Origin of the sequence: Pseudobutyrivibrio sp. LB2011, from assembly GCF_000701765.1 — a bacterium.
In the GTDB taxonomy this organism is placed as follows: domain Bacteria; phylum Bacillota; class Clostridia; order Lachnospirales; family Lachnospiraceae; genus Pseudobutyrivibrio; species Pseudobutyrivibrio ruminis.
The window spans coordinates 461,373-519,043 of sequence record NZ_JNJS01000001.1; the positions used below are offsets into that span (position 1 = coordinate 461,373).

At 38.5% G+C, this 57,671-nt stretch carries 47 protein-coding genes (2 of these 47 cut by a window edge); all 47 read left to right on the top strand.

Going from position 1 to position 57,671, the window contains the following annotated elements:
- A protein-coding gene (gene plsY / locus T375_RS02100; protein ID WP_049960244.1) for a glycerol-3-phosphate 1-O-acyltransferase PlsY crosses the window boundary here: on the top strand, positions 1-371 show its 3' portion. The gene continues 289 nt to the left of window position 1, outside the view; only the last 371 of its 660 coding nucleotides appear in the window; its start codon lies off the left edge, out of view; its stop codon occupies positions 369-371.
- Complete coding sequence (locus T375_RS02105; protein ID WP_044934302.1) at positions 371-1,393, top strand: NAD(P)H-dependent glycerol-3-phosphate dehydrogenase; 1,023 nt, start codon at positions 371-373, stop codon at positions 1,391-1,393. Before plsY ends, T375_RS02105 begins: the two co-directional genes overlap by 1 nt.
- Positions 1,386-3,107 carry a DUF2207 domain-containing protein gene (locus T375_RS02110; RefSeq protein ID WP_044934305.1) on the top strand — a complete coding sequence of 574 codons (1,722 nt, stop codon included), beginning with the start codon at positions 1,386-1,388 and terminating at the stop codon, positions 3,105-3,107. Before T375_RS02105 ends, T375_RS02110 begins: the two co-directional genes overlap by 8 nt.
- A complete protein-coding gene (locus T375_RS02115; protein WP_044934308.1) occupies positions 3,101-4,090 on the top strand; it encodes a radical SAM/SPASM domain-containing protein in 990 nt (329 codons plus the stop codon). Before T375_RS02110 ends, T375_RS02115 begins: the two co-directional genes overlap by 7 nt.
- A gap of 170 nt (positions 4,091-4,260) precedes the next feature.
- A complete protein-coding gene (gene nrdD, locus T375_RS02120) occupies positions 4,261-6,384 on the top strand; it encodes an anaerobic ribonucleoside-triphosphate reductase (protein WP_044934310.1) in 2,124 nt (707 codons plus the stop codon).
- 14 nt (positions 6,385-6,398) lie between these two features.
- The gene (gene nrdG / locus T375_RS02125) at positions 6,399-6,890 is read left to right on the top strand and encodes an anaerobic ribonucleoside-triphosphate reductase activating protein (protein ID WP_044934312.1); all 492 of its coding nucleotides are present in this window, start codon (positions 6,399-6,401) and stop codon (positions 6,888-6,890) included.
- Between the two features lie 16 nt (positions 6,891-6,906).
- The gene (gene dut / locus T375_RS02130; protein WP_044934314.1) at positions 6,907-7,344 is read left to right on the top strand and encodes a dUTP diphosphatase; all 438 of its coding nucleotides are present in this window, start codon (positions 6,907-6,909) and stop codon (positions 7,342-7,344) included.
- An 81-nt stretch (positions 7,345-7,425) separates the two neighbouring features.
- The gene (locus T375_RS02135; RefSeq protein ID WP_044934316.1) at positions 7,426-9,351 is read left to right on the top strand and encodes a DNA gyrase/topoisomerase IV subunit B; all 1,926 of its coding nucleotides are present in this window, start codon (positions 7,426-7,428) and stop codon (positions 9,349-9,351) included.
- A complete protein-coding gene (locus T375_RS02140) occupies positions 9,344-11,584 on the top strand; it encodes a DNA gyrase/topoisomerase IV subunit A (RefSeq protein ID WP_044934317.1) in 2,241 nt (746 codons plus the stop codon). The genes T375_RS02135 and T375_RS02140 overlap by 8 nt, the downstream gene beginning before the upstream one ends.
- Positions 11,581-12,234, top strand: coding sequence for an HAD hydrolase-like protein (locus tag T375_RS02145; protein WP_033154055.1), 654 nt, complete (start codon positions 11,581-11,583; stop codon positions 12,232-12,234). Before T375_RS02140 ends, T375_RS02145 begins: the two co-directional genes overlap by 4 nt.
- On the top strand, positions 12,221-12,862 hold the full coding sequence (locus T375_RS02150; RefSeq protein WP_044934319.1) for a CPBP family intramembrane glutamic endopeptidase: 642 nt from the start codon (positions 12,221-12,223) through the stop codon (positions 12,860-12,862). Before T375_RS02145 ends, T375_RS02150 begins: the two co-directional genes overlap by 14 nt.
- A gap of 41 nt (positions 12,863-12,903) precedes the next feature.
- On the top strand, positions 12,904-13,641 hold the full coding sequence (locus T375_RS02155) for a DUF308 domain-containing protein (RefSeq protein ID WP_044934321.1): 738 nt from the start codon (positions 12,904-12,906) through the stop codon (positions 13,639-13,641).
- An 8-nt stretch (positions 13,642-13,649) separates the two neighbouring features.
- Positions 13,650-14,798 carry an Mbeg1-like protein gene (locus T375_RS02160; protein ID WP_049960245.1) on the top strand — a complete coding sequence of 383 codons (1,149 nt, stop codon included), beginning with the start codon at positions 13,650-13,652 and terminating at the stop codon, positions 14,796-14,798.
- A gap of 160 nt (positions 14,799-14,958) precedes the next feature.
- Positions 14,959-15,243, top strand: a complete 285-nt coding sequence (locus T375_RS02165) for a co-chaperone GroES (RefSeq protein ID WP_033154058.1) — start codon at positions 14,959-14,961, stop codon at positions 15,241-15,243.
- A gap of 25 nt (positions 15,244-15,268) precedes the next feature.
- The gene (groL, locus tag T375_RS02170; protein ID WP_044934323.1) at positions 15,269-16,903 is read left to right on the top strand and encodes a chaperonin GroEL; all 1,635 of its coding nucleotides are present in this window, start codon (positions 15,269-15,271) and stop codon (positions 16,901-16,903) included.
- A gap of 91 nt (positions 16,904-16,994) precedes the next feature.
- On the top strand, positions 16,995-17,867 hold the full coding sequence (locus tag T375_RS02175; RefSeq protein ID WP_044934325.1) for a DegV family protein: 873 nt from the start codon (positions 16,995-16,997) through the stop codon (positions 17,865-17,867).
- 26 nt (positions 17,868-17,893) lie between these two features.
- Positions 17,894-19,168: an adenylosuccinate synthase gene (locus tag T375_RS02180; protein WP_044934328.1), complete on the top strand. Its 1,275-nt coding sequence runs from the start codon at positions 17,894-17,896 to the stop codon at positions 19,166-19,168.
- Positions 19,169-19,260: 92 nt separating this feature from the next.
- Positions 19,261-19,866 (top strand): DUF4340 domain-containing protein, encoded by a 606-nt coding sequence (locus tag T375_RS02185; protein WP_044934329.1) that lies wholly within the window; start codon positions 19,261-19,263, stop codon positions 19,864-19,866.
- A 150-nt stretch (positions 19,867-20,016) separates the two neighbouring features.
- Positions 20,017-20,283 (top strand): 30S ribosomal protein S15, encoded by a 267-nt coding sequence (gene rpsO / locus T375_RS02190; RefSeq protein WP_028247035.1) that lies wholly within the window; start codon positions 20,017-20,019, stop codon positions 20,281-20,283.
- A 156-nt stretch (positions 20,284-20,439) separates the two neighbouring features.
- On the top strand, positions 20,440-22,521 hold the full coding sequence (locus tag T375_RS02195; protein ID WP_044934332.1) for a polyribonucleotide nucleotidyltransferase: 2,082 nt from the start codon (positions 20,440-20,442) through the stop codon (positions 22,519-22,521).
- Between the two features lie 56 nt (positions 22,522-22,577).
- The gene (abc-f, locus tag T375_RS02200) at positions 22,578-24,491 is read left to right on the top strand and encodes a ribosomal protection-like ABC-F family protein (RefSeq protein WP_044934334.1); all 1,914 of its coding nucleotides are present in this window, start codon (positions 22,578-22,580) and stop codon (positions 24,489-24,491) included.
- A gap of 89 nt (positions 24,492-24,580) precedes the next feature.
- Positions 24,581-25,207, top strand: coding sequence for a redox-sensing transcriptional repressor Rex (locus T375_RS02205; RefSeq protein ID WP_033154065.1), 627 nt, complete (start codon positions 24,581-24,583; stop codon positions 25,205-25,207).
- A 10-nt stretch (positions 25,208-25,217) separates the two neighbouring features.
- Positions 25,218-25,976, top strand: a complete 759-nt coding sequence (locus T375_RS02210; RefSeq protein WP_049960246.1) for a hypothetical protein — start codon at positions 25,218-25,220, stop codon at positions 25,974-25,976.
- A 186-nt stretch (positions 25,977-26,162) separates the two neighbouring features.
- Positions 26,163-26,966: a hemolysin family protein gene (locus T375_RS02215; RefSeq protein WP_242839251.1), complete on the top strand. Its 804-nt coding sequence runs from the start codon at positions 26,163-26,165 to the stop codon at positions 26,964-26,966.
- A gap of 59 nt (positions 26,967-27,025) precedes the next feature.
- A complete protein-coding gene (locus tag T375_RS02220; RefSeq protein ID WP_033154067.1) occupies positions 27,026-27,754 on the top strand; it encodes a YebC/PmpR family DNA-binding transcriptional regulator in 729 nt (242 codons plus the stop codon).
- Positions 27,755-27,778: 24 nt separating this feature from the next.
- Positions 27,779-29,227: a glycogen synthase gene (locus tag T375_RS02225; RefSeq protein WP_044934336.1), complete on the top strand. Its 1,449-nt coding sequence runs from the start codon at positions 27,779-27,781 to the stop codon at positions 29,225-29,227.
- Positions 29,228-29,290: 63 nt separating this feature from the next.
- Positions 29,291-32,050 carry an FtsK/SpoIIIE family DNA translocase gene (locus tag T375_RS02230; protein ID WP_049960247.1) on the top strand — a complete coding sequence of 920 codons (2,760 nt, stop codon included), beginning with the start codon at positions 29,291-29,293 and terminating at the stop codon, positions 32,048-32,050.
- A 16-nt stretch (positions 32,051-32,066) separates the two neighbouring features.
- A complete protein-coding gene (locus T375_RS02235; RefSeq protein ID WP_044934337.1) occupies positions 32,067-33,737 on the top strand; it encodes a formate--tetrahydrofolate ligase in 1,671 nt (556 codons plus the stop codon).
- A 1-nt stretch (position 33,738) separates the two neighbouring features.
- Positions 33,739-34,713, top strand: coding sequence for a tetratricopeptide repeat protein (locus tag T375_RS02240; protein ID WP_044934339.1), 975 nt, complete (start codon positions 33,739-33,741; stop codon positions 34,711-34,713).
- A 179-nt stretch (positions 34,714-34,892) separates the two neighbouring features.
- Complete coding sequence (gene rlmH / locus T375_RS02245) at positions 34,893-35,372, top strand: 23S rRNA (pseudouridine(1915)-N(3))-methyltransferase RlmH (protein WP_044934340.1); 480 nt, start codon at positions 34,893-34,895, stop codon at positions 35,370-35,372.
- Between the two features lie 27 nt (positions 35,373-35,399).
- On the top strand, positions 35,400-36,704 hold the full coding sequence (locus tag T375_RS02250; protein ID WP_044934342.1) for a pyrimidine-nucleoside phosphorylase: 1,305 nt from the start codon (positions 35,400-35,402) through the stop codon (positions 36,702-36,704).
- A gap of 1 nt (position 36,705) precedes the next feature.
- Entirely contained in the window at positions 36,706-37,692 is a 987-nt protein-coding gene (locus tag T375_RS02255) for a PhoH family protein (protein ID WP_044934344.1), read from the top strand.
- The gene (locus tag T375_RS02260; RefSeq protein ID WP_044934346.1) at positions 37,692-38,885 is read left to right on the top strand and encodes an HD domain-containing protein; all 1,194 of its coding nucleotides are present in this window, start codon (positions 37,692-37,694) and stop codon (positions 38,883-38,885) included. The genes T375_RS02255 and T375_RS02260 overlap by 1 nt, the downstream gene beginning before the upstream one ends.
- Positions 38,882-39,379, top strand: coding sequence for an rRNA maturation RNase YbeY (ybeY, locus tag T375_RS02265; protein ID WP_044934347.1), 498 nt, complete (start codon positions 38,882-38,884; stop codon positions 39,377-39,379). Before T375_RS02260 ends, ybeY begins: the two co-directional genes overlap by 4 nt.
- A gap of 20 nt (positions 39,380-39,399) precedes the next feature.
- A complete protein-coding gene (locus T375_RS02270; RefSeq protein ID WP_044934349.1) occupies positions 39,400-40,533 on the top strand; it encodes a DUF3048 domain-containing protein in 1,134 nt (377 codons plus the stop codon).
- Positions 40,534-40,579: 46 nt separating this feature from the next.
- Positions 40,580-42,223 (top strand): putative polysaccharide biosynthesis protein, encoded by a 1,644-nt coding sequence (locus T375_RS02275; RefSeq protein WP_330371727.1) that lies wholly within the window; start codon positions 40,580-40,582, stop codon positions 42,221-42,223.
- Between the two features lie 4 nt (positions 42,224-42,227).
- Positions 42,228-43,442 carry an aminoacetone oxidase family FAD-binding enzyme gene (locus T375_RS02280; RefSeq protein ID WP_044934354.1) on the top strand — a complete coding sequence of 405 codons (1,215 nt, stop codon included), beginning with the start codon at positions 42,228-42,230 and terminating at the stop codon, positions 43,440-43,442.
- Positions 43,439-45,025, top strand: coding sequence for an NAD(P)/FAD-dependent oxidoreductase (locus T375_RS02285; RefSeq protein WP_044934356.1), 1,587 nt, complete (start codon positions 43,439-43,441; stop codon positions 45,023-45,025). The genes T375_RS02280 and T375_RS02285 overlap by 4 nt, the downstream gene beginning before the upstream one ends.
- A 36-nt stretch (positions 45,026-45,061) precedes the next feature.
- Positions 45,062-47,653, top strand: coding sequence for a DNA mismatch repair protein MutS (mutS, locus tag T375_RS02290; protein WP_081821955.1), 2,592 nt, complete (start codon positions 45,062-45,064; stop codon positions 47,651-47,653).
- Entirely contained in the window at positions 47,653-49,557 is a 1,905-nt protein-coding gene (mutL, locus tag T375_RS02295) for a DNA mismatch repair endonuclease MutL (protein WP_044934360.1), read from the top strand. The genes mutS and mutL overlap by 1 nt, the downstream gene beginning before the upstream one ends.
- Entirely contained in the window at positions 49,557-50,504 is a 948-nt protein-coding gene (miaA, locus tag T375_RS02300) for a tRNA (adenosine(37)-N6)-dimethylallyltransferase MiaA (protein ID WP_044934362.1), read from the top strand. Before mutL ends, miaA begins: the two co-directional genes overlap by 1 nt.
- The gene (locus T375_RS02305; protein WP_044934364.1) at positions 50,497-51,783 is read left to right on the top strand and encodes a methionine gamma-lyase family protein; all 1,287 of its coding nucleotides are present in this window, start codon (positions 50,497-50,499) and stop codon (positions 51,781-51,783) included. The genes miaA and T375_RS02305 overlap by 8 nt, the downstream gene beginning before the upstream one ends.
- A 44-nt stretch (positions 51,784-51,827) precedes the next feature.
- Complete coding sequence (gene mreB, locus T375_RS02310) at positions 51,828-52,841, top strand: rod shape-determining protein (RefSeq protein WP_044934366.1); 1,014 nt, start codon at positions 51,828-51,830, stop codon at positions 52,839-52,841.
- A complete protein-coding gene (gene mreC, locus T375_RS02315) occupies positions 52,841-53,704 on the top strand; it encodes a rod shape-determining protein MreC (protein ID WP_044934369.1) in 864 nt (287 codons plus the stop codon). The genes mreB and mreC overlap by 1 nt, the downstream gene beginning before the upstream one ends.
- Positions 53,697-54,242, top strand: coding sequence for a rod shape-determining protein MreD (gene mreD / locus T375_RS02320; RefSeq protein WP_044934371.1), 546 nt, complete (start codon positions 53,697-53,699; stop codon positions 54,240-54,242). The genes mreC and mreD overlap by 8 nt, the downstream gene beginning before the upstream one ends.
- Positions 54,229-57,072, top strand: a complete 2,844-nt coding sequence (locus tag T375_RS02325) for a penicillin-binding transpeptidase domain-containing protein (RefSeq protein WP_242839253.1) — start codon at positions 54,229-54,231, stop codon at positions 57,070-57,072. Before mreD ends, T375_RS02325 begins: the two co-directional genes overlap by 14 nt.
- Positions 57,073-57,104: 32 nt before the next feature.
- Positions 57,105-57,671: the 5' portion of a septum site-determining protein MinC gene (locus T375_RS02330; RefSeq protein ID WP_049960248.1), read on the top strand. It continues 117 nt past the right edge of the window; the window shows 567 of its 684 coding nt (coding positions 1-567); its start codon is at positions 57,105-57,107; its stop codon lies beyond the right edge, outside the window.

Below are 57,671 nucleotides of genomic sequence, written 5' to 3' on the forward strand. Positions count from 1 at the left end.
TTGGTCATGATTTCCCATGTTACATGCATTTTAAAGGTGGAAAGGGCGTTGCATCTACACTCGGTTTTATTATCGCACTTTTCCCAATGGGACTTCCAATTCCAGCCTGTGTATTTATAGCGATTGTTGCACTTACTCGCTATGTATCACTTGGTTCTATCATTGGTGAGCTTTCATTTGCAATCGAGATGCTTATCGGTGCCAAGATGGGACTTTTAGATGGCAAATTTGAAGGAGCACAGCTTAAGGAAGCACTTGTTATTTGCTGCCTTGTTTCTGCACTTTCAATTGCACTTCATCATGCAAATATTGGACGTCTAATCAATGGAAAAGAGAACAAATTCTCATTCCATCCAGAAACGAGGGCATAATGGCAAGAATTAGTGTTTTAGGTGCAGGAAGCTGGGGTATAGCCCTTGCTGTAATGCTTAACAAAAATGGTCATGAAGTAGAGGTTTGGTCACATCGTCAGTCACAGGTTGATCAGATGAATGACACTCATACCAGTGACAAAATAAAGGGAGTTAAGCTTCCAGAATCTATGAAGTTTACTGCAGATATTGAGTCTGCAGCAAAGTTCGCTGATGTTATTTTGATGGCTGTTCCATCAAAAGCAACTAGAGAGACAGCTGAAAAGATTAAATCCTTTGTTAATCCAAATCAGATTTTCATTACAGTTACAAAGGGTATTGAGGAAGATACTCTTTTTACACAGACAGAAATTCTGGAGGATGTGCTAGGAAAGGATAAACGTATATGCGTATTATCTGGCCCAAGCCATGCTGAGGAGGTTGTTGTATTCAAGCCTACACTTGTAGTTGCTGGTTCAACAGACCGTCAGACAGCGCTTTTTGTTCAGAATCTTTTCATGAACAAATATTTCAGAGTATATTCATCACCAGATGTTAAGGGTATAGAGGTTGGTGCTGCGTTGAAAAACGTTATCGCACTTGCTGCTGGTATGTCAGATGGCCTTGGTTTTGGCGACAATGCAAAGGCTGCTCTTATTACTCGTGGTATCAAGGAAATCTCTGCACTTGCAGTTGCAATGGGTGGCCAGGCTGAGACATTATCAGGTCTTACAGGTGTCGGTGATTTGATTGTTACATGCTCATCTATTCATTCTAGAAACAGAATGGCTGGTTACTACATTGGCCAGGGTATGAGCAAGGATGAGGCTATGGAAAAGGTCGCCATGGTTGTAGAAGGCGTATATTCTGCAAAGGCGGCAAAGAAGCTTGCAGAAAAATACAATATCGAAATGCCTATCGTAGATATCGTAAATGCGGTTCTTTTCGATGGACTTGCTGCAAAGGATGCAGTATATGAGCTGATGACTCGTTCTAAGAAGGATGAAACATCAGATTTAGAGTGGGAGTGTTGTGGTGTTTAAAAGATGCAAGGAATGGTTACACTTCTTCGGTGTAACCTTTTTTATTTTAGGAATAATTTGCCTGATTCTCTGTGGGATCCAGATAGTTGGATTTATTATAAATAGCTCATCATCCAAGGCTTCCAAGGCAGATGGTTTTACAATTGAAGCTTATGAAGTGAATCTTGATGTGGATGACAATAATAAAATTCACGTTACTGAAGATATTACTGTAAATTTCTATGAAGATGGGCATCATGGTATTTTTCGTTTTATTCCAGAATGGCTCAAGTATACCTCAAAAGACAAGAAAACTATGTCAAGAAAGGGTGAAATTACTAACCTTGAGTGCGAAAACGAAGAATATACAGTTGATAACATTCATGGAAAGAAGCGAATCAAAATAGGAAGTGCTTATTATACTTTAGATGAAGGTTATTATGACTACGTAATATCCTACGATTATGATATGGGTGGCGATGTTTACAAGGGCTTTGATGAGTTGATTTTTCATGCTTTTGGCGATTATTGGGGCACTGAAATCAATGGAGCTAAGGTTAATATCACTTTGCCTAAGGATATTGATTCATCCAGCAAAGTGTCATTCTTTGCGGACAAAAAGCGTAAGAAAGATATTTCTTCCCAAGTAGATTACACAGTTGATGGTAATACCATTACAGCAGTGGTTTCTAAGGATTATCATCTAAATGGAGCACTCACTGTTGATGTTGAATTGCCGGATGGGTACTTCACAGATTCTACAGTTAATTATAAGAGCCTTGCCTTTAGACTATGTCTGATTTGCCTGGCCAGTGTTTTAATTAGCTTTTTCTTCTGGAATAAAAATAAAGATAGCGATTTGTTTGATGGCGAATATGTTTCTGGGACAGCTCCTGGTGGCCTTGAAGCTGTTGAAATGGGTTATATCTACCAGGGAAGTGGACAGCTTCTTCTGGTAACTGTAATTATTCAGCTTGCTGCCAAAGGGTATATACGTATTAAGAACCCTAGTAGTAAAACAAAATTAAAGATTCATAAAGTAAATACAAGTATTGGTAATATGACTGAAGCAGAGAAGCTTGTATATGAAGGGCTTTTCCAAAATGGTTCTGAGGTGAACCCAGCAGAGGATAAAAGTGTTCGTAAGCTAAATGGTAAGCTTTGCAAAATGTTAGAAGCGAAGTTTGATTCTCAAATTTACAATATTACATCTTACGTAGAGTTTTTTATATCTAGCTTTCTGTTTTTTGCTTCCTGTGTAGCTTGGGGATTTGCCTATATTAAGTCGGAGGATATGGATCCGACTCTTAGATGGTTCTTTTTGCCTGCATTCCTTGCAATTATAGCTATAGGATTTTTTGCAGCTAATACGCCTAAAAAGAGTGCCTATGGCGAAGAGTTGCAAGCTAGAGTTGAAGCATATAAGGATTATCTTTCTGGAATAAAAAAGACAGATTTAGAGGCAAAGATTAAGGAAGACCCTGATTATTTTGATGAGATTCTTCCATACGCTTTTATTCTGGGTATATCCAAAAAGCTCGTACAGAAATATGATTACACTGCAGATGCAACAAACAGATATCGAAAGTATACAGATAATATAACAAGCTCTGTGTATTATACAGATACATATACAAGCAGCAGTTCTAGCTCTGGTTCTAGCTCAGGATGTGGCGGCGGATGCTCATCTTGTGGTGGTGGATGTTCTTCTTGCGGCGGAGGCGGCTCATGGTAAGAGAATTTGTATTGCAATGGCATATCAGTGAAAGCTGCAATCTTAAATGCTTACATTGTTATCAAGAAGGTCATGTACCCGTTTCACTTAATAGTGAGCAGCTTTTGGGTATTTTAAATCAATACAGACAGCTTCTTAAGGAGCAGAAAATCAAAGGACATATTAATATAACAGGAGGGGAACCACTGTGTTCTCCTCATTTTTTTGAGCTCTTAGAAGAATTTAAGAAGGATAGTGATTTATATAGTTTCTCGATTCTTACAAATGGCACTCTTATCACGGATGAGATAGCAAAAAGGATTGCCAGTTATGGCCCAGAATATGTTCAGGTGAGCCTGGAAGGCAGCAAGAAAACTAACGACTACATAAGAGGCAAGGGCGTTTATTCTAAAGTGGCAAAGGCTGTAAAGCTGCTGAGAAAATACAATGTTTATGTTTCTTTGTCTTTTACTGCAACGGCTCTCAATTATAAAGAGCTGCCAAACGTTGTAAAGTTTGCAAAAAGATATGGAGTGGACACTGTATGGTCGGATAGATATATTCCATTGAATTCTCCAGAGGTTAACCTTTGCATGAATAAAGAGCAAACGAAAGAGTACCTTGATATGATCACAAGGGAGAGCTTTGCACTAAGAAGACAGGGCTGTAAAACAGAAGTTGCACTATATCGTGCACTGCAATTTTTAAAGACAAATAATCTGCCTTATTCCTGCACAGCCGGGAATACTCTTTTGACTGTTATGGAAAATGGAGATTTAGTACCTTGCAGGCGTATGCCAATTGTGGTGGGAAATCTACTTGCTGACAATATGCTTGATCTTTACAACAACTCTGACGTGTTAAAGTCGCTTAGAGCAGATACAATCCCTGATGACTGTAGTGATTGCGATTACAGCTCATTTTGCAAGGGCGGCTTGAAATGTCTTACATATGCCACCTATGGTGATTTAAATCATAAAGATGTAGGGTGTTATTATGACTAAATTGTGAAACTTTATTTTGTGGTACAGAAGTCTATTGACTACTAGATAATGTGGTGGTAGTATAATTCTATCAACACAATATCTAGTAGTTTTTGTTTTAAATCAACTAGATATTGACTGAATATTATATACAATACGATTCATTTTTATATAAAACCCGGAGGCGGAACATGAAAAGATATGTAGTTAAAAAGGATGGCTCACTTGAACCATTTGATGTGCAAAAAGTTGTAGAAGCTGTTGGAAAATCTGCTACACGCGTACTTGTAAAATTTACTCCTGAGCAGGAAAAGTTTATCTGTCAATTCGTTGAAGAAAGAGTGGAGGAACTTGGCCTTGAGAAAATTGAAATTGCGCAAATGCATAACATTGTTGAGGGTGCTTTGGAACGTGTTAACCCTATGGTTGCGAAATCTTACCGCGATTACCGCAATTACAAGCAGGATTTTGTCCAGATGCTGGATGATGTTTATAAGAAGTCTCAAAACATCATGTATATCGGTGACAAGGAGAATTCAAATACTGATTCTGCGCTTGTATCCACAAAACGTTCTTTGATTTTCAATGAGCTTAATAGAGAGCTTTACAAGAAATTCTTCCTTACAACTGAGGAAGTGCAGGCTATTCGTGATGGCTATATCTACATCCACGATATGAACGCCAGAAGAGACACAATGAACTGTTGTCTTTTCGATGTAAAGTCAGTTCTTGAGGGCGGTTTTGAAATGGGTAACATTTTCTACAACGAGCCAAAGAGCTTGGATGTAGCATTTGATGTTATCGGTGACATCGTTCTTTCTGCTGCAAGCCAGCAGTACGGTGGTTTCACTATTCCTCAGGCTGATCAGATTCTTGAGAAATATGCTCAGAAATCATTTGATAAATACATGGAAAAATACATTGCCCTTGGCATTGGTGAGGAAAAGGCTCACGAAGTATCAATGGCAGAAGTAGAAAGAGAAATGGAGCAGGGCTTCCAGGGATGGGAGTACAAGTTCAACACAGTTGCATCTAGCCGTGGTGACTATCCATTTATCACTGTTACAATTGGTCTTGGTACATCAGTATTTGCAAAGATGGCATCAAAGGCATGCTTAAAGGTTCGCTCAATCGGCCAGGGAAAGCCAGGCTTCAAGAAGCCAGTTCTTTTCCCTAAGATTGTATTCCTTTACGATGAAAATCTTCACGGCCCTGGTAAAGAGCTTGAGGATGTTTTCGAAGCAGGTATCGATTGCTCACGCAAGACAATGTATCCTGATTGGCTTTCTCTTACAGGTGAGGGTTACATTGCCAGCATGTACAAGAAATATGGCAAGGTCATTTCACCTATGGGATGTCGTGCATTCCTTTCACCTTGGTATGAAAAGGGCGGCATGAAGCCAGCTGATGAAAATGATGAGCCAGTATTTATTGGCCGTTTCAATATCGGTGCAGTTTCACTCCACTTGCCAATGATTCTTGCAAAGTCACGTCAGGAATCAAAGGATTTCTACGAAGTGCTTGATTACTATCTTGAAATGATTAGAAAGCTTCACATTCGTACATATGCATACCTTGGAGAAATGCGTGCTAGCACAAATCCACTTGCATACTGCGAGGGCGGTTTCTACGGTGGACACCTTGGTTTCCACGACAAGATTAAGCCACTTCTTAAGGCCGCAACTGCGTCATTTGGTATTACTGCATTTAACGAGCTTCAGGAGCTTTACAATGGCAAATCTCTTGTAGAAGACGGAGATTTCGCTATCGAGGTTCTTAAGCATATCAATGAAAAAGTAAATCAGTTCAAGGAGGAGGATGGCAATCTTTATGCTATCTATGGCACACCAGCTGAGAACCTCTGCGGACTTCAGGTAAAGCAGTTTAGAAATAAATACGGAATCGTTGAAAATGTATCTGACAGAGAGTACGTTTCAAACTCATTCCACTGCCACGTTACAGAAGACATCACACCAATTGAAAAGCAGGATTTGGAAGGCAGATTCTGGGAGCTTTCAAACGGTGGAAAGATTCAGTACGTTCGTTACCCAATCAATTACAACCGCGACGCTGTAAAGACACTTGTTCGTCGCGCTATGGCAAAGGGCTTCTACGAAGGAGTTAACCTTTCCCTTTCATACTGTGATGATTGCGGACACGAGGAATTAGAGATGGATGTTTGCCCAGTTTGCGGCAGCAAGAATCTTACAAAAATCGACCGTATGAATGGATACTTGTCATATTCACGTGTAAAGGGAGATACACGTTTGAATGAGGCAAAGATGGCAGAGATTGCTGATCGTAAATCAATGTAAAGGACTTGAAGAATATGAATTACCATAACATTACAAAGGATGACATGCTCAACGGTGACGGCCTTCGTGCTGTACTTTGGGTGGCTGGCTGTGATCATCATTGTAAGGAGTGTCAGAACCCGGTTACTTGGGATCCTGATGGAGGACTTAAATTTGATCAGGCTGCAAAGGATGAATTATACGAGGTCTTATCTCGCGACTATATATCAGGCATAACATTTAGTGGCGGAGATCCACTTTATCCTGGCAATCGTCAGGAAGTGACGGAGCTTGCCCGGGAAATTAGGGAGAGATTTCCCGGCAAGACCGTCTGGCTTTACACAGGCTTCACTTATGAAGAAATAAAATCTCTGGAAATTATGGAATATTTGGATGTTCTGGTTGACGGAGAATTTGAAATTGATAAGATAGATTTGCAGGCAAAATGGAGAGGAAGTATCAATCAGCGTGTTATTGATGTTCCACAGACTAGAAAGCTTGGACAAATCGTTTTGCATGTAGATTAACAAATGGAGAATAAAAATGAATATTAATATTTTGCGTATGACTGATTCTGCAAAGCTTCCTGAGCGTGGCTCAGTATCAGCAGCTGGTTATGATTTATTTGCTGATGTTGCAGAGGATGTTACTATTGCGCCACACGAGACCAAGATGATTGGAACAGGTCTTGCGATGGAGATTCCTGAAGGGTATTTTGGAGGCATTTTTGCTCGTTCCGGATTATCTGCAAAGGAAGGTCTTCGACCAGCAAACTGTGTTGGCGTGGTAGATTCTGATTACAGGGGAGAAATAAAGGTTGCCCTTCACAACGATGGAGAGCAGGCTAGAGTTATTACACCAGCTGAAAAGATTGCTCAGCTTGTGGTTGTACCATTTTTATCTGTTGACTTTAATGAGGTTTCAAATTTATCTGATACCGCTAGAGGAGAAGGCGGATTTGGTTCCACTGGAAAACATTAGTATTTATTACGTTGGCGCCTGGTTTTGTACCAGACGCCTTTCAGCGTTTTTATAAATTATATCGAAAGAGAGTATGATTTTATGGCAAACAAAGTTACTTATGATGCCAGCAGTATATCTGTTTTAGAAGGTCTTGAGGCTGTTAGAAAAAGACCCGGCATGTATATTGGTTCAACATCACGAAAGGGCTTGAACCATCTTATATATGAGATAGTGGACAACTCAGTAGATGAGCATTTGGCCGGCGAGTGCGACACTATCCATGTTACTCTTGAAAAGGACGGCAGCTGTACAGTAGAGGATAACGGTCGTGGTATTCCAGTTGGAATGCATGCAAAGGGTGTGCCTGCTGCACGTCTTGTTTTCTCTACACTTCACGCAGGTGGTAAGTTTGATGACAGTGTCTATAAAACATCTGGCGGTCTTCACGGTGTAGGTTCTTCAGTTGTAAATGCTCTTAGTACATACATGACTGTAGATATTTCTCGTGAGGGTTACGTTCACCACGATAGATACGAAAGAGGCGTACCTACAGAAAAACTTGTTGATGGTCTTCTTCCAAAGATTGCCAAGACAACAAAGCACGGTACAAAAATCAACTTCCTTCCTGATCCAGAAATCTTTGAAAAGACTTATTTCAAGGAGGAAGATATAAAGTCGCGTCTTCACGAGACTGCATATCTTAATCCAGGTCTTACAATCAATTATGCAGATTTACGTGGTGAGGAGCCAGAGTATCTCACTTTCCATGAGCCAGATGGAATCAAAGGCTTTGTAAAGGAGATTAATAAAACTGCAGAAGCTCTTCACGATGTTATCTATTTCAGCGGTAGTGCTGATGGAATCGAGCTAGAGGTTGCATTCCAGTATTGTAACGAATTCAAGGAGAATATCCTTGGTTTCTGTAACAATATCTACAACTCTGAGGGTGGTACACATATCACAGGTTTCAAGACAGTTCTTACAACTGTTATTAATAACTATGCCCGTGAGCTTGGTATTTTAAAGGACAAGGATGCTAATTTCACTGGTGCTGATGTTCGTAACGGAATTACAGCTATTGTTTCTATCAAGCATCCAGATCCTCGCTTCGAAGGACAGACAAAGACAAAGCTTGATAATCCAGATGCTTCAAAGGCTACTCAGAAGATTTGTCAGGATGAGTTTGTTCTCTATTTCGATAGAAACTTAGATACATTAAAGGCAATTATTTCTTGTGCAGAGAAATCTGCAAAGATTCGTAAATCCGAAGAAAAGGCAAAGACAAACCTTCTTACAAAGCAGAAGTTTTCTTTCGACCAAAATGGTAAGCTTGCAAACTGCGAATCAAGAGATGCAAGCAAGTGTGAAATCTTTATCGTAGAGGGAGATTCCGCTGGTGGTTCTGCAAAGATGGCTCGAAATCGTATGTATCAGGCTATCATGCCTATCCGAGGAAAGATTCTTAATGTTGAAAAGGCATCGATGGATAAGGTTCTTGCAAATGCTGAAATTAAGACACTTATCAATGCTTTCGGATGTGGTTTTTCAGAGGGATATGGTAACGACTTCGATATTTCAAAGCTTCGCTATGACAAAATCGTAATCATGGCCGATGCCGACGTTGATGGTGCCCACATCTGTACATTGCTTCTGACATTCTTCTACAGATTTATGCCAGAGCTCATCAAGGAAGGTCACGTATACATCGCTATGCCTCCTCTTTACAAGGCTATTCCTACAAAGGGCGAGGAAGAATACCTTTACGATGATGTTGCCCTAGATAAATATCGTAAAAAGATGAATGGAAAGACATTCACTCTTCAGCGATACAAAGGTCTTGGTGAGATGGACAAGGATCAGCTTTGGGAAACTACACTTGATCCTGAGCGTCGTAAGCTTAAGCTTGTTGAAATTGAGGATGCTCTTATGGCTTCCGAGGTAACAGAGCTTCTTATGGGTAGCGACGTTGCTCCTAGAAAAGACTTTATTTACAAACACGCAAAGGAGGCAGAGATAGATGCCTAGTGAGATTATAAGAACCGAATATTCTGAGATTATGCAGAAATCCTTTATAGACTATTCTATGTCGGTTATCCTTGCACGTGCAGTTCCAGATGTTAGAGATGGTCTTAAGCCTGTACAGCGTCGTACCCTGTACGATATGTACGAGTTAAAGGTTGATTATAATAAACCATATAAAAAGAGTGCCCGTATCGTAGGTGATACCATGGGTAAATATCACCCACATGGTGATAGCTCAATCTACGAAGCACTTGTTGTTATGACACAGGATTTCAAGAAGAGCCTTCCACTTGTTGATGGCCATGGTAACTTTGGTTCCATTGAAGGTGATGGTGCCGCTGCTATGCGTTACACTGAGGCTCGTCTTGCTAAGGTTGCCCAGGAGGTTTATCTTGGGGACCTTGATAAAAACGTAGTAGATTTCGTACCAAACTATGATGAGACAGAAAAGGAGCCAGAGGTTCTTCCTGTTCGTGTTCCTAACATCCTTATCAATGGTTCCGATGGTATTGCCGTTGGTATGGTTACATCAATTCCTCAGCACAACCTTGGTGAGGTTATTGATGGCGTTATTGCATACATGAAGGATCCAGATATTAACACAGCTCAGATGCTTAAAATCATTCCAGGTCCTGATTTCCCAACAGGTGGAATTATCACAAACAAGGATGATTTGCTTGAGATTTACTCAACAGGTGTTGGTAAAATCAAAATCCGTGGTAAGGCAGAAATCGAAAAGATTAAAGGTGGTAAGGAACAAATCGTAATTACGGAGATTCCTTATCCTATGATTGGTGCCAATATCGGAAAGTTCCTTAATGATATATATTCACTTGTTGAGTCTAAAAAGACCAACGATATTACAGATATTTCAAACCAGTCTTCAAAGGATGGTATGCGAATTATTGTTGAGCTTCGCAAGGGTGCTGATGCACAGAATGTCCTTAACCTCCTCTACAAGAAGACTCGTCTTGAGGATACATTTGGTGTAAACATGCTTGCTGTTGCTGATGGAAAGCCAGAGACTCTCGGTATCGTTCCAATCATCAGACATCATGTTAACTTCCAGTATGAGCTTTGCACTAGAAAGTACACTCATTTACTTGGCAAAGAGCGCGAGAAAAAGGAAATCCAGGAAGGTTTGATTAAGGCTTGTGATGTTATCGACCTTATCATCGAAATTCTTCGTGGTTCAAAGGATGTAAAGCAGGCTAAGGCTTGTCTTGTTGAAGGTATCACTGAAGGTATCAAGTTCAAGTCTGAGCAGTCGAAAAAGGATGCAGCTTTACTCAAGTTTACTGAGCGTCAGGCTCAGGCTATCCTTGATATGCGTCTCCACAGATTAATCGGTTTGGAAATCGAAGCATTGCGTGGTGATTATGCTGAGACAATGCAGAAGATTGCTGATTATACAAAGATTCTTGAGAGCCGTGCTGAGATGGCAAAGGTTATCATCAAGGATTTACAGGCTATCAAGAAAGAGTATGCTAGAGAGCGCCGCACTGTTATTGATAACGTAGAAGAGGCTGTTGTAGAAGAAAAGCCAATCGAGGAAATTGATGTGGCAGTTCTTATCGACAGATTTGCATATGCTCGTGTAGTAGATATGCCTACATTCGAGCGTAATAAAGAAGCAGCAGAGACTGAATCTAAAAAGATTATTTTCTGTAAAAATATAGATAAGATTTGTCTCTTTACAGATGACGGAGATATGCATGCGATTAAGGTTCTTAGCCTTCCATTTGGTAAGTTCCGTGATAAGGGACTGCCAATCGACACTGCAGAAAAGGGATCAAAGATTGATCTTACAAAGCAGAATCTTATCTTTGCAGATTCAATGGCTAACATTATCCAATCACGACTTTTATTCGGTACTAAGCAATCTATGATTAAGGTTGTTGAGGGTGCAGAATTTGACGTTACTAGAAAGCAAATTGCTGCAACCAAACTTGCTGATGACGATAAGGTTATATGTGTTGGCAAGCTTAATCCTGGTAGCTCTGTTGTAATGCAGTCTGCAAAGGATATGTTCCTTCGAATTGAAGGGGACACAATTCCTGAAAAGAAAAAGACAGCAGTTGGTGTCCGTGGAATGAAACTTGGCAAAGGCGACGAGCTTATTAATATTTACATTCTTGGCGAAGGCGAAAATGTAGATGTTAAGGTTAAAGACAAAACTGTTTCAATCGGACGACTTCACATCGCAAGCAGAGACACAAAGGGCGTTAAGAAATGATAAAAAATGTTTATTTTGATTTAGATGGCACACTTGTTGATTCAGCTCCTGGTATTATTGAGGGGCTGAAGGTTGCCCTTACAAAATATGGATATGACATTCCAGATTTTGTTACACTTCGTAAATGCGTAGGGCCACCATTTACATATTCTTTTCCAAAGCTTTTGCATATTAAGGATGAGGATTTTGATGGTGCTGTTGCCGCTTACAGACAGTATTATGACAAGGAAAATGGTATGTTTAATGCCAAGGTATACGCTGGAATAGAAGAGCTTCTTGCTGCATTAAACAAAAGAGGTTATTGCTTGTTTGTCTGCACTTCAAAGCCAGAACCAACTGCTAGAAAGCTATTGGCAAAGCTTGGTATAGACCATTATTTCACTGATATTTGTGGAGCTACATTGGATGCTTCCATAGATACAAAAGCAGAAGTAATAGACTTATGTTTTTCACGTGCACCATGGCACAAAAAGGAAGAAACAGTACTTGTTGGTGATACTAAGTTCGATGCAGAAGGTGCTGCACAAAGAGGAATCGATTGCATTGGTGTTTCCTGGGGCTTTGGTTCAAAGTGGGATTTGGAAGATGCTGGAGCTGTCACTATTTTAGACTATCCAAATGAGGTGCTTGAATACATTGAAGCAAATTAGACAGAATAGAATCATTCAAATTATATATCCATTGCTTGTTTATTTCTTTGTATATCAGCTGGGAGTTTCGTTGCTTCTTGATATCATAGGAGATAAATACGGCAAGCTTTCATGTCTGCTTATAGCAGGCATTGTTTGCATTGTGCCAATGTATATTATTTATTCAAATGTTCCAAAGCTTATTCCGGAGCCTGTTAAAAACAAAAAGCAAGTCTTCGTATATGCGATATGGGTTGTGGCAACGGTAGCTGTGGCAGTTTTACTAAACGTAGCTCTGACCCATAGTGGTTTGGTTGAATCGTCGGCAGGCTTTGCCAGAGCCAACAGCATACTTACTGATGGCGATTTAGTAATGAAGGTGTTATGCAACTGTTTAGTAATTCCGATATTGGAGGAATTATTAATGCGAGGGATTCTAACAGGCCAGCTATGCTTATGGTATGGCCCGGTTCCAGCGGTAGTGATTTCCTCAATTTGTTTTGGAATTCTACACAATAATATAGTACAATTCATATATGCAGTATTGATGGGAGCAGCCCTTGGATTTATGTATATTAAAAATAAACGTTTATCCATGTGCATTATTGCTCACTGTTTAATAAATCTTACTGCTATATTATTTGGTTAAATACTGATTATTATCACTTAATCAATACTAAGGAGGAGACTATGGCTCACACACAAGAAGAAATTAAGGACTCAAAGGCAGGCTTGATTGCCAATATTATCGGAGCGATTGCTTACCTGGCTGTTGGTATTTGTTTGCTCACACTTAATGTAGAGTTTATTTCAAAAGTGGTATATTCATTCTCTATTTTAGGTTTTGGTATTTTATTTATTTGTTTTGGAATGTACTACATGATTAAATATTTCTTTAATCATGAATTTACTAGAATCACTAGCTATGGTTTTACAATGGGTGTCATCCTTGTTGTAATAGGTGCAGTTTTTATCGTAAATGCGGATATTGTATCAGCATTTATTGATGCTCTTGTTTGCCTTATAGGTGTGGTTTTTGGTGCTATCATGCTTCAGCAGTCATTTGCATTGTTCCACATTCAAAGAGGCTCTTGGTTCTTAAGCTTGATTCTCGGGGCAGCTACAATTGCCGCAAGCATTTACCTGCTTTTAACACCTATCAAGATTTTTGATGGAAATGTTTATGCATCCGCTTACTTAGTAGTGGTAGGAGCATTTTCTCTATTTTCATTGTTACTTATGGTGATTGGCCTTAGGGATCATAAAAAGGATTCTAATAGAAACTTTAATCGCAACATGGAGGATTCTCCAATTTCAGGCAAAAACAAAGTAGATGAATCTATTTTTGAGGAAGAGCCTGTAGTTGAGTTTGCAGAAGAAACAAAGTCGCAGCCTGAGGCTGGCTCAGATGCTTTATTTGAGGAATAGTATGTTGTATGGCTAACATCTTTGATTATCTTGACTGGAGAGGGGATGTCCCTTTCAATATAGATCCGTTTAATGAGGTGGATGCACTGGCTCTTTGCGAGCTGGTGTATGCACCTTTTGATGGTTTAGTGCCTGGTCCTGGCCTAAAAGAAAAAATCTCAATAGAAGATCTCAACAAAATATTTTTTGAAAAATTCACAGAAGAAGGTTTGATGGCAAGAACAGCTATGACTAAGCTTGCTCCCTTTATTATGCCTAAAATGGCTAATTCTAAAAGATTTGGTGGAATGAAGCTTGCAGGTTTTGTTAATGATGTTGATGCTAGGAAACAGACTCAGTTTGCTGTTTGCAGTTTTTATTTGCCTGATGGCACTATTTTTGTTGCTTTTAGAGGAACTGACGATACACTTGTTGGGTGGAAAGAAGATTTTAACATGTGCTTTTCTGAAGGCACTGGCGGTCAGCTTCAGGCGGCAGATTATCTCAATACCAATTTTGCTAGGACAATGAAAAAGCTTCGAATTGGTGGCCACTCAAAGGGTGGTAATTTTGCTGTTTATGGAAGCACATTCTGCAGGGGCCATATACAGGATAGTATCTTAGAAGTGTATAATTTTGATGGACCTGGATTTATTCCGGAAGTCCTCAAAAAGCCTGCTTATAAAGCTATGATTAATAGAGTTCATAAGTATATTCCGGAAGAATCTATTATTGGAATGCTTATGTATACAGAGGCAAAGATGCAGGTTATTGTCAGTGATGCAAAGGGGATTAACCAACATGACCCATTGAGCTGGCAGATAAAACGCAATAGATTTGAGCAGGTAGATGCAGTTGCTTCGTCTTCAGTTTTAATTGATGAAGTCATCAAGAAATGGGCTGTTCAGTTTGATTATGAGACCAGGGCGGCATTTGGTGATGTTTTCTTTTCATCCCTTATTAGCTCATCAGGGGCTACAAGGCTTTCACAGATTACATCTAGTAAAGTCAGGTCTATTGCGTCGCTAACAAAAGAGATACAAACTCTTGATCCGAAGAATCAGGCTTTGATTTTGGATGTATTTGGCAAACTTGTGGCTGCAGGTGGCGATAGTCTTAAGCATTCTCTGCTTTCTAAGCTACCTAAAAGTTTAATAATGAGAAAAAACGAGAAATAAAGAGAAAATAAGAGCTTTCTATAGGATTCTTTCGAAAACTACTAACCTTAATTGCTTGCAACTGATTCGAGAGAATCCTATTATACTCTTTGTGGTTAGCACTCGACTGAATGGAGTGCTAATAAATGATTTTGATACTTAAATTAGGAGGTAATATAAAATGAAATTAGTTCCATTAACAGATCGCGTTGTATTAAAGCAGTGCGAAGCAGAAGAGACTACAAAGTCTGGTATTATTCTTGCATCTGCAGCACAGGAGAAGCCACAGGAAGCTATGGTTATAGCTGTTGGCCCTGGCGGAATTGTTGACGGTAAGGAAATCACAATGCAGGTTAAGGAAGGCCAGAAGGTTATATATTCAAAGTACGCTGGTACAGAAGTTAAGCTTGAAGGCGAGGAGTACATTATCGTTCGTCAGAATGATATTCTTGCAGTTGTAGAATAATATTTAGGAAAAGAGGTAGATTATTATGGCAAAAGAAATTAAGTATGGCGCTGAAGCAAGACAGGCTCTTGAGGCAGGCGTAGATAAATTAGCAAATACAGTTAGAGTTACTATTGGACCTAAGGGACGTAACGTTGTTCTTGCAAAGTCTTACGGTGCTCCACTTATCACTAACGATGGTGTTACAATCGCAAAGGATGTTGAGCTTGAGGATGCATTCGAAAACATGGGTGCTCAGCTCGTAAAGGAAGTTGCTACAAAGACAAACGATGTAGCAGGTGATGGTACTACAACAGCTACAGTTTTAGCACAGGCTATGGTAAAGGAAGGTATGAAGAATCTTGCTGCTGGTGCAAACCCAATCGTTCTCAGAAAGGGTATGAAGAAGGCTACAGATTGTGCTGTTAAGGCTATTCTTGAAATGTCTAAGGCTGTAGATGGCAAGGAGCAGATCGCTCGTGTTGCAGCAATTTCAGCTGGTGATGATGAAGTAGGTCAGATGGTAGCTGACGCTATGGAAAAGGTTTCTAACGATGGTGTTATCACAATCGAGGAATCAAAGACAATGCAGACAGAGCTTGACCTTGTAGAAGGTATGCAGTTTGACAGAGGTTACATTTCAGCTTACATGTGCACAGACATGGACAAGATGGAAGCAAACCTTGATGATCCATATATTCTTATTACAGACAAAAAGATTTCTAACATTCAGGAACTCCTTCCACTTCTTGAGCAGGTTGTTCAGTCAGGTGCTAGACTTCTTATCATTGCTGAGGATATCGAGGGCGAGGCTCTTACAACACTTATCCTTAACAAGCTTCGTGGAACATTCAACGTTGTTGCTGTTAAGGCTCCAGGATATGGTGACAGACGTAAGGAAATGCTTCAGGATATCGCAATCCTTACAGGTGGCCAGGTAATTTCTGAGGAAGTTGGTCTTGAGCTTAAGGATGCAACTCTTGAGCAGCTTGGTCGTGCTAAGTCTGTAAAGGTTAACAAGGAGAACACAGTTATCGTTGATGGTCTTGGTGATAAGGCTGCAATCGAGGCTCGTGTATCTCAGATTCGTGGACAGATTGATGAGACAACATCAGAGTTCGATAAAGAAAAGCTTCAGGAAAGACTTGCTAAGCTTGCAGGTGGTGTTGCAGTTATCCGTGTAGGTGCTGCTACAGAAACAGAAATGAAGGAAGCTAAGCTTCGTATGGAAGATGCTCTTAATGCAACACGTGCAGCTGTAGAAGAAGGTATCATCCAGGGTGGTGGATCTGCTTACATCCACGTTCAGAAGGAAGTTGCAGCTCTTGCTGATACACTTTCTGGTGATGAGAAGACAGGTGCAAACGTTATCGTTAAGGCTCTTGAAGCTCCATTATTCTACATTGCTGCAAATGCAGGTCTTGAAGGATCTGTTATTATCAACAAGGTACGTGAGTCAGAAGTTGGTATTGGTTTCGATGCTTACAACGAAGAGTATGTAAACATGGTTAAGGCTGGTATCCTTGATCCTGTTAAGGTTACAAGAACAGCTCTCTTGAATGCTGCTTCTGTTGCTGCAACACTTCTTACAACAGAGTCTGTTGTTGCAGATATTAAAGATCCTACTGCTGATGCTGCAGCTGCCGCTGCTGCCGCAGGTGGAATGGGTGGCATGTACTAAAATTATGCTTTAGTTGTTTCTTTTCACCGCTGATTATGTTAGAATAATCAGCGGTGTTTTGTTTAACACAGAGTATTTTTTGAGGTGATTTATGAGCAAAGTTGCAATTCTTACAGATAGCAATAGTGGCATTACACAGGCACAGGCCAAGGACTATGGAGTTTTTGTTATACCTATGCCTTTTTATATTGATGGTGAGTTATATTACGAGGATATCGATTTAACTCAGGAACAGTTCTATGAGAAGCTTACACAGGGCGGAGAGATTACTACTTCGATGCCTATCACAGGAAATCTTATGGATACATGGGATAAGCTTCTTAAAGAGTATGATGAAATAGTTTATATTCCTATGTCTAGCGGTTTATCTTCATCTTGCGCTACAGCAAAGATGCTGGCAGAGGATTACGATGGCAAGGTTGTAGTTGTAGATAACCAGCGTATCTCAGTTACACAGAAGCTTTCAGCGTTGGAAGCTAAAAAGCTTGCCGATATGGGGAAGAGTGCACAGGAAATCTGTGATGCTCTTATGGAAATCAAGTCTTTATCTACCATCTACATCACAGTAGATACACTAGAATACCTTAAAAAGGGCGGAAGACTTACTCCAGCAGTTGCTGCAATCGGTTCACTGTTAAAGATTAAGCCTGTACTTTCAATCTACGGAGAGAAGCTTGATAAGTATTCAATGGCTCGTACAGTTAAGGCTGCAAAGCAGACAATGATTGAAGCATTAAAAAAGGATATGCAAAATGTCCTTCATACAGACAATCTTGATGATGTTGTGATTTCTATAGCTCACACACAGAATCAGGAAGCCGCAGAAAAATTTAAAGAAGAATTAGAAGCTGAATTCCCAGGCAAAGAAATCTGGATAGATCCGTTATCACTTTCAGTTTCATGTCACATTGGACCAGGCGCACTTGCTTGTACAGTGACTAAGAAATTGATTGATATAAATTAATTTAATTGTAATTTAGGAGGATTGTTATGGTTAAAGCAGTTGTAGGTGCCAATTGGGGCGATGAAGGCAAAGGAAAGATTACAGACATGATGGCAGCGAACGCTGATATCATTGTTCGTTTTCAGGGTGGTGCAAACGCAGGACACACTATCGTAAACAACTATGGTAAGTTCGCGCTTCACACATTACCTTCAGGTGTATTCTATAATCACACCACTAGCATCATTGGAAATGGCGTCGCATTGAATATTCCTATCCTTATCAAAGAGATTAACTCTATTGTAGAGAAAGGAGTACCAGCACCTCGCATTCTTGTGTCTGATAGAGCACAGATTGTTATGCCATATCACATCCTTTTTGATCAATACGAGGAAGAACGTCTTGGAAAGGCTTCTTTCGGTTCAACAAAGAGCGGTATTGCTCCTTTCTACTCAGATAAATACGCAAAAATCGGTTATCAGGTTCAGGAGCTTTTTGATGATGAGCTCTTAAAAGAAAAGGTTGTTCGTACATGTGATCAGAAGAATGTTCTTCTTGAGCATTTATATCACAAGCCACTCCTTAATCCAGAGGAGCTCCTTGAGACATTACATGAATACCGCGATATGATTGCTCCTTATGTTTGCGATACTTCAGCATTCCTTTGGAACGCACTTAAAGAGAATAAAACTATCCTTCTTGAAGGCCAGCTTGGTACTTTGAAGGATCCAGACCATGGTATTTACCCAATGGTTACATCTTCATCAACACTTGCTCCATACGGTTGCATCGGTGCTGGTATCCCAGCTCAGGAGTTAAAGCAGGTTGTTACAGTATGTAAGGCTTATTCATCAGCTGTTGGTGCAGGTGCATTTGTTTCTGAAATCTTCGGTGATGAAGCTGATGAGCTTAGACGTCGCGGTGGCGATGGCGGTGAGTTCGGTGCTACTACAGGTCGTCCACGTCGTATGGGATGGTTCGACTGTGTTGCTTCAAAGTACGGCTGTAGAATGCAGGGTACAACAGATGTAGCATTTACAGTTGTTGATGTACTTGGATATCTTGATGAAATCCCTGTATGTGTTGGCTATGAAATCGATGGTGAGGTTACTACAGATTTCCCAGTTACTAGCAAGCTTGAAAAGGCTAAGCCAGTACTTAAGACACTTCCAGGATGGAAGACAGATATTCGTGGAATTAAGAAATACGAAGATCTCCCAGAGAACTGCAGAAACTACATTGAGTTCATTGAGAAGGAAATTGGCTTCCCAATCACAATGGTTTCAAATGGTCCTGGAAGAGACGATATCATCTACAGATAATTATTTCGAAGCTGGAGCTTATGGCTCCGGCTTCTTTGTTTGTTAATACTTTTTTGTTATACTAAATAAAGAATATTTTCTTGGAGGAAATGATGAAGAAGTTTATTTCAAAGAATTATAAAGGCATATTTCTTGTACTGGCCATTGTTTTGCTTATTGTGGTTTTGATTATTACTTTTAATTCAAAAAACCCAGCAAAAATGATACAAAATCTTGATGGCTCAGATGAACAGGCAGAAGTATTGGATGAAGCCAGCGAAATAGAAGATGAAGGCGATAATGTTATATTGCTTGATAATGAAGAAGTTTATAGCTTTCAAATGACTGATAGTAATAATATTCTATTGACTTTTGAAAGAGATGGAGACGATTGGGTTTACACAGATGACCCTAGCATCGATATAAACGAAGATAGAATAGAAAAGCTGTTGAATTATATTACAGATGTTAGATTTGTAGACATCATTGCTAATGAGGATGAAGACGGAAATGGCGATGAATACGGCCTGAATCAGGATTCACCTGTGTACATTATTAAGGATGCAAACGGCTATTCAACATTTATTTCGTTAGGTAAAATTGATGAAGAAACAGGACAGATTTATTTTGCATTGAATTATGATTTTTCTACTGTTTATGTAAATAGTGGAAAATTAGGAGGCGTTAATAAATATGCAATCGAAGATTTAATACAGTAACAGTTTAAAAAAGCCTATTTATACATAGTTTACATATTTTTATAGCTGTGTTATTATATATCGGTACGAAATTTACTGTAACTCAGGTTTTGGACACTCCGACCTTTTCCTTAGTTACGGCATATTAAAAGTTTTTAGGAGGTAGTTAAAATGATTACAAAAGAGAAGAAGCAGGCAATTATCAATGAGTATGCTAGAACAGCTGGTGACACAGGTTCTCCAGAGGTTCAGATCGCTGTTCTTACAGCTCGTATTTCTGAGCTCACAGAGCACCTTAAGGCTAACCCAGGTGACCATCATTCACGTCGTGGTATGATGAAGATGGTTGGTAAGAGAAGAAACCTTCTTGCATACCTTAAGAATACTGACATTGAGAGATATCGTTCAATCATTGAGCGTCTTGGCTTAAGAAAGTAATCTATAAGAGCGGAGTATTGCTTACTCCGCTCATTTTCTTATTTATTTTTCGATTTCAAGCAAGATCCGAAGCCACTGAATTAGGAGAGTATAACTCTTCGTTTTCAGTAGTTTCGGGTTGATGCTTAAATAATAAAATATTTGAAGGAGAAAACCATGAAGACATTTACAATGGATTTGGCTGGTAGAACACTTCGTGTTGATATCGGCAGAGTTGCTGCACAGGCTAATGGAGCAGCATTTATTCAGTATGGTGAGACTACAGTTCTTTCAACTGCAACTGCATCAGACAAGCCTAGGGATGGTATCGATTTCTTCCCACTCTCTGTTGAGTTTGAAGAAAAGACATACGCTGTTGGTAAAATCCCTGGTGGTTTCAATAAGAGAGAGGGTAAGGCATCTGAGAACTCAGTTCTTACATCTCGTGTTATCGATAGACCTATGCGTCCACTTTTCCCAAAGGACTATCGTAATGACGTAACACTTAACAACATGGTTATGGCAGTAGATCCACAGTGCCGTCCTGAGCTTGTTGCTATGCTCGGTGCAGCTATTGCTACATGTATTTCAGATATCCCATTTGATGGCCCTTGCGCTATGACACAGATGGGTATGATCGATGGAGAGTTTATCGTAAACCCTTCACAGGAGCAGTGGGATAAGGGTGACCTTAAGCTTACAGTTGCTTCTACAAGAGAAAAGGTTATCATGATTGAAGCTGGCGCAAACATCATCCCTGAGGACAAGATGATTGAAGCTATCTACAAGTGTCATGATGTTAACCAGACAGTTATCGCATTCATCGATGAGATGGTTAAGGAATGCGGTAAGCCAAAGCATGAGTACACATCATGCGCAATTCCTGAGGAGCTCTTCGCAAAGATGAAGGAAATCGTTACTCCTGAGGAGATGGAAGGTGCTGTATTCACAGACGAGAAGCAGGTTCGTGAGGAGAATATCCGTCAGATCACTGAGCGTCTTGAAGAAGCATTTGCTGATAACGAAGAATGGCTTGCTGTTCTTGGTGAGGCAATTTACCAGTACGAGAAAAAGACAGTACGTAAGATGATTCTTAAGGATCACAAGCGTCCAGATGGTCGTGAGATCACACAGATTCGTCCACTTGCTGCAGAAGTAGATATTATTCCACGTGTTCATGGTTCATCTATGTTCACTCGTGGACAAACACAGATTTGCGATGTTGTAACTCTTGCTCCTCTTTCAGAGGCTCAGAAGATCGACGGTCTTGATGCTTTCGTTACTGAGAAGAGATACATGCATCACTATAACTTCCCTGCATACTCAGTAGGTGAGACAAAGCCTTCTAGAGGACCAGGACGTAGAGAAATTGGACACGGTGCACTTGCAGAGAGAGCACTTCTTCCAGTACTTCCTACACCAGAAGAATTCCCATATGCAATTCGTGCTGTATCTGAGACATTCGAGTCAAACGGTTCTACATCAATGGCTTCAACATGTGCTTCATGTATGTCACTTATGGCAGCTGGTGTACCTATCAAGGCTATGGTTGCAGGTATTTCTTGTGGTCTTGTTACAGGCGATACAGATGACGATTTCGTTCTTCTTACAGATATCCAGGGTCTTGAAGATTTCTTCGGCGATATGGACTTCAAGGTTACAGGTACAAAAGAAGGTATCACAGCTATCCAGATGGATATCAAGATTCACGGTCTTACACGTCCAATCGTTGAGGGTGCTATCGCTCGTTGCCGTGAGGCTAGATTCTTCATCATGGACAACTGCATGAGCAAGGCAATCGCTGAGCCACGTAAGGAAGTTGGCGAGTATGCTCCAAAGATTATCCAGCTTTCAATTGATCCAGAAAAGATCGGTGATGTTGTTGGTCAGCGTGGTAAGACAATCAACGAAATCATTGCTAGATGTGATGTTAAGATTGATATTACAGATGACGGAAACGTTTCAATCTGTGGTACAGATGCTGCAAAGATGGATGAGGCTAAGAGAATGATTGAAATCATTACAACTGATTTTGAGCAGGGTCAGATCCTCACAGGTAAAGTTGTAAGCATCAAGGAATTCGGTGCATTTATCGAGTTCGCTCCAGGCAAGGAAGGAATGGTTCACATTTCTAAGATTGCTAAGGAAAGAATTGACAGAGTAGAAGATGTTCTTACTCTTGGTGATACTGTTAAGGTTGTATGCCTTGGCAAGGACAAGATGGGACGCATCAGCTTCTCTATTAAGGATGTTCAGTAAAATTAGATTTTATTTGGCGCCTGACATTAGTCAGGCGCATTTTTTAAGGAAAAACTATGTTACTTAATGTTTCGCATATTTTTAAATCATTTGGTGAAGATGGCATTATAAAAGATGCCACTTTTACAGTAGATGAGGGTTCTAAAGTAGCTATCGTTGGTAACAACGGAACGGGAAAGTCTACGCTATTGAAAATAATAGTTGGAGATTTACCAGCGGACAGTGGCGAAGTTACTCTTAAAAAAGATGCTACTATGGGCTATCTGGCTCAGTATCAGGAAGATTCTTTCGGTAGTAGCATTTTAGATACAGTACTTAGTGCACGTGAAGATTTGCTTTCCATGGAAAAACGTCTTTCAGACATGGAAATGGAGATGTCAAACCTTGATAGTAAAGATGCTGCGACATTTATGGAAAGTTATCATAAGTTACAGCATCAATTTGATTTATTAGGTGGATATACATTCCGTTCGGAAGCTGTAGGCATATTGAAAGGCCTTGGTTTTGAAGGGGATGATTTAAATAAAAGCATGAATGAGCTTTCTGGTGGTCAGAAGACGCGAGTTAGTTTGGGACGTCTTCTTGCATCATCACCAGATTTGCTTCTATTAGACGAGCCTATAAACCATTTGGATTTGAATTCAATCGTGTGGTTGGAAGGATATTTATCTTCATATAAAGGCGCAGTTGTAATTGTTGCTCATGATCGATATTTCCTTGATAAAATTGTAGATCATGTTGTTGATTTATCCTACGGACGCACTAGTGTATATACAGGAAATTATACAGCTTTTTCTGAGCAAAAGGCTTTATATCAGCTCACATATGAGCGCAGCTATGAAAAGCAGCAAAAGGAAATAGAACACCAGAAAGCTGTTATAGAAAAGCTTCAATCCTTCAACAGGGAAAAATCCATTAAAAGAGCTGAAAGCAGAAAGAAAATGCTTGATAAGATTGATATTATGGATGCCCCTGATAAGGATATGCCTAGAATGCGACTTACCCTTGAGGTGGAAAAGGAAAGTGGCAAGGATGTTTTAGATTTTTCTCATGTGACAAAATCATATGATGATAAAAATATCTTTTCAGACTTATCATTTGAGGTTCACAAAGGGGATAGAATTGCCATTTTAGGTGATAATGGTACAGGAAAGACTACAATCCTTAAGTGTATCAATGGCCTTACAGATTTTGAATCAGGAGAGATTCGCTTTGGGGCAAATGTTACTGTTGGATATTATGACCAGGAGCAGCAAGGACTTACTGAGTCAAACACTATCTTCAGTGAGCTTCATGACGCTTATCCATATCTTACAGAGACACAGGTTAGAAACACATTAGCTGCATTTATGTTTACAGAGGATGATGTTTTTAAACGCATTAGCGAGTTATCCGGTGGAGAGCGAGGACGTGTTTCTCTTGCAAAGCTTATGCTTTCTAAGTCTAATCTTTTAATCCTTGATGAGCCTACAAACCATCTTGATATGGATTCGAAAGAAATGCTCGAGGAAGCACTTAACGAATATGATGGAACTTTGCTTTATGTAAGTCACGATAGATATTTTGTTAACCGTACTGCAAATATGATTCTTGAACTTTCAGATGGTCATTTTACAAAGTACCTTGGCAATTACGATGATTATATTGCAAAGAAGGAACAACTTTCTGCAGCAAATGTTGTTTCAACCCAGGAATCTGTAGCAGATTCTAACGCTACAGCAGCAAAGCTTGATTTTAAAGAACAAAAGAGAATTGAGGCAGAAAAGAGAAAGCTTCAAAACAAAATCTCAAAAATCGAAGAAGAGATAGAAAAACTAGAAGAAAAAAAGGCAAAGATTCAAGACGAATTCTTAAAGCCAGAGAATATGACAAATTCTGCAAAACTCAACGAATTAACTGCAGAACAGAATGAAATAGATTCAAAACTGGAAGATTTATATTCTCAGTGGGAGGAGTTAAGTTTATCTTAAGCATTTATTAAGTCTTTGTTAAAATCTTGACATAGTTTTTGTGTGATTTTATAATTAAGATTGAAAATTGTAATTAGGAGGTATATGGTTTGGATAAACAGATTTCACAAGCAGTCATCAGAAGACTTCCTAGGTACTACAGATATTTGGGCGAACTTTTAGACGATGGTGTTGAAAGAATTTCATCAAATGATTTAAGCAAGAGAATGCATGTTACAGCATCTCAGATTAGACAGGATCTTAACAACTTTGGTGGTTTTGGCCAGCAGGGTTATGGATATAATGTTGCATATTTACATGATGAAATCGGAAATATCTTGGGAGTTAACGAAACACATAATGTTATCGTTATTGGCGCTGGTAACTTAGGCCAGGCTATTGCAGGTTATGTTAAATTTGAGCGTGTAGGCTTCAAAATTATTGGATTATTCGATGTTAATCCTGAGCTTAAAGGAAAGTTGGTTAGAGACATTCCTGTTCAGATGCTTGATGAGCTTCCAGAATTCATTAAGCATAATGATGTTGAGATTGCAGCTTTGACATTGCCAAAGTCAAACGCCAGATCTACAGCTTTAAAGCTTGTTTCTCTTGGTGTTCATGCAATTTGGAACTTTGCTCACGTTGATTTAGATGATATTCCTGATGTTATTATAGAGAATGTTCATTTATCAGATAGTTTGATGCAACTTTCTTATAACATTACTCAACAGAAGTAGGTGAATGTATATGGCGGACAGGGATTTTACAACTGCCATTTCCAAAATCAAGGTCCCTATGCTTATTTTGGATCAGAAATGGCATAGACTTTTTGCTTTAGGTGGAAAGCCAGAACAGGTTAAAGAGCTTGAAAAGCAGGAAAATGACTTACTGAAACGTGAGGCTGAGCTTAAAAAGGAACTTAAGGATCTTAAGAAAGTCAAAGAAAACTTGATGGCTTCAGTCATGTCCAATATGGAAGGAACTTCAGATTTAGTTTCTAAGAAGTTGGATGATGATAAAAGACTTTTGGAAGAATGCAAAGAACGTATTCAGTCAAATGAAGACGAGCTTAGCGAGCTTCCACAGCAGACAGATGATGTTAATCGAGAATTGATGTTGGCTACTATGGATTATTGCTATGACAAACTTCGCACTAATTCCACAGAAGCTGAGGAAATCACTAACTGGATTAAGGATGTCAGGGTTCAGCTTAAGAAAAACGTTATTCGCAAGCATAATCGTGAGATTAACAATAAAGAGATTTATTCATATATGCATGATGTTTTTGGTATGGAAGTGCTAAATCTGTTTGATATGCAGAATGGGGATTTCTATATCGGAACAATCGACGACAAGGGCGAACCTGTTAAAACACCTTCAGACAAGCAGGATGAAAACGACAAAACAGACTTATCTGATATCCAGCTTGAAGAAGTTGATTTGGAGGCAGTTTCCAAAGAATCAAAAGAAGATACAGAGGAAGCAGAGTCTTCCGCAGACGAATAGAATTCACTGTTTTTTAAAAGACTAAACACTATAATGTTTAGTCTTTTTCTTATATATATGGTATCATTATTAGTGTGATAATTTACGTATTTCGAGAAAGGAGTATTTATGGAAGACGGGTCCAATCCCTATTTAATTATTTTTTTATTGGCTATTGTTGTTATTGAAGCAATAGGGCTAATTATTTTGTACAGAAGGTCTAAGCAAGAAAATATTACCGAGGAAGATGTTATTTCTCTTGTAAATGAGGGGCACGAGGATGGCAATATTTTGGCCTCCGAAGCAGCTATGATACAGAATATCTTTGAGTTTTCCGATACCGATGCAAAGGATATCATGACTCATCGAAAAAGCATCGTTGCGGTGAATGGTGATAGTACCTTGCGAGAGGCTATAAATTTTATAAATGAGAATAATATGAGCCGTTATCCGGTTTATATTGAGGATTTAGACAATATCATTGGCATTTTACATATAAAGGATCTACTCACATACTATGATAAGGATATTGATAATGTGAAAGTTAAGGATTTACATGAACTTATGTCAGTGGCTGAGTTCGTTCCAGAAACACATGGAATCAATACTTTATTTGCTAAAATGCAGTCCAAAAAGCGCCATATGGTTATCGTAGTTGATGAATATGGACAGGTTTCCGGCTTACTTTCCATGGAGGATATTCTTGAGGAAATCGTTGGAAATATTGAGGATGAGCATGATGAGGAAGAAAACTCTATAGAGGTTAAGACAGAGGATTCTTTTGTGATGGATGGAGGAACTTCTCTTGAAGAGGTTGAAGAAATTCTTGGTACAAAGTTATCTGATGATTATGAAACTCTCAATGGCTATTTGATTTCCTTAAATGGCAAGATTCCTGAGGATGGCAGTTCCTTTACTTTGGAGGATGATAATTACGTTTTTTATATTAAAAATGTATCCGATAAAGTCATAGATAGCGTATATGTTAGACGCAAAAGGCACGTTGAATAAAAGGCCGTGATTTGTTATAATTTTTTGAGATTTAGAATAGAAAAGAGGTAAATAATTTTATGTCAGGACATTCAAAGTTCGCAAATATTAAGCACAAAAAAGAAAAGAATGATGCTGCAAAGGGTAAGATTTTTACAATAATTGGTCGTGAGATCGCTGTAGCAGTTAAGGAAGGCGGCCCAGACCCTAATAATAATTCTAAGCTTCGTGATGTTATCGCTAAGGCTAAGGCTAACAACGTACCAAATGCAACAATTGAAAATGGTATCAAGAAGGCTGCTGGTAACGCAGATGCTGTAAATTACGAGTCTGTTACATACGAAGGATATGGTCCTAACGGTACAGCTATTATCGTTGACTGTCTTACAGACAACCGTAACCGTACAGCTGCTAACGTTCGTTCAGCATTTACAAAGGGCGGCGGAAGCATCGGTACACCAGGTTGCGTTTCTTTCATGTTTGATAATAAGGGTCAGATTATCGTTTCTAAAGAGGATTGCTCTATGGAAGCTGATGATCTTATGATGATTGCACTTGATGCAGGTGCAGAAGATTTCTCTGAGGAAGAGGATTGCTTCGAAATCTATACAGCTCCAGAGGATTTCTCAGCAGTTAGAGAAGCTCTTGAGGCTGAAAACATTCCTATGGCTGATGCTGAGGTTACAATGATTCCTCAGACATATGTTGATCTTACAGATGAGCAGGATCTCTACAAAATCAACAAGATTCTTGATCTTCTTGATGATGACGATGATGTTCAGAACGTATATCACAACTGGAATGAATAAATAAAAATTGAGGGGTTTATAATTATGAATAAGATACTTTTCGCTGCCAGCGAGTGCGTACCATTTGTCAAAACCGGCGGATTGGCAGATGTTTGTGGAGCACTTCCTAAGGAATTCTCAAAGGAGTACTTTGATGTAAGGGTGGTTTTGCCATACTACACATTTATTCCAGAGAAATACAAGAAGGACTTCAAGTTTTTAACTAGCTTCCAAATGAACATGGGACCACTTGTAGGTACTAGATATGTTGGCGTTTTTGAATATGAGTTAGATGGGGTTACTTACTACTTCATCGATAATCATGATTATTTCGATTGTTTCTATCCTTATTCTGAGGATAGATGGGATCTTGAAAAGTTTATATTCTTTGATAAGGCTGTTTTATCAATGCTTCCACTTATCGGATTCCAGCCAAATCTTATTCATTGTCATGATTGGCAGACAGGCTTTATTCCTGTTTATTTAAAGAATGATTTCCAGGGAGACCAGTTCTTCTGGGGAATGAAATCAGTCATGACTATTCACAACCTTAAGTTCCAGGGCATGTGGGACACTAAGACAGTAGCTGGTATTTCGGGCTTGTCCATGAATTTATTTACTCCAGATAAGCTTGAATACAAAAAATGCGGAAATATGCTTAAAGGTGGTCTTGTTTATGCAGACTATATCACAACAGTTTCTGCAACCTACTGTGACGAGATTCAGACTCCATACTATGGAGAGGGGCTAGATGGCTTGCTTCGTGCTCGCCACTATGACATGCAGGGCATTGTTAATGGTATTGATAACGATGTATATGATCCTGCTAAGGACTCTAAAATATACAAAAACTTTGATGTTTCTACATTCCGTAAAAACAAAAAGGTTAATAAGGCTAAGCTTCAGGCTGATTTAGGTCTTGAGGTTGACCCTAAGAAATACATGATTGGCCTTATTTCTAGACTTACAGATCAAAAAGGCCTTGATCTTATCAATTATTGCATCGAAGGAATAGTTGATGATTTTACTCAGCTTGTTGTTATTGGTACAGGCGAGTCAAAGTACGAGAATATGTTCAGGCATTATGCTTGGAAGTATCCTGAGAAGATTTCTGCTAACATTTGTTATGACGACAATCTTGCTCACAAGCTTTATGCGGCAGCGGACGCATTTTTGATGCCTTCAAGATTCGAGCCATGTGGCTTGACACAGCTTATTTCATTTAGATACGGCACAGTTCCAATTGTTCGTGAGACTGGTGGTCTTAGCGATACAGTTGAAGCTTTTGATGAGTACAAAAAGACAGGAGATGGCTTCTCGTTTGCAAATTACAACGGTGATGAGCTTCTTAACACTGTAAATTACAGTAAGTTTGTATTTTTCGATAAAAAGACTCAGTGGAATAAAATGGTTGAGCGTGGCATGAACAAGAACTATTCTTGGGCTGTACAAAAAGAAAAATACGAAAATATTTACAACTATTTGATAGGTTAACAAATAGTAATTTACAAAAGAGAATAGCTTGACTATTCTCTTTTGATTGTAAGAGGTTATATATTGGCAACAAAAGGGACGAATAATTCTAAAAGAAAATCAAATAATTCCCGCAGAAACACTACTAAAAAAAGCAACAACAAATCTACTTCCACAAGAGCTAAAAAGGCTTCTATGGAGGTTGAGTTTGAGGACCCATTTTTCGAGGATTCTTCAAAGGAAATTATCCTTTGGGGTTCTTTAGTGCTGTGCATTTTACTTTGCATTAGCAATTTTGGGCTTGGAGGAGTTGTAGGTAATGCCATTGCCGATTTCTTATTTGGTATTTTTGGCATTATTCAGTTCATCTTGCCTTTTATGGTTGCTTTTTCTGCATTTTTCATTATTTCAAACTATGGTAACAAGGTAGCAGTAGCAAAGGTTATTGCAGGTTCTGTTTTACTTATATTTATTAGCGTATTTGTGGAGCTTATCATCCATGGGCAGGATGTATTAGGACCACTTTCTACATTTGAATATTCAAGGGATAACCACAATGGTGGTGGCCTTTTGGGAGGCGCCATCGTTTTTGGAATATATGATAGCTTCGGTTTGTTTGGAGCATACTTAATAGACATTATCGCAATGGTTGTTTCTACAATCATCATTATTGAGCGTTTCGCTTTCGATAGAGTGCAGCAATCATCTAGATATCATGCTGATAGGGCAGCTGCTAAAAGACGTGCTAGAAGAGAACGTCAGCTTATGGAGCGTGAAGCAAATCAGACCAGATATAATTCTGACCGTCAGGCTATTATTGATAAAATTAACGAGGAAAAAGCTCTTGAACTTGAGCAGATGAATCAAAAGGGTGGTTCAAGAAGAGAGAGAAAGCATTCTGGTGTTACTACCAACACAACACTTATGCCAGATTTCTCAGAGGCATCATTGTCTGCTGATGGTGTTAACGAAATCAAGATAAACATGGCTGAAGGAGAGTCTGATGTAGAAATTACAAATACAAGTAGACATCGCCTTCGTTCCGGAGATAAAAAGTCTAAGAGCACACATTCTTTCAAGAATGTTACACCTCTTGTGGCTACAAACGAAACAGCTACATTTATTGAGTCTGAGCAACCAGTAGTGGTTGAGCCAAAGGTTTCTGTTGCAACTAAGCCAGTGGAGCCTGTTATTAATACTCCAGCTCCAACACCTGCTCCAGAGCCTACACCAGAGCCAGAAGCAGTTATGGAACCAGTGGCTTCCACTAGAAAGCCTAAGCCATCGGCTTCTACTCAGGCAGAAATCGAAGATTCTTCAGAGTCTCTCAGAGCTTCTATTGAATCAGATAAAAAGAAACCTAAGAAGCCATTTAAGCTTCCACCTATTTCATTACTTAAGGATGCTAAGAAGGGCGCAGGAGATTCTAGAGAGTATCTTCAGGAGATGGCTGGAAAGCTACAGCGTACACTTGGCAATTTTGGTGTTCAGGCTAATGTTACTGAGGTTACTTTAGGACCATCAGTTACTCGTTATGAGCTTGAAATCGCAGAGGGTACTAGAGTATCAAAGGTTGTAAACCTTTCAGATGATATTAAGCTTAATATGGCTGTTACCGACGTTCGTATAGAAGCTCCAATTCCTGGCAAATCTGCTATTGGTATTGAGGTTCCAAATAAAGAAAAGACAATGGTTTCTTTCAAAGAGCTTGTATCTTCGAAAGAATTCAAGAATGCTAAGTCAAAGATTTCCTTCTGCGTTGGAAAGGATATTTCTGGTAGCGTAGTTGTTGGAAATATTGAAAAGATGCCTCACCTTCTTATTGCAGGTGCTACAGGTTCTGGTAAATCAGTATGTATTAATACCATCATCATGAGTATTCTTTATCATGCCACACCTGATGAGGTTAAGATGATAATGGTTGATCCAAAGATGGTAGAGCTTTCTGTATACAATGGAATTCCTCACCTTCTTTTACCTGTTATTACTGACGCTAAAAAGGCGGCAGGAGCTCTTCATTGGGCTGTAAAGGAAATGACAGATAGATACGAGCTTTTGGCAGCGGCAGGAGTGCGTAATATCGAAGGATTCAACGAAAAGGTTGATTCTGATGCATTGCCTGAGTCTATACCAGAGGAAAAGCGTGTGAGAATGTCACAGCTTGTTATTATTCTGGATGAGGTTGCGGACCTTATGATGGTTGCCGCAGCTGATGTAGAAGATTCAATTGTTAGATTGGCTCAGCTTGCCAGAGCAGCAGGTATTCACTTGATTATCGCTACTCAAAAGCCTACTGTTAATGTTATTACTGGTCTTATCAAGGCTAATGTTCCTTCAAGAATTGCTTTCTCTGTTTCATCAGGCACAGATTCACGAGTTATTCTTGATATGAATGGTGCTGAGGATTTGCTTGGAAATGGTGATATGCTTTATGCTCCACAAAATCTTTCTAAGCCTATTCGTGTACAGGGTGCCTTTGTCAGTGATGATGAAGTAAGTGCAGTAGTTGATTTCCTTAAAAATAATAACGAAAATGCAGAATACGATTCGAATATAGAGGCTCAAATTCAAAACTCTGAGACTGGATCTGGTTCAGTGTCAATCTCTGGAGAACCTGATAATTCTAGAGATCAACTATTCAATGAAGCAGGTCGTCTTGTTATAGAAAATCAAAAGGGTTCTATTGGCTATCTTCAAAGAAACTTTAGGATAGGGTTTAATAGGGCGGCACGTATCATGGATCAGCTTGCGGAAGCAGGCGTTGTTGGTCCTGAAATGGGTACTAAACCTAGAGAAATACGCATGTCCATTTCAGAGTTTGAAGAACTAATAAAAGCAAATTAAAAGGGAGTCATTTCAAATGAAGTCAGACATTCAAATCGCTCAGGAAGCACAAATGGTCAATATCAAGGAGGTAGCAGCTTCACTTGATATCAGGGAGGATGATTTAGAGTTTTATGGAAAATATAAGGCTAAATTATCCGATGAATTGTTATCCGAAATTCAGGGTAATAAAGACGGCAAGCTTGTGCTTGTAACTGCAATCAATCCAACACCAGCCGGAGAAGGCAAAACAACAACTTCTGTTGGTTTAGGTGAGGCAATGGGAGTTCTTGGTAAGAAGGCGTGTCTTGCCCTTAGAGAGCCTTCACTTGGACCTTGCTTTGGTATCAAAGGTGGTGCCGCAGGTGGTGGATATGCTCAGGTTGTTCCGATGGAAGACTTGAACCTTCACTTTACTGGTGATTTTCATGCTATTACATCTGCAAATAATTTGCTTGCAGCTATGCTTGATAATCACATTCAGCAGGGTAATTCACTAGGAATTGATCCTAGACAGATTGTATGGAAACGATGTCTTGATATGAATGACAGAGCCCTTAGAAATATTGTCGTAGGTCTTGGAGCAAAGGCAGATGGAATGGTTCGAGAGGATCATTTTGTTATTACAGTAGCCTCTGAAATCATGGCTATTCTTTGCCTTGCAAACGATATGAAAGATTTGAAAGAGCGACTTGGAAGAATCATTGTTGCTTATAGTTTTGACGGAAAGCCTGTTACTGCTAATGATTTACAGGCTACAGGCGCTATGGCCGCCTTGCTTAAGGATGCCTTAAAGCCAAATATGATTCAGACACTTGAGCACACACCAGCTATTGTTCATGGTGGCCCATTTGCAAATATCGCACATGGATGCAACTCTGTTAGAGCTACAAAGGCTTCTATGAAGCTTGCTGATATCACAATCACTGAGGCTGGTTTCGGTGCTGATCTTGGTGCTGAAAAGTTCTTTGATATTAAATGTAGAATGGCAGGTTTGAAGCCTGATGCTGTTGTTTTAGTAGCAACTGTTCGTGCTTTAAAATATAATGGTGGTGTTCCTAAAACAGAGCTTACTACAGAAAACTTAGATGCTTTAAAGAAGGGTATTGTTAACCTTGAAAAGCATATTGAAAACCTTCAGAAATATAATGTACCAGTAGTGGTTACTCTCAACTCATTTATTACCGATACTGAAGCAGAAACTAACTTTGTTAGAGAATTCTGCGAGTCTCGTGGATGCGAATTTGCACTTTCTGAGGTTTGGGAGAAAGGTGGACAAGGTGGCGTAGAGCTTGCAAAGAAGGTTCTTTATGTTCTAGAAAATAAAGAAAGTAATTTCAAGCCACTTTACGATGATTCACTTTCACTTAAAGATAAAATTAAAACCGTTGCAACAGAGATTTACGGCGCAAAGGATGTGGCATACTCAGCTGCAGCTGAACGCGAATTAAAGAGAATAGAAGAACTTGGAATGGGAGATTTCCCAGTATGTATGGCAAAGACTCAGTATTCATTATCTGATGATGCTACTAAGCTTGGCCGTCCTACAGATTTCACTTTAAATGTTCGCGAAGTATATGCTTCAGCTGGCGCAGGCTTTGTAGTTGCTGTAACAGGAAGCATTATGACAATGCCAGGCCTTCCAAAGCAGCCAGCAGCCAACAATATCGATGTTACTGACGATGGAGTAATTACAGGATTGTTCTAAAATGAAATGTAAAAAATGTGGAGCTGAAATTGAAAATGGTCTTATGTACTGCCCATCTTGTGGGGAGTCTATTCAGCTTGTGCCTGATTACAATGTTTTAGAAGAAGAATTACTTTCAAAAGTTGTAGAAGATAAAAATAAATCAAAGGATGAAAAGTTTGCTACAGGTGTTTATCAGATTCAAGAGGAAGCACCTGCTGCAAACACACCATCAAAGCCTCAGCAGCAAGCAAAGCCGGAGCCGAAAGTTTTCACCAAAAAGATAAAGGCATTTCTGTTGGTAGCGTGCTTGCTTGTTGCCATAATAGGTGTTTGTATGTTTATTCCTTACATGGGTGCGCATACTTATGACAATATTATGAATCAAGCAGTGGATGCGGAATCTAATGAGCAATATGCAAAGGCTTTAGGTTACTATGAAGAGGCATATGAAATCGACCCTACATCATTCGAGGTTATTTATGGTTTGGGCCGTATGTATTACATGGTTAAGGATTATGACGACGCTATAGAGATGCTTTATCTTGCGCTAGATAGTGATCCTACCAATAAAAAGATATATACATATCTTCTCAATGCTTTATACGCAAATGGTGATATGGACGGAATTTCAGCTTTGCTGGAAACATCACCTAGTGATGAAATTACAGAGATGATTAATTCATATTTCCTAACAGCACCTACATTCAATTTAGCTGGTGGCAATTATGAAGAGGACCTTCTTATCCAGATTACTGTTAGCGGAGATTATAAAATCTTTTACACCTTGAATGGTAAAAGTCCAATTACAACAGGCAAACAATACACAAAACCGATTCCTTTGACTGAGGGGACTACAGAAATAAAGGCTGTAGCACAAAATGATGCAGGAGAATACTCTGATATTGTTAGTGCTACATACACTATTACTTACCCTGAAGTTGAGGAACCAGAAGACAGTACGGGAGAGGATGTGACAATTGATGTTACTAACTAATTTATGTTTAACAGAATGTTCACAAGATTTCCGAATTTTTTACATAATTAATTAGTATCATTACATCATCTCATTAAGAGATACATTTTTCATAACATTATTCTCCCTTTGAAAGACACGTCACCGCAGGCGTGTCTTTTATGTTGTCTAAATCATTCAAATGGGCTAAAATATAACCTATGAATGTTAAAATTCTATGCGTAGGTAAAATCAAAGAAAAATTCTTTAGAGATGCAATTTCAGAGTACTCAAAGAGGCTCTCGAAATACTGCAATTTAGAGATAATAGAGGTCTCTGATGAAAAGACATCAGAGAATGCATCTGATACTGAAATATCACTTGTAAAATCCAAAGAAGGCGAAAGAATTTTAAAGCACATTAAAGAAAAAGATTTTGTTATTGCCCTTGCAATACTTGGAAAGCAACTGGATTCTGTTGCTTTTTCTAAATATATAGAGAATCTTGGAATCTCTGGACACAGCAGTATAGCTTTCGTTATAGGTGGTTCTTTGGGGCTTTCTGATGAAGTTATGAAGCGTAGTGATTATCAAATTTCTTTTTCTGAGATGACTTTCCCTCATCAATTAATGCGTGTGGTTTTACTTGAGCAGATATATCGGGGAATGCGAATTATGAATAACGAGCCTTATCACAAATAGGCAATAAATATAAGGGGTTTTGTTACTATGAGAATGTACGACTTAATTGAAAAAAAGAAACTTGGAGAGGAGCTTTCTACCCAGGAGATTTATCATATTGTTAATGGATATACAAATGGCGAGATACCAGATTATCAGATTTCTGCACTTCTTATGGCTATCTATTTTAGAGGCATGAATGTTAGAGAACGCTATGATCTTACTATGGCTATGCGTGATTCTGGAGATATTCTTGATTTGTCTTCAATCGACGGTGTTAAAATTGATAAACACTCTACTGGTGGTGTTGGCGACAAGGTTACACTTGTCCTTGGACCAATTATCGCATCTATTGGTGTGCCTGTTGCAAAGATGAGTGGTAGAGGCCTTGGCCATACTGGCGGCACAATCGATAAGCTTGAAGCTTTTCCTGGTTTCAATGGAGCTCTTTCTGAGGAGGCCTTCATTAATCAGGTAAACAATATAAAAATAGCTGTTACTGGTCAGTCTAAAAATCTTGCTCCTGCAGATAAAAAGCTTTATGCACTTAGAGATGTTACAGCTACAGTTGATGAGATTTCTCTTATCACAGGTTCTATCATGTCTAAAAAGCTTGCTGCCGGCACAGATGCTATCGTTCTTGATGTTACAGTTGGCGATGGCGCCTTCATGAAGACAAAGGAAAAGGCATTAGAGCTTGCAAAATCTATGGTTGATATTGGTAAGCGTGCAGACAAGAAAATCGCTGCAGTTCTTACAAATATGGATGAGCCACTTGGTTTTGCAGTAGGAAACAATCTCGAAGTTATTGAAGCAATCAATGCCCTAAAGGGAAATGGTCCAGAGGACTTAATGGAAGTTGTTTATGAGCTTGGTTCTCAGATGATTGTTTTCTCAGAAATTGAGACTGATAAAGCTAAAGCTAGAAAGCTTATGGAAAATGCAGTAGCAGATGGTAGTGCATTTAACAAATTTGTTGAGTTCATTCAGGCGCAAGGTGGCGATTCAAGCTTTGCTACTGATATTAGTAAATTTGAGCCTGCTAAATATGTAGTGCCAGTTGAGGCTCAGTCTGATGGATATGTTCACGCATTGAAAGCAGAGGCATTTGGTCTTGCTTCTATGTCTCTTGGCGGAGGTCGCGAGACATTTGAGGATGTCATTGATATGGCTGTTGGTATTGTTCTTAACAAAAAGGTTGGGGATGAAATCAAAAAGGGCGAGCCTATCTGCTATATCCATTCAAATGATGAGAGCAAAATCAAAAATGCTATGGAGATGATTAACTCAGCTACAGTTATTGCTCCAGAAAAATGTAACCACATGGACTTGATTATCGATATTGTTGAATAAAATGAGCGATTTTTCTTTAAGTATTAGTATTCCGGCTGAGCACATCGACAATATTTTTGGCCAGTTTGATAAAAACATCAAAACCATAGAAAAGGGGATGGGAATTTCCTTCATTCTTAGGGATGATGTTATCAAAGTAGTAGGTGAAAAATCCCATGTTGAACATGGAATCGTTGTTGTGGATGAGCTTTTATCCCTTTCAAAAAAGGGAAGTATTATAACTACACAGGATGTTAATTATATTATGTCAATTGAGCAGGAAAAAATAGAAAATCATGATGTTTCGGAAGCTAGAGGAGAGATAATTTGCCATACAACCACAGGTAAGCCTGTAGCTCCTAAGACACTAGGACAAAAGAAATATGTAGATGCAATCACCAACAACATGATTGTATTTGGCGTGGGCCCAGCAGGTACTGGTAAAACATATCTTGCTATGGCAAAGGCTATTACAGCCTTTAAAAACGAGGAGGTTTCTAGAATTATTCTTACTCGTCCAGCTATTGAGGCAGGAGAGAAGCTAGGTTTCCTTCCAGGAGATTTACAAAGCAAGGTGGATCCTTACCTTAGACCATTATACGATGCTTTGTATCAGATAATGGGTGCTGAAGCATTTCAGCGCAACATGGAAAAGGGCCTTATAGAGGTAGCCCCTCTTGCTTATATGAGAGGCCGTACTTTGGATAATGCCTTCATCATTTTGGACGAGGCACAAAATACTACGCCAGCCCAAATGAAAATGTTCCTTACAAGAATTGGCTTCGGTTCAAAGGCTGTAATCACAGGTGATAAGACTCAGAAGGATTTACCTACAGGAGTTAAATCAGGTCTTGATGATGCCATGGCAGTTTTAAAGAACATTGATGACATAAAGATTTGCAATCTTGATGCAAAGGACGTTGTTAGACATCCACTTGTTCAAAAGATTGTAAATGCGTATGAAGTACACGACAAAAAATTACAAAGCAAAAATAAAAAGGCGAAATAATGAAATGGACTAATCGTTTTTCCACTACAAGATTATTGTATGCAATAGGCATGGCATTTGTTTTTATTATTGCCAACACTTTAATGTGTTCATTTGCCTCCGTACTTATGGACAAATATATTTGCTTAGTTGCAATTAATATTTGTTTCTTTTGTTTACAGTTTTTACTTATCATCAGAAGACGCTTAGAGCAAAAGCTTCCAGAAAAAAACTATATATCCTACGGAAAAATGACATTCGTAATTTTAGTAGAATGGGTTTTGACTATCGCTATGTCTTTGTGGGCACCTGATTTTTTTGCCCCATTTATAGTTCTTCCGATTATTGCAAGCAGCGTTTTTGAGGATAGCCTTTCAAATGCTTTGAGTCTTTATTTGGTGGTAATTACATCTCTTTGCTGGGATTACAATAGTTACACTATTCTTTGTTATATTACGCTGATTCTTTTTGGCGGTGTGCTATCCGCATTTCTTAGAAAAGGAGAGACACTTCAAAAGTTGTATGCGCTAATTATGGTTTTTGCAATTACAACACTAGTGTCTATAGTATTTTATTACTTTAATTATCTTGAGTTATCATTTTCAGTGTTATTTTATGGTTTGATTGATGGCGTGGTGGCATGCTTAATTATAGCGGCTATCTTCCCTGTAATTAGCAGATTCGTTGATAGAGAACAGGTATTGATATACGACACCTTCTTGGATCCGGATTACACTCTATGCAATGAAATTCGTAAGCTATCCTACATCGAATACCAGCATGCAATGAGACTTTCCAGATTATCTAGAAAGTGTGCCGCAGCAATTAATGCCAACGAAAATCTTGCTGCTTGCGCAGGACTGTATTATCGCCTTGGCAAAATCGAAGGTGAGCCAATGATTGATAACGCAATTAAAATTGCAAATAATCATTGTTTCCCAGCTGAGGTTATTCAAATCCTGGCTGAGTATGGCGGAATAGTTATTTTGCCTAGCTCAAAAGAATCGGCCATTGTTCATATGGTGGATTCAGTTGTTACAAAGGTAGAGCTTTTTGATTCTGATTCAATGAGCAGTAGTTGGAATCAAAATATGGTTATATATCAAACTATTAATGAGCTTTCACAAAAAGGCTTCTACGATAACTCAGGACTGACCATGAATCAGTTCTTGAAGATTCGTGAGATTTTAGCAAATGAGGATATTTTAGCATGACAATTTTAATGGAAAGCGAAACAGAAGTTGATTTCGACTTCGATTACGAGAAAGTTGCAAAAGATGTGGTAAACACTGCTTTGGATTATATGGAATTTCCTTTCGAAACCGAAGTAAGCATCACTCTTACAGACAACGAAGGTATACAGGTAATCAATAAAGAATTCAGAGGTATTGATTCACCTACCGATGTATTATCATTCCCAATGATTGAGTATGAAAATCCTGGTGATTTTTCAAAAATAGAAGAGAATGATGATTTATTTAACCCTGAGACAGGAGAAGTAATTCTTGGAGATATAGTTCTTAATATTCCTCGTATTCATGCGCAAGCAGAGGAATATCAGCATTCAAATCTCAGAGAGTATGCTTTTCTTATAGCCCATAGTATGTTACATTTAATGGGGTTTGATCACATGACAGAGGAGGAAGCTTCTGTTATGGAACAAAAACAAAGGGAGATATTAAACATACTAAATATTTCTCGAGATTAATGAAAAGGAGACACTAATCTATGAAAAAACAATTAGTATCCGCATTGCTTGTTTTGACTATGTGCACATCATTGATTGCCTGCGGCAAAGATGAAGCAGACGATACAGCGGCTGATGATGCAGCAAGCAATACAGCACAGGAGGTAGTTGAACCAGTTGATGATTCTGCAGCTTTTTGGGATCAGGTTTCAGAAGATGGCAAGGTTCGAAGCTACTTAACTGGAGATTGGGTTGATGCTGAGTATGGCAGACAGCGCCCAGTTGCAGTCATGATTGAGAACACAAAGGCATGTTTACCACAGTATGGTATTGGTAATGCTGGTGTTATCTATGAGTGTGTTGTTGAAGGTGGAATCACACGTATGATGGCTATCTTTGATGATTATTCAGGATTAGACCAGATTGGTAATATCCGTAGTTCACGTCCTTATTACGTATATTTTGCTAGTGAGTATGATGCTATTTACATGCATGCAGGTGGTAACCCAGCAGCATTCGAGCTTATTGATGACAAGAATCTTGTAGACAACATCAATGCTCTTACAGTAGAAGGTACAAAGGGTAAGGCAGCTGCTTTCAGAACTGGCAAGGGTGAGCACACTCTTTACACAAATTCTGATGGTATTGATATTGGTATTGAAAAGCTTGGATATGACACAGAGCTTCCAGCTAACTATGAGCCTCACTTTACATTTGCTGCAGATGGTAATGACCTTTCTAGCGGTGAAGATTGCCAGGCTATCCAGCTTTACTATTATACAAACAAGCCTTATTGGATTTACAACGAGGATGATGGTTTATATTACAGATACGAGTTCAATCAGAAGCAGGTTGATGCTATTACTGGTGAGCAGCTTACAGCTAAGAACATCATTATCCAGAATGTAGAGTGGTGGACATATGAAGGATCTCAGTATCTTGGATACCTTCTTTCATACAACACAGGTACTGGTAAGTACATCTCTAACGGAAAGATGATTGATATTGTTTGGTCAAAAGATGGTGATACTGATATCACACATTATTATGACTTAAACTCAGGCGAAGAAATTCAGCTTAATGTTGGTGTAACTTGGATTCAGGCTTGCCAGCAGGATTACACAGATGAAACTGTATACTATGCAGATAAATCAGAATTTAGTAAGGCAAATTAATTAGTTTATGAATGCTAAAAAAAGGCGTAGCGATACCGGTTTTTTAATGCAGGGATCAATTCTTGCTATGGCTTCAATTATCAGTCGTATTGTGGGACTCATTTACAGAGTCCCACTTACGGCTACTATTGGAAAGACAGGAAATGATTATTACGGTACCGCTTATGAAATTTACAACATAATATTACTTATATCTTCTTATAGCATACCTCTCGCGGTATCAAAGCTAGTTTCAGCGAGAATAGCCAAAGGGCACATTAAGGACGCAACTAAGGTTTTACATGGCGCCCTTCTTTTTGCGTTTATAAGTGGTGGTATTGCATCTATAATTGTATTCTTTGGAGCAGAGTTCTTCACAGGTACTGTTTTAAAGACACCTCTTGCGGCTATTGCTTTAAAGGTTTTGGCACCTACATTGCTTGTAGTTGCTATTCTTGGTGTATTTAGAGGCTTTTTCCAGGGCCTTGGCACAATGATTCCAAGTGCTATTTCTCAGATAGGAGAGCAGTTGGTTAACGCTGTTGTTTCCGTAGTGGCAGCAACTATATTATTTAGCTACGGAAAAAAGGTTGGCGGTGTTTTAGGTAATGTTTCAGATTATGCAGCTGCTTTTGGTGCGGCTGGTGGAACACTTGGAACATCTACAGGTGCTTTGTTTGCTCTTTGTTTCATTATTTTCATTTTCTTTGCTTTCAAGAAGGTCCTTAAGAGAATGATAAAGAAGGATAGACATAAGCATTTTGAAACCTTTGGGGATATTTTACCAGTTTTAATTATGACAATAATCCCTGTACTGCTTAGTACAACGGTTTACAATATAAGCTCTATAATAGATCAGGGTATTTTCAAAAATCTTGCTTTGTTGCAGGGCTATGATTCAAAGGTTACCAGTGAATCATGGGGTGTGTTCACTGGTCAGTATAAGGTTCTTATAAATGTACCTTTAGCAATTGCATCTTCAATGGCTGCATCTACAGTTCCTAGTTTAACTGCTGCATTCAATTCAAATGATAAAGATGTAGTTAAAAGACAGATTAACGCAGCTAATAGATTTGTTATGGTGATTGCTTTCCCATGTGCAGTAGGACTTATGGTACTTGCTTCGCCAATTATGCTTTTGTTATTCAATGATGCTGAAAGCTCATCTGCATTAATGCTTATTATTGGTGGATGCTCAGTTGTTTTCTATTCCCTTTCAACTCTTTCCAATGGAATTCTTCAGGGAATTGATAAAATGACTATTCCTGTAAAAAATGCGCTTATTGCACTTGTTGCTCATGTGGCACTTTTGTTTGTATTGATGGAAGTATTTAAATTACACATCTATGCTGTAATCATTGCTAATGCGTTTTATGCTTTGATGATGTGCTTCCTTAATCAATCTGCAGTTCTTAGATTCTCAGGAGCAAGGATTGATGTTAAAAAGGTTGTACTTGCGCCACTTGAAGCATCAGCTCTTATGGGACTAGTTGTTTATCTCATTTATCATATGCTTGATGCCATTTTGGTTATTGGTATGTCAGAAAAGGTAGCAAACCTTTTTGCATGTGTTATTTCTATAGTTGTTGGAGCGGTAGTCTACTTTGTAGCGATGCTTCTCTTTAAAGGTATAGATGAGGAAACACTTTTAAAATTCCCAGGTGGAACAAGACTTTGTCAGATAGCATATAATTTACATTTGTTGAGGTAGTTTTATGAATACAGATGAAAAGGTATATGATGTTTGTATAATAGGTGCCGGATTTTCAGGACTTGTTCTCGCAATCAAACTTGCGAGAGCAGGTCTTTTGGTCTGTTTAGTGGAATTAAATCGTATGGTTGGCAGAAGAATTTTATCTACTGGCAATGGTCGATGTAACTTCACAAACAGTAGAATGGGGGCTCAGTATTATTACAGCAATCACAGCCTTGATTTTATTTCAGATAATCATAATGATTTACGCCAATTTCTTAATGAATTAGGTGTATACGACAAGGATTTGGATGGATATTATTATCCAATTACAAATCAAGCTAAGACAGTTAGAGAAGCACTTGAAAATGAAATTGGTTTTCTTGGAATCGATGTTCTTCTTGATAATAGAGTTACAGAAGTTTCAAAAGCAGATTTATTTAAAGTTACTACCACTAGAACTATCGTAAATGCGAAGAAGGTTTGCGTTGCTTCAGGTGGACTTGCTGCTGCAACTCTTGGTTCTTCTAAAATCGGTTATAAAATAGCACAAAGCTTTAAAATGAAAACTACTAAGCTTTCGCCGGCCCTTGTTGGTGTTAAATCTTCTAGCCAGTGCTTAAAAGAATTAGCAGGAGTTAGAGCGACGGGAGTAGTTTCATACAAGGATTACAGTTGTGAGGGTGAAATCCAATTCAATAAAGATAGCGTGTCAGGATACCCAATCATGTGCATCAGCCGTTTTATCGGTTTCGATGAGCTGGATAAAAAGCTATCGGATATACGAATTGATTTTATTCCTTATCTTTCAGCAGAACAATTGAAGGATGAGCTAACTAAAAGATTTAATCGTAATCCAAAAGCTACAATTTTGACTGCACTAGTAGGGCTTTGTAATGAAAAAGCTATTGAACAAATTGTTAGTTATTCCCGAATCTATGGTGACACAACTGTTGACCGATTAGATGAAGAGGATGTAGAAAATCTTGTTTACTTTTTCAAGAATTTTTCTATTCCTGTAGATGGAACAAAAGGATTTGACAGTGCTCAAGTTACAGCTGGAGGTGTTGATTTATCAGAAATCGATACTTCTTCAATGGAATCACTAAAGTGTAAAGGTTTGTATTTTACAGGTGAAGTTTTGGACGTAGATGGAATATGCGGAGGCTACAATCTCAACTGGGCATATACATCTGCTGATATTGCATCTAAATCGATTATAAAGGAATTACAATGATTAGAATTGATCAAGTTAAAGTAGAGGTATCAGGACAAGAAGCTGATTTAAAACAGATTGTTGCTAAGAAGTTAAAAGTCAGCGAAGGTGAAATCAAGTCTTTAGAGATTTTAAAGAAGTCTGTAGATGCCAGAAAAAAGCCAATTATTTACTTCGTATATTCGATAATTGTTCAATTATCAAATGATAATGAAAAGAGAATATTGGCTAAATTTAAAAAAGATAACAATATAAATAGCTATGTTCCTAAAGCTTACAATATTCCAAAAACATCAGATTGGACTGGCGATAGACCTATTGTAATTGGTGCTGGACCTGCTGGATTATTTGCTGCATATATTCTTGCTTTAAACAATCTTAATCCTATAGTTTTTGAACGAGGAAAAAAGGTTGATGAAAGAACTGCTGATGTTTTGAAATTCTGGGAGACTGGAATTCTTGATACCACATCTAATGTACAGTTTGGCGAGGGCGGTGCTGGTACATTTTCTGACGGAAAGCTAAATACCCTTGTAAATGACAAATTTGGACGTAACAAATTCGTTCTTGATACATTTGTCAAGTTTGGAGCCAATAGCAATATTTTATATGATTACAAACCTCATATAGGCACTGATGTTTTAAAGAATGTTATTGCCAACATGAGAGAGGAAATCATTAGGCTTGGCGGTGAGTTTTACTTTGGTACAGCTGTTGATGAATTTATTATTGAAAATGAGAAAATCATTGGTGTAAAAGCTGGTGATAAAACATACAAATCAAGTCATGTGATTCTTGCAGTAGGACATAGCGCAAGAGATACATTCAAAATTCTTCACGAATCTGGCGTTTATATGGAGGCAAAGGATTTTGCTGTTGGATTTAGAATCGAGCATCCTCAGGAGATGATTTCTCGCAGCATGTATGCAGATGGCTACAAAAACCTTGAGCCTGCACCATACAAGCTTGCTACTAATCTTGATAATGGTCGTGGCGTTTATTCATTCTGTATGTGCCCAGGTGGCTTTGTAGTTAATTCTTCATCTGAGGAAAACAGGCTTGTTGTTAATGGTATGAGCTATTCAAAGCGTGACAGCAGAAATGCCAACAGCGCCATTGTTGTATCAGTTGGTGGGCGAGAGTTTGATAAAACTAATCCTCTTGCAGGCGTAGAATATCAGCGCGTCCTTGAAGAAAAAGCATTTAGCTTGTGCAATGGAAAAATTCCACAGCAGCTGCTGGGAGATTTTAAACTAAAGAAATTGTCTTCTAGCTTCGGTGATTTCTCTTCTGAAACAAAGGGGCAGACAGCATTTGGATTGCTATCTGATATATTTTCTCAGGAAATTTACCAGTCTGTTATTGACGGCATAGGTGTTTTTGGGACTAAAATAAAAGGGTTCGATAGAGATGATGCGATTTTCTCTGGTGTTGAAAGTAGAACTTCTTCTCCAGTAAGAATTAGTCGTGATGAATTCTATCAGGCTAACATAAAAGGTCTATATCCTTGCGGAGAGGGTGCAGGCTATGCAGGTGGTATAACATCTGCTGCAATGGACGGAATGAAAGTTGCAGAGGCTGTTATATCCAACATGAATTTATAAGAATAGGTGGGATAATAATTGGCTGAATACACTCCAATGATGCAGGAGTATCTTAAAACAAAAGCGGAATATGAAGATTGTATCTTGTTTTACCGTCTAGGTGATTTTTATGAGATGTTTTTCGAGGACGCAAAGACTGCATCTAGAGAACTTGAATTAACACTTACAGGAAAGTCTTGCGGAGCAGAAGAACGTGCACCTATGTGCGGCGTTCCTTTCCATGCTGCAGACACATATATTAATCGCTTGGTTGCAAAGGGCTATAAAGTTGCAATTTGTGAGCAGGTGGAGGACCCAAAAGAAGCAAAGGGGCTTGTTAAAAGAGAAGTAATTAGAGTTGTTACTCCTGGTACAAATATCGATCAGCTTGCACTAGAAGAAGGAAGCAATAATTACATCATGTCTTTGTATTATACAAAGGGTGTGATTGGAATTGCTTGCTGTGACGTTTCTACTGCTGATTTCTATTTGACTGAAGTTAACGAAACTAGAAAGCTTACAGATGAGCTTTATAGATTTACTCCAGCTGAAATAATCTACAGCAAATCAATCTATGAATCAGGAATCGATATCACTGATTACGCGGACAAATTAAATATCGCTCTTACTCAGCTTGATGAATCTTACTTTGATGATACCTTAAGCACACGTGAGCTTTTGAATCATTTTAAAGCTCATTCCTTAGAGGGATTAGGATTAATTGATTTTACTGTTGGTAAGGTATCTGCAGGTTCATTATTACTTTACTTAAAAGAGACACAGAAATCAGAGCTTACACATTTAACACATATTACTCCATATACAGATGGAAAGTTTATGCTGATTGACAGCTCTACTCGCAGAAATCTTGAATTGACTGAGACAATGCGAGATAAACAAAAGCGTGGATCACTTCTTTGGGTTTTGGATAAAACTAAAACTGCCATGGGGGCTCGCCAGCTTAAGAGCTTTATTGAACAGCCACTTGTATCGGTAGATGAAATCATTAAAAGACAGGATGCTATCGAAGATATTAATGGTTCTTTAATTGACAGAGAAGAGCTCAGAGAGTATCTTTCATCAGTTTATGATTTAGAGCGTCTTATTACTAAAATCACATATCAATCAGCAAATCCAAGAGATTTGATAGCATTTAAGCAATCTATCGGCATGCTTGCTCCAATCAAAACATTGCTTGATGGCTTTCATTCACATTTAATCAGGGATTTGAATGCAAGCATCGATGATCTTAAGGATTTATATGTGCTTATTGATAATGCTATTGCGGAGGAGCCTCCAATCAGCTCACGTGATGGCGATATTATTAAGACTGGATACAACGAAGAAGTAGACAGACTTCGTTCTGCCAAGATAGATGGCAAGCAGTGGCTTGCTGAGCTTGAAGCAAAAGAGCGTGATAAGACTGGAATTAAAAATCTAAAGATAAAGTTCAACAAGGTTTTTGGATTTTATCTTGAGGTTACTAATTCATATAAGGATTTGGTTCCTGATTATTACGTTAGAAAGCAGACACTTACAAATGCGGAGCGTTACTACACTCCAGAGCTTAAAGAGCTGGAAGATAGCATTCTAGGAGCTGAGGATAGATTAAATACTATCGAGTATGAGTTCTTCAAAGCAGTCAGAGATACAATTGCTGGCGAGGTAGATAGAATTCAAATTAGTGCAAAGGCAATCGCAACACTTGATGCAATTATTTCGCTTGCAGTTGTTGCTGAAAAGAATCACTATGTGAGACCGGTAATTAATAATCGTGGAGTATTAGATATCAAGGAAGGCCGTCATCCTGTTGTTGAGCAGATGATTAATGCCGACCAGTTCATATCTAACGATTGTTATTTGGATCAGGATTCCAACACCATCGCAATTATTACAGGCCCTAATATGGCTGGTAAATCTACATACATGAGACAGGTTGCACTTATTGTGCTTATGGCTCAAATCGGTAGCTTCGTTCCAGCTACTAGTGCAACAATTGGTGTTGTAGATAGAATCTTTACCAGAGTAGGTGCATCAGATGATTTATCGACTGGTCAGTCTACATTCATGGTAGAGATGAATGAAGTAGCTAATATTTTGCATAATGCTACTAGCAAATCACTTTTGATTCTTGATGAGATAGGCCGTGGAACTTCCACATATGATGGACTTTCCATTGCATGGTCTGTTGTTGAACATGTGGCTTACAATATTGGTGCAAAAACTTTATTTGCAACACATTATCATGAGCTTACAGAACTGGAAGGTCAGATAAAAGGAGTTCATAATTACTGCATCGCAGTACAGGAAATGGGAGAGGATATTATATTCCTTAGAAAAATCATTTCTGGCGGCGCAGATCAAAGTTACGGTATACAGGTAGCCAGACTGGCAGGCTTACCTGAGGAGGTGCTTTCAAGGGCACGTACAATCGTAGATTCTTTAAATGAAAATGATATTGCTGCAGTTTCGGATAAGATTGCTCTGCAGGAAAAATTCGAAGAAAAGCTCAAAGAAGCTACAGGATTAGAGATTTCTGAATCTGAGGCACAGATAATTACAGAGCTAAAGAATCTTGATGTTACAAAGATAACTCCCCTTGAAGCTATGAACATATTGTTTGAGTATCACAATAAGGTGAAAGAATAATGGGAAAAATTAATTTACTTAGCCAGGAAACTATTGACAAAATCGCAGCAGGAGAGGTTGTTGAAAGACCTGCTTCTGTTGCAAAAGAGCTTATTGAAAACAGTATTGATGCCGGAGCCACTGCTATTTCTGTTGAGATAAAGGGCGGAGGAATTGAATATCTTCGTATAACCGATAATGGTTCTGGAATTGATAAGGATCAAATCCAAATCGCATTTTTGCGTCATTCAACCAGCAAAATCGAAGATGCTGCTGATTTAGCTAATGTTAGATCATTGGGATTTAGAGGGGAGGCTTTATCAAGCATTTCTGCTGTAGCTAAAGTCGAGCTTATTACAAAAACTAAGGACTCTCTACTTGGTGCATCCTACATTATCGAAGGCGCAAAGGAAGTATCTCTTACAGATATTGGAGCCCCTAATGGCACTACCTTTATTATTAGACAGCTGTTCTTTAACACACCAGCTAGAAAGAAGTTTTTGAAGTCTGAAAGCACTGAAGGAAGCTATGTATTTGATGTTGTTGAGCATTTGGCTTTATCCCATCCAGAGATTTCATTTAAGTTCTTGCTTAACGGCAAAGAAAAGCTTATGACTTCAGGTAATGGTGTGCTTTCAGATACCATATATCAGATTTATGGACGTCAGATAGCATCCAATGTTTTGGAGATAAATTACAAAGATGAGAGAGTTTCAATCAACGGCTTTATTGGAAAATCAGTTATTGCCAGAGGAAATCGAGCTTTCGAGCATTTCTTTGTAAATAATAGATATATCAAAAGCAATAATCTTTCCAGGGCTTGCGAAGAGGGATATTACGGCTTTTTGATGGGACATCAGTATCCATTCTTTGTAATTAATATCAATTTTGAAGATGGTGCTGTTGATGTTAATGTACATCCAACAAAGCAGGAAGTTCGATTCGAGGATGAGGCTTTTATACTTGAGATTCTTACTAAAGTAATAAATGATCGTCTTAGAAAAAGAGAAGATGTTCTTGAAGCTCATATTGATGAGCCAAAAGCATCAGCTCCTGCGCCAGTAATTGAAACATATACAGAGTTTGTTTCTAAGCCAGCTGTAGAACAGGAATCAGATTCTTCTTCATATGAAGTCTCAAATGATTCTGTGTCAGAAAAGGAACCGGAAATTATCCCTCCTGTGAAGGTAAAGCTTCCTGAACCATTCGAAAGGGATAGACTTGAAAAGATAAAAGCTCAGGTTACAAGTCAAATTCGACAGGACACACCTTACGAAAAGAAATTTGCTGAGAACAATCTAGACAAAACAAAGTATGAGCAGATTAGCTTTTTAAAGCAGGAAGCAGTTAAAGAGCACAAAATTATCGGTCAGGTATTTGATACATATTGGATTATTGAATATGATAAAAATATGTATATCATAGACCAGCATGCTGCTCATGAGAAAGTTCTTTTTGAAAAGACAATGGCTCGTCTCAAAAACAATGAAATGACATCTCAGATGGTTAGCCCACCAGTTATTATTTCATTGTCACCTCAGGATGTTCTTTTGTTTGAAAACTATCATGAGGCTTTTGAGAAGCTTGGATTTAGAGTGGAATCCTTTGGAGGAAATGAGCTTGCTATCAATGGAGTTCCAGGTAACCTATTAAATCTGGATCCAAAGACATTTTTCCTTGAGATACTTTCAGATTGTGAAAGCTTCAAGGCATCAGATTCATTTGACATGATAGTTGAGAGAGTAGCATCAATGTCTTGTAAGGCTGCTGTAAAGGGTAATAATAAGCTTTCTATTCCGGAGATTAAAACCCTAATCGATGATTTATTAAAGCTTGATAATCCATATCATTGCCCTCACGGTAGACCTACAATGATTTCGTTTTCAGAATACGAATTAGCAAAGAAATTTAAAAGGATTGTTTAATGGATAAATTAGTAATCTTAACTGGACCAACTGCGGTCGGCAAAACTTCACTATCAATTAATCTCGCCAAGGCTATAAATGGCGAGATTATTTCTGCTGACAGCATGCAGGTTTATAGAAAAATGGATATAGGTACAGCGAAGGTTACACCTGAAGAAATGGACGGAGTTCCACATCATTTGATTGATGTGATTGAGCCTACTGAGGATTATCACGTTGTAAAGTTTCAGCAAATGGTAAAGGATGCCATGGCAGATATTTATTCCAGAGGCAAAATACCTATCATTTGCGGAGGAACTGGATTTTACATACAAGCGATTTTGTATGATATTGATTTTACAGAAAACGATATCGATAAATCCTACCGTCAGTCTCTAGAAGATTTTGCTGATAAGTATGGAAATGATGCTTTGCATGAAAAGCTTAAGGGAATTGATCCTGAGTCGGCAGAAACTATTCCGGCTGCAAATAGAAAAAGAGTGATTAGAGCTATTGAGTATTATGAGCAGACAGGTGAAAAGTTCTCTGTTCACAATGCTACACAAAGAGAAAAAACTAGCCCTTATAACTTTGCTTATTTTGTATTAAATGACGATAGGGAATTGCTATATAATCGAATTAATAAAAGAGTTGATATAATGATGGAGGATGGCTTGTTATCCGAAATCGATAGCCTACTTGCTATGGGCGTCAAAAAGGGTATGACTTCCATGGATGGAATTGGTTACAAAGAATTACTGTCTTACAAGGATGGTGAGATATCTTTAGATGAGGCAGTAGAGCTTATCAAAAAGAACTCTAGAAACTACGCCAAGCGTCAACTTACTTGGTTTAGAAGAGAAAAAGAAGTCATTTGGCTTGATAAAACAGTTTATACGACAAGTGATGCTTTACTTGAAAAGATTTTAACTTGTTTGAAAGAGAAAGGAATTATAGAAAGTGTTTAGTATTTATAAGGATTTTGGTATTTCTAAAGAAGTTTATGATTACGGTGAGGAGATTCTAAAAGGTCTTAAGGACAGATTCGAGGAAATCGATAAAACAGCAGAGTTCAATCAGCTTAAGGTTCTTAAGGCTATGCAGGAACACAAGGTTGCAGCTGAGTGCTTCAACACATCTACTGGATACGGTTATGATGATGTTGGACGTGATACATTGGAAAAGGTGTATGCATCAGTTTTTAAAACAGAGGATGCTCTTGTTCGTCCACAGATTACATGTGGTACACATGCTCTTGCACTTGCATTAATGAGTAATCTTAGACCAGGTGATGAACTACTTTCACCTGTTGGAAAGCCATACGATACACTTGAAGAGGTAATTGGAATTCGTCCTTCAAACGGTTCTTTAGCTGAGTATGGCATTACATATGCACAGGTTGATTTGCTTGAAGATGGCGGATTTGACTACGATGGAATCAAAGCAGCTATTAATGAAAAGACAAAGCTTGTAACTATTCAGCGTTCTAAGGGATATGCAAATCGTCCTACATTATCAGTTTCACAAATCGGAGAGCTTATTTCATTCATCAAAGGTATTAAGCCAGATGTTGTCTGCATGGTAGATAATTGCTACGGAGAATTTGTTGAGAGAATCGAGCCAACAGAGGTTGGAGCTGATATGTGCGTAGGTTCTCTTATCAAGAATCCAGGCGGCGGACTTGCTCCTATTGGAGGATATATCGTAGGAACTAAGGAATGTGTTGAAAATGCTGCACACAGATTAACTTCTCCAGGACTTGGAAAGGAAGTTGGTGCTTCACTTGGAATTATGCAGTCATTCTACCAGGGATTCTTCCTTGCACCTACAGTTGTTGCCGGTGCTTTAAAGGGTGCCATTTTTGCAGCAAATGTATATGAGAAGCTTGGATTCCTTTGCGTTCCTAATTCTACAGAATCAAGACATGACATTATTCAGGCTGTTTCATTCCTTAAGCCAGAAGGACTTATTGCTTTCTGCGAGGGAATTCAGGCCGCAGCTCCAGTTGATTCATACGTTACTCCAGAGCCTTGGGATATGCCTGGTTACGATAGCAAAGTTATCATGGCAGCAGGTGCATTTGTTCAGGGTTCATCAATCGAATTATCAGCAGACGGCCCACTTCGTGCCCCATATACAGCCTTCTTCCAGGGCGGCCTTACATGGAATCATGCTAAGCTTGGTATACTAAATTCACTCCAAAAACTAGTGGATGCTTGCCTTGTGATGAAGTCTCAACTGTGTTAAAATTTTTAGGATGTTTTATATAAAAATATATACGGAGGAAAACCATGGCCAATTCATTTGGTATTGATATAGGAACCCAGAATCTTAAGATTTTTAGCGGTTCTAATAATCAAATTACTGACATAAAAAATACTATAGCAATCGTTAACAAGAATCAGATGTATTCATACGGTGATGCAGCTTATTCTATGTACGAAAAAGCTCCAGATACAATCAATGTTTCATTCCCAATTGTTTCTGGTGTTATTGCTGATTTTGATAATATGCAAACTATGCTTTTCGAAGTTATCGAAAAGGACTTAAAGGGCAAGATTAAGGGTAGCGACATTGTTGTTGCTGTACCTACTGACATTACTGAGGTAGAAAAGAAGGCTTTCTCTGATTTATTTAGCAAAGCAAAGAACAAGCCACATTCTATTAGAGTTTGTGAGAAGCCTATTGCCAGCGCTATCGGTATGGGACTTGATGTTTCAGAGCCTACTGGTGTTATGGTAGTAGATCTTGGTGCAGACACAACAGAGATTTCCGTTATTTCCCTTGGTGGTCTTGTTTTATCAGAGCTTCTTCCATTTGGTGGAAATCAAATCGACGAGTCAATCGTTACATACCTTAAGAGAAACTTTAATCTTGTTATTGGACAAAAGACTGCTAAGCAGCTTAAAGAAGAAATCGGTTCAGCTCAGGAAGGAAGAGGACAGAAGCTTACTGTTGTAGGTCGTGATGTTGTTAGCGGTCTTCCTATCGAGATGGAAGTTGAGAGTGATACAATCTACAACGCTATCAAGAATGATTTAGAGAGCTTCTGCACAAATGTAAAGCTTATTCTTGAGAAGGTTCCACCAGAGCTTGCAAAGGATATTGTTCATTCTGGAATTTATCTTACAGGTGGTACATCTCAGCTTTATCAATTGACAGATTTATTCTCAGAGGTTACAAACATCAAGGTTAACGTGATGGATGAGCCTCAGGAATCTTGTGTTAGAGGTTTAGGACAGGTTTTATCAGATTCTAAATACAAAATTTATGGATATAGCATGAGGGCAAGGATTTTCAAATAATGAGACAAAGAAAAGCAAATGGCGGTATTCCAAGTAAATATTTGCTAATGATTTTATCTATTGTTTGTATAATGCTTTTGTTTTTCAGTTATTCAACTGGTTTTTCAGGTGGTCCATTAGAGACAATTGCCAATCATATCTTTATTCCTATGCAAAAGGGAATAGATTACATTGGCAGCTCTATAGCCATTTCTTCAGCTGATACCAAGACTCGTGAGGAATTGGTTGCTGAAAACGAAGAGCTTCAGGCTCAGGTTGATGAGCTTAATTCTACTATCAACAACTACGAGCTTAAGCTAAAAGAATTAGATGAATTACAGGAATTATACGAGCTAGATCAAACTTACTACGACTATGAGACAACTGGTGCCAGAATCATCGGCAAAGGCACATCTAATTGGTTCAATACATTTACTATTGATAAAGGTACCAAGGATGGAATAGAAGTGGATATGAACGTTATCGCAGATGGCGGTCTTGTTGGTATCGTTACTTCTGTCGGAGATTCTTATGCAGTTGTTCGTGCAATCATTGATGACACATCGAATGTTAGCGCAACTATATCATCTACCGAAGATAACTGTATTGTTTCAGGTTCTCTTGAGAACATGACAGCCAGCAATCTTATCTTGTTTTCAGATTTGGATGATGACGATGATGAGGTAGCTATTGGCGATGTTATCGTTACATCTAACATTTCTGACAAATATCTTCCAGGATTGATGATTGGATATGTTTCATCTGTTTCTTTAGATGAAAATGAACTTACAAAATCTGGAACAGTCACACCAATTGTAGATTTTAAACATTTATCAAATGTCCTTGTTATTAAGCAGTTAAAGGAGTCATACGAAAGTGAGTGATTTTAAGCAATATTTAAAGAAAATATTGATTATAGCCCTTGTCATTTATGTATGCTTCTTACTGCAGACAAGTGTTTTTTCTAGATATAGACTTGCAGGTGTTACACCTAATGTCTTGATTTGTGTTGTATCTACTTACGGCTTCATGAAAGGCCGCAAATACGGTATCTTAATAGGATTTTTTGTAGGTATTCTTTTGGATATTTTTTCAGGCGGACTTTTTGGAATGTACGCTCTGATTTATATGTATATAGGTCTTTTAAATGGCCTCTTTAAAAAGCAGTTCTTTGGTGACGATTTACGTCTTCCAATGATTCTTATTGGGACAAGTGATCTAATCTATGGCGTTGCCACTTATCTCACTTTGTTTGCAATCAGATCTCAGTATGATTTTTCTTATTATCTTTTGAATATCATTTTACCTGAGGTTGTTTACACTTTACTTGTATCCATTTTTGTTTATTATGCAATTCTTCACATAAACAATTGGGTCGAAAAACTAGAAAAGAAAGGTTCTGATAGAATTGGATATTATTAAGGACTTTTTTGAAAATGCATTTTCTTCACGTATTCGCGTGGTTATAGTAGCAATGATTGCCTTTGCTGCTATTCTTATTTCACGTCTTTTTTATTTGCAAATATTAAATGGTAGTGAATATCAGGATAATTACAATTTAAAACTTGAAAAGACTGAATCAATTGCAGCTACAAGAGGAAATATATACGATAGAAACGGCAATTTGCTGGCTTATAATGAGCTGGTATACGCCGTTACTATTCAAGATACTGGAACTTATTCTTCTACAACAGAGAGAAGCCAGTCGTTAAATACTGAAATTGCTGAAATTATTTCTAAGCTTGAAAGCAATGGGGATACCATTGATAACGATTTTGGAATTTATATTGACTCATCAGGTTCATTCCAGTTTTTAAGTTCCGGCTCTGCGTTACAGCGTTTTAGAGCTGATATATTTGGCAAGAATAGCGTTGATGATTTGGAATATAACGAAAAGCTTGGAATCGACGAAGCAACCGCAACAGCTGATCAGATTGTTGAATATCTTGAAGGCGAAAAAGTTTATAACATCTCTGATGAATATTCTAAAAAGCTTCGCTATGAGATTATGGTTGTTCGTTATAATATGGGCCAGAATTCATATCAGAAATATATCTCTACAGTTATCGCATCAGATGTTTCCGATGAATCAGTTGCATTTATCAAAGAAAATATTAACGAGCTTACTGGTGTAGATGTAGAACAAAAGTCACTTCGTCGTTACGTAGACAGCGAATACTTTGCTCATATTATTGGATATACTGGTCAGATTTCTACTTCTGAATACAAGGAGCTTTCTGCCACAGATAGTACCGTCGAAACAACAGATATAGTTGGTAAATCAGGTATTGAAAAATATATGAATGATTATCTTTCTGGTACAAAGGGCTTTGAAACTTTGTACGTTGATAGTGTAGGTAATACTATCGCAGAGGGAGATTACCAGGCGGCTGTTTCCGGAAATGACGTTTATCTGTCTATTGATATGGATTTACAAAAAGCGGCCTATATCCTTTTGGAGCAGGAGATAGCAGGTATCCTTTATTCTAAGATTCAAAACATTAAAGAGTACAGCACAACATCTTCAAGTGATGTAGTTGTACCAATCTACGATGTTTATTATTCATTGATTAAAAATGGAATCATTGATATTAATGCTTTTTCTGATTCTAATGCTTCACAGACTGAAAAGGATGTTCTTAGTGCGTACGAGGTTAAAGAAAAAGAGGTTTTGGCGACTTTAAAGAGTCAGCTAAAGGCTTCTAATGAGACTGTTTATAATCAGCTTCCTGAAGAGTACCAGGCCTATTCTACTTATATCGTTACTACACTTAAGAGCCTTGGTATTTTTGACGCTAGCGCTATTGATACTACTTCAGATGTACAGACAAGCTGGACATCAGAGGAGATGGCTGTAAACAAATACCTTATCTATGCAATCGAGCAGAACTGGATTGATATTACTAAGTACGAATCAGAAGCAAAGTATGCAGATACTGACGAGCTTTACTCTGATTTAGTTGATTATATAATCGATTACCTTTCAACTGATACTTCATTCCAAAAGCTAGTTTATAAGTACCTTCTTTTGGATGATAATATTTCTGGAAGCCAGCTTTGTTTGATTTTATATGAGCAGGGTGTTCTTTCTAAGGAAGATGATGAGGATTACACCAAGCTTGCAGGCGGCCAAATTACAGCATATGAATTTATGCTTTCAAAGATTAAGTCTTTGGAGATTACACCAGGTCAACTTGCACTTGATCCTTGTTCAGGTTCAACTGTTCTTATCGATGTAAAAACAGGTGAAGTTCTAGCGATGGTTACTTATCCTGGCTATGACAATAACAAGCTTGCTAATTCTGTAGATGCAGATTATTATTCGTACCTTACAAATAGTGCGGCTAATCCTTTGTATAACTATGCTACTCAGCAGAGAACGGCCCCTGGTTCTACATTTAAGATTGTCAGCTCTACAGCAGGTTTGGCTGAAAATGTTATTACTACAACCTCTGAAATCGTCGATTTAGGACAATATACAAAGGTATCAAATAATCCTAAGTGTTGGATTTATCCAAGTAACCATGGAAGCATCAATGTTTCAGAAGCTATCAGAGATTCATGTAACTACTTCTTCTATGAAGTTGGTTGGAGATTAGCTGGTGGTGATGGCGCATATGATGACGCTACTGGTATTGATAAGATTACAGAATATGCATCGCTATACGGATTAGATGAGACTACTGGAATTGAAATAGAAGAAAACTCACCTCATATTGCTACAGAGTATCCTGTTATGGCTGCTATCGGTCAGTCAGATAACAACTACACCACAATTGGTTTAGCAAGATATGCCGCAGCTATTGCAAGCGAGGGAACAGTATACAACCTTACACTTCTTGATAGTGTAAGAGATGCTGATGGAAATGTTATTGAAAGCTATAGTCCTTCAGTTAGAAATCAAATAGATGTACTTAATGCATCAGAATGGGATGCTATACATTATGGTATGAGAATGGTATGCGAGTCGCTTTCATCATTTAACGGATTTTCTGTTGAAGTTGCAGGTAAGACTGGTACTGCTCAGCAGGTTGCATCTCGTCCTAACCACGCGTTATTCATAGGTTTTGCGCCATATAGTGATCCAGAGATTTCTATCGCTACACGTATTGCTTATGGTTATACATCACATAATGCTGCCGAGGTTTCAAAGGATATTTTGGCGTATTACTTTGGTGTATCTGCAACAGAAGACTTGCTTAGTGGTGAGGCTAGCACTGTTTCAAATTCTGAAAATGAATTTACAGATTAAAATACTTTTTAACAATAAAGGGAGATAATATTATGAGTAATGACCCAGTCATTTTAAAAAGTAATAAATATGGATTAACTCTTCAATTGGATGCAACTATTCCATTTGAAGATCTTGTACGAGCTGTTTGCAAAAAGTTTGCTCAGTCTGCCGATTTCTTCGGTGAGACTGAGATGATTTTGGAGACTCAAGGTCGAGAGCTTACTGCCGAAGAGGGAATGGTTATTATTCAAGCTATTGAGCTTAATTCTAAAATCAAAATCATCCTTATTCATGAGAATAATGAGCTCAAGGATACAAGAATGATTGGTCAGATTGATAAATTCTATTCTGACGAGATTTTTGAAAATGCCAAAATCATTAGAGGCTCCGTTATGAAGAATGATTCTATCACTTCAGATTCAAGCCTTGTTATTCTTGGAGACGTTAAGTCTAAGGCATCAGTTCAGGCTAAGGGTAATATTATTGTCTTAGGTTCTTTGGAAGGCGCAGCTTATGCCGGATATCCAGATAATACTGGATGTTATATAGCAACTGGCCTTTTAGATAGCAACAACATTCAGATTGGTACTGTTAATGGCGCTATAAGAATTCAGGAG

What these genes read in the sequence shown, in the direction of transcription:
- T375_RS02105 (WP_044934302.1), top strand. Translation starts at nt 371, where the DNA reads ATGGCAAGAATTAGTGTTTTAGGTGCAGGAAGCTGGGGTATAGCCCTT.
- T375_RS02115 (WP_044934308.1), top strand. Translation starts at nt 3,101, where the DNA reads ATGGTAAGAGAATTTGTATTGCAATGGCATATCAGTGAAAGCTGCAAT.
- nrdD (WP_044934310.1), top strand. Translation starts at nt 4,261, where the DNA reads ATGAAAAGATATGTAGTTAAAAAGGATGGCTCACTTGAACCATTTGAT.
- nrdG (WP_044934312.1), top strand. Translation starts at nt 6,399, where the DNA reads ATGAATTACCATAACATTACAAAGGATGACATGCTCAACGGTGACGGC.
- dut (WP_044934314.1), top strand. Translation starts at nt 6,907, where the DNA reads ATGAATATTAATATTTTGCGTATGACTGATTCTGCAAAGCTTCCTGAG.
- T375_RS02135 (WP_044934316.1), top strand. Translation starts at nt 7,426, where the DNA reads ATGGCAAACAAAGTTACTTATGATGCCAGCAGTATATCTGTTTTAGAA.
- T375_RS02140 (WP_044934317.1), top strand. Translation starts at nt 9,344, where the DNA reads ATGCCTAGTGAGATTATAAGAACCGAATATTCTGAGATTATGCAGAAA.
- T375_RS02145 (WP_033154055.1), top strand. Translation starts at nt 11,581, where the DNA reads ATGATAAAAAATGTTTATTTTGATTTAGATGGCACACTTGTTGATTCA.
- T375_RS02155 (WP_044934321.1), top strand. Translation starts at nt 12,904, where the DNA reads ATGGCTCACACACAAGAAGAAATTAAGGACTCAAAGGCAGGCTTGATT.
- T375_RS02160 (WP_049960245.1), top strand. Translation starts at nt 13,650, where the DNA reads ATGGCTAACATCTTTGATTATCTTGACTGGAGAGGGGATGTCCCTTTC.
- T375_RS02165 (WP_033154058.1), top strand. Translation starts at nt 14,959, where the DNA reads ATGAAATTAGTTCCATTAACAGATCGCGTTGTATTAAAGCAGTGCGAA.
- groL (WP_044934323.1), top strand. Translation starts at nt 15,269, where the DNA reads ATGGCAAAAGAAATTAAGTATGGCGCTGAAGCAAGACAGGCTCTTGAG.
- T375_RS02175 (WP_044934325.1), top strand. Translation starts at nt 16,995, where the DNA reads ATGAGCAAAGTTGCAATTCTTACAGATAGCAATAGTGGCATTACACAG.
- T375_RS02180 (WP_044934328.1), top strand. Translation starts at nt 17,894, where the DNA reads ATGGTTAAAGCAGTTGTAGGTGCCAATTGGGGCGATGAAGGCAAAGGA.
- T375_RS02185 (WP_044934329.1), top strand. Translation starts at nt 19,261, where the DNA reads ATGAAGAAGTTTATTTCAAAGAATTATAAAGGCATATTTCTTGTACTG.
- rpsO (WP_028247035.1), top strand. Translation starts at nt 20,017, where the DNA reads ATGATTACAAAAGAGAAGAAGCAGGCAATTATCAATGAGTATGCTAGA.
- T375_RS02195 (WP_044934332.1), top strand. Translation starts at nt 20,440, where the DNA reads ATGAAGACATTTACAATGGATTTGGCTGGTAGAACACTTCGTGTTGAT.
- abc-f (WP_044934334.1), top strand. Translation starts at nt 22,578, where the DNA reads ATGTTACTTAATGTTTCGCATATTTTTAAATCATTTGGTGAAGATGGC.
- T375_RS02210 (WP_049960246.1), top strand. Translation starts at nt 25,218, where the DNA reads ATGGCGGACAGGGATTTTACAACTGCCATTTCCAAAATCAAGGTCCCT.
- T375_RS02220 (WP_033154067.1), top strand. Translation starts at nt 27,026, where the DNA reads ATGTCAGGACATTCAAAGTTCGCAAATATTAAGCACAAAAAAGAAAAG.
- T375_RS02225 (WP_044934336.1), top strand. Translation starts at nt 27,779, where the DNA reads ATGAATAAGATACTTTTCGCTGCCAGCGAGTGCGTACCATTTGTCAAA.
- T375_RS02235 (WP_044934337.1), top strand. Translation starts at nt 32,067, where the DNA reads ATGAAGTCAGACATTCAAATCGCTCAGGAAGCACAAATGGTCAATATC.
- T375_RS02240 (WP_044934339.1), top strand. Translation starts at nt 33,739, where the DNA reads ATGAAATGTAAAAAATGTGGAGCTGAAATTGAAAATGGTCTTATGTAC.
- rlmH (WP_044934340.1), top strand. Translation starts at nt 34,893, where the DNA reads ATGAATGTTAAAATTCTATGCGTAGGTAAAATCAAAGAAAAATTCTTT.
- T375_RS02250 (WP_044934342.1), top strand. Translation starts at nt 35,400, where the DNA reads ATGAGAATGTACGACTTAATTGAAAAAAAGAAACTTGGAGAGGAGCTT.
- T375_RS02255 (WP_044934344.1), top strand. Translation starts at nt 36,706, where the DNA reads ATGAGCGATTTTTCTTTAAGTATTAGTATTCCGGCTGAGCACATCGAC.
- T375_RS02260 (WP_044934346.1), top strand. Translation starts at nt 37,692, where the DNA reads ATGAAATGGACTAATCGTTTTTCCACTACAAGATTATTGTATGCAATA.
- ybeY (WP_044934347.1), top strand. Translation starts at nt 38,882, where the DNA reads ATGACAATTTTAATGGAAAGCGAAACAGAAGTTGATTTCGACTTCGAT.
- T375_RS02270 (WP_044934349.1), top strand. Translation starts at nt 39,400, where the DNA reads ATGAAAAAACAATTAGTATCCGCATTGCTTGTTTTGACTATGTGCACA.
- T375_RS02275 (WP_330371727.1), top strand. Translation starts at nt 40,580, where the DNA reads ATGCAGGGATCAATTCTTGCTATGGCTTCAATTATCAGTCGTATTGTG.
- T375_RS02280 (WP_044934354.1), top strand. Translation starts at nt 42,228, where the DNA reads ATGAATACAGATGAAAAGGTATATGATGTTTGTATAATAGGTGCCGGA.
- T375_RS02285 (WP_044934356.1), top strand. Translation starts at nt 43,439, where the DNA reads ATGATTAGAATTGATCAAGTTAAAGTAGAGGTATCAGGACAAGAAGCT.
- mutS (WP_081821955.1), top strand. Translation starts at nt 45,062, where the DNA reads ATGATGCAGGAGTATCTTAAAACAAAAGCGGAATATGAAGATTGTATC.
- mutL (WP_044934360.1), top strand. Translation starts at nt 47,653, where the DNA reads ATGGGAAAAATTAATTTACTTAGCCAGGAAACTATTGACAAAATCGCA.
- miaA (WP_044934362.1), top strand. Translation starts at nt 49,557, where the DNA reads ATGGATAAATTAGTAATCTTAACTGGACCAACTGCGGTCGGCAAAACT.
- mreB (WP_044934366.1), top strand. Translation starts at nt 51,828, where the DNA reads ATGGCCAATTCATTTGGTATTGATATAGGAACCCAGAATCTTAAGATT.
- mreC (WP_044934369.1), top strand. Translation starts at nt 52,841, where the DNA reads ATGAGACAAAGAAAAGCAAATGGCGGTATTCCAAGTAAATATTTGCTA.